This is a genomic window from Streptomyces europaeiscabiei (genome assembly GCF_036346855.1).
Classification (GTDB): domain Bacteria; phylum Actinomycetota; class Actinomycetes; order Streptomycetales; family Streptomycetaceae; genus Streptomyces; species Streptomyces europaeiscabiei.
Genome location: NZ_CP107841.1, coordinates 3,158,831 through 3,214,916 on the forward strand (window position 1 = coordinate 3,158,831; position 56,086 = coordinate 3,214,916).

Below are 56,086 nucleotides of genomic sequence, written 5' to 3' on the forward strand. Positions count from 1 at the left end.
CCCGTTGATCATCCAGGCGAAGGGGGCGATGCCGTTGACGGCCGTCTGCGCGTCCGCGTCCGGCAGGATCACGGCCGCCGACTTGCCGCCCAGCTCCAGGGTGACGCGGGTGAGGTTGCGGGCGGCGACCTCCATGACGCGTTTGCCGGCGGCGACCGAGCCGGTGAAGGAGACCTTGTCGACGCCCGGGTGCCCGACCAGGTACTCGCTGACCTCGCGGTCGGCGGGGAGGATGGACAGGACCCCTTCGGGCAGGCCCGCCTCGGCGGCGATCTCCGCCAGCAGGTAGGCGTCCAGCGGGGTTTCGGGCGACACCTTCAGGATGGCCGGGCAGCCCGTGAGGAGGGCGGGGGCGAGCTTCGCGGCGGCGGTGAACTGCGGGACGTTCCAGGGGACGACCGCCGCGACCACCCCGACCGGCTCCCGCCGCACGAGGATCCTGCCGAGTACGCCGTCCCGCCGCTCCTCGTACGTGAACGCGCGCGCCGTCGTGATCGCCGCGTCCCACACCAGCATCGACGCGAGCGCCTGCACCATCACGCTGGAGGTGAACGGGGTGCCGTTCTCGGAGCTGATGATCCGGGCGAACTCCTCGTGGCGTACGGCGAAGGCGTCCTTGATCCGGGCGACGACCTCGATCCGTTCGTCGAGGGTCATGCGTGGCCAGGGGCCGTGGTCGAAGGCGTGGCGCGCGGCTGCCACGGCCCGGTCGACGTCCGCGCGCGAGGCGTGCGGGACGCGGCCGATGACCTCCTCCGTGTGCGGTGAGACCACCTCGATGACGTCCGTGCCCAGGGGGTCGGTCAACTCCCCGCCGATGAACAGCTGTCCGTGTTCCACGAGTTCGGTCATGGCCGACTGCCTCCCGGAGCCAGTTCTCTTCGCCGGCAAGTTCTCTGACGATGCATCAGATTTATTGGGACAGGGAACTGATACCAGTTCCCGTGAGAGGAGTCCACGGAGCGCACACCGGATCATCCGGACTCCCGGTGGAACTCGTTCTAGTTATAGTGACCGGAGCGCGGTGATCGGGTCATCAACGGGGCATCGACGACAGGGGAACGCATGACACACGTGCACGATCACGGCGGAGGCGTACGGTCCGTCGAGGTCCCCATCCCGGACAACCCGCTCGGCCACACCCTCGTGTACGTCGTCGACACCGACCGCGGACCGGTCCTGGTCGACACCGGCTGGGACGACCCGGCGTCGTGGGACACGCTCGCCGCGGGCCTGACGGCGTGCGGTACGTCGGTCGCGGAGATCCACGGGGTCGTGATCACGCACCACCACCCCGACCACCACGGACTGTCGGGCGCGGTGCGGGAGGCGTCCGGCGCGTGGATCGCGATGCACGCGGCGGACACGGCGATCGTCCGGCGCACCCGCGGGACCGGCCCGGACCGCTGGTTCACGTACATGACGGACAAGCTCACGGCCGCGGGCGCACCCGAGGAACACCTCGCCCCGCTGCGCGCGCCCCGCCGCCCACGCGCCCTGCCGGGCTTCTCCCCCGCGCTCCCCGACCGCGAGATCGTCCCCGGTGAACTCCTCGACCTCCCCGGCCGTCGCGTCCGCGCGATCTGGACGCCGGGCCACACACCCGGCCATGTCTGCCTCCACCTGGAGGAGGCCCACCCGGCCCAACTCCCGGGCCACGGACGCCTGTTCTCCGGCGACCACCTCCTCCCCGAGATCAGCCCGCACATCGGCCTCTACGAGGACCCGGACGACGACACCGTCACCGACCCGCTCGGCGACTACCTCGACTCCCTGGAACGCGTCGGGCGCCTCGGCCCCGCCGAGGTGCTTCCCGCCCATCAGTACACGTTCACCGACTCCGCCGCCCGCGTACGGGAGTTGCTGGCCCACCACGAGTCCCGGCTCACCGGCCTGCTCGCCCTCCTCGCCTCGCCCCTCACCCCCTGGCAACTCGCCGAGCGCATGGAGTGGAACCGCCCCTGGTCCCAGATCCCCTTCGCCTCCCGCAACATCGCGGTCTCCGAGGCGGAGGCCCATCTGCGGCGACTGGTGAAGCTGGGGCGGGCGGAGGCGGTGACGGGGAGCGATCCGGTGACGTATGTGGCGGTGTGAGGGGCGTTCGCGGGGGCCGGCGTCCCAGGGCGGCGGGGACATCGGGGGCCGTGGCGTGGGCGGTGCGCAGGCACCCGCCTCGCCGGGCCCTGAGGCCGTCCGCGCCTTGAGGCCGTCCGTACCTTGAGGCCCGCGCCTTGAGGCCGTCCGCGCCTTTATGCCGTCCGCGCCCAGGCCGCTGTGCCCAGGCCGTCGTGCCGCCCCCGAGGACGGCGTGTCCTCACTACGCCGTCGCCGGAACCGCGAGGGAGCGGATCAACTTCTCCGCGGCTACCACGAGTTCCACTTCACGCGCGGTCATCGTCGGGTTGGCCGCGCGGCGCCGTCCCGCCTCGATGAGTCCCTCTTCCGTCAGGGCGGAGGGGCCGTCGGACTGGTGGGCGAGGAGGGAGACGAGCATGGTGCGGGCCATCTCCGTACGGAAGTCGGCGGTGTCGACGGCGACTTGGGCGAGGATCATCGCGGAGATACCCCAGTCGAGACCGGGCGGCCCCTCCTCGGCGTTGCTCCAGTCGATGACCTGGGGGCCGTGGGTCGTGAGGATGACGTTCTCGGGGTGCAGGTCCAGGTGAAGGACGCGGGGTGTGGGCGCTGCGGACGACGCCCGGCGAGTGGGGGGCGACGCGGCGGCGGTGGGGCTGAGGGAGTGGCCGGGCGGGTGGTCGCAGGGCGGGGAGACGTCTTGGCTGCCGGGCAGGGAGATGTCTTGGTCGCGGGGTGGGGAGACGTCCTGGCTGCGGGGCACGGAGATGTCTTGGCCACGGGGCGTGCATATCGCTTGGTTGCGAGGCGGGAGAGCGTGCAGGGCGTGCAGGAGGCGTGCCAGGGTGGCGCCGACCTGCGCCGGGTCGAGCAGGCCGGTGGCGACCGCCTCCAGCATCGTCGGGCCGGACAGCCGCTCCAGCACCATCTCCGCACGGGTCGCCGAGCGCACGCGCGGGACGGGATACCCGTGGGCCCGTACGTGCTCGGGCGACCCCGGCAAGGGCGCGGCAAGTCGGACTGCCCTGTACGCAATCGTGACCGGCTCGCGTCACCGGCGGCCCGTCGGTGTACGGCACCGGGCAGCAGTCGCCAGACCGAGGGCCCAGAGCCACCAGGCGTTCTGGTTGTCCTTCAGCCATCGCACCGCCCGCCCGGCCTCGGCGTCCCGCCCGCCGACCGCGGCGAGCGCCTGTACCGCGGCGGTCGTGCTGTTGGTGACGATCGCCCTCATGGGCCGCAACGGCGCCGGCAAGTCCACACTCCTCTCCGCGCTGGTCGGACTGGTGGAACCGGCGGCCGGTTCGGTGCGCGTGGGCGGGCTGACGCCACACCGCACGGCGCCGAAGGATCTCGTACGCCGAGTCGGCCTCGTACCACAGGAGCCCCGCGACCTCCTGTACACCGACACCGTCGCGGCGGAGTGCGCGGCGGCCGACCGGGACGCGGGGGCGGAGCCGGGCACGTGCCGGGGGCTCGCCTCCGGACTGCTGCCCGGGATCGGGGACGACACGCACCCCCCGCGACCTGCCGGAGGGGCAGCGGCTGGCCCTCGCGCTCGCGGTCGTCCTCACGGCCCGCCCGCCGCTGCTCCTCCTCGACGAACCGACCCGGGGCCTCGACTACCGATGTTCTTCCTCATGGTGCTCAGCGGACGCGTCCTCGGCCCCGGCTTCGGCTTCACCCTGGGCGCGGTGACGATGTTCTCGTCCGCGCTGCTCACGGGCGGCGTGGGGCCGTGGATGCCGTTCCAGATGCTGTCGATGGGATGGTTCGCGATGGGCGCCGGCCTGCTGCCGGGCGCGCACCGCCTGCGCGGCCGTACCGAGCTGGTCCTGCTCGCCGCCTACGGCTTCGTCGCCGCCTTCGCCTACGGCACGGTCATGAACCTCTACGGCTGGCCCTTCATCGACACGCTCGCCTCGAACATCGCCTTCGACGAGTCGGCGGCCCCGGCGGCGAACCTCGCCCGTTTCGTGGCGTACTGCCTGGCCACGTCCCTCGGCTGGGACCTGGGCCGTGCGGTGGTCACCGTCGTCCTGCCCCTGACCCTGACCCTCGGCACCCCGGTCCTGAAGGCACTGCGCCGGGCCACCCGCAGGGCCGCCTTCGAGAGCGCGGTCACATTCACCCCGCCCACCCGATGACCTCGGCGTGAGGCCGCACCCACCGTCCGTCACGTGAGCCGTGAACCACCCCATAGGGTCCACGTCACATACGAACCGGGTTCGTAGATCGAAGTGCATGGCATGCACATGACTTCATGCCCTCCGACCTGCGCATTGAGAGCCACGTCACAGAAGGCACCTTCGGCGTACATACGACCACAACTAGCAAAAGGGGTCATTGCGGACGTCCGCTCGGGCTGTTTCTCTGGATGTGTCGCAACGGCGCCGACGAGCCCACCCGGGCCTCGGCGCCGACGTACGCCCCCACCGCACAGCACGTGGTGAAGGCATGCCGCGACGGCCATGTCCCCGAAGAAAAGGATCCCCGTGACCGTCTCCGTTCTCCGCCGCATCGCCTCCCCGAAGAAGGCCCTCGCCGGTGTCACCCTGGCCGCTGCCGCCACCGGTGCCCTGCTCGCCGCCGCGCCCGCCCAGGCCGCGTCGGACGCCTCTCAGGCCCAGGCTGTCGCGAAGAAGATGATCGCGGACTCGGCCCAGTACAAGTGCTTCTCCAACATCGTCGACCACGAGAGCGACTGGAACATCAAGGCGACGAACTCGTCCTCCGGCGCCTACGGCCTGGTCCAGGCCCTGCCCGGCTCGAAGATGTCCTCCGCGGGCTCCGACTGGAAGACCAACGCCGCCACCCAGATCAAGTGGGGCGTGGACTACATGAAGGACCGCTACGGCAGCCCCTGTGGCGCGTGGAACTTCTGGCAGGCCAACAACTGGTACTGATCCAGCACGACCCGCACCACCAGCGCGAGCTGCACGGCTGACACGGTCGAAACAACCGACACAACCGACACAGCCGACCCAGACCGAAGGCGGCGGCCCCCGATCCCCGGGGCCGCCGCCTTCGCCGTCTCCTCTTTCCCTGTTTCCCGCATCCCCGCCCTGGATCAGTCCGCTCGGGCGGGGGCGTGTGCGTGCTGGACGCAGGCGCGGCAATGCTCCGGGCGCGGCCCGGGCGGGCAGCGCTTCGCCCTCCTGGGTACGCGATCGGCCTGAAAGCTCGCGTCCGATGCTGCGCGAGTACGACGAGCAGAAGGCCAAAGCCCCGGCGACACTTGGGGCGTGAGCGGGGCATCGCGGCCGACCGTCCAGGACTGGCTGGACAACGCGGCCGGGGCCGACCTCGCGGACATCCTGGCGCAGGGTATGGACGACCTGCCCGAAGGGCTCCAGGACCGTACCGGCGCCGAACACCACTGGCACATCACCGCCGCGTGCTGGATCGCCCGCGCACAAGGACTGATAGGTACCGCCTCGGCCTTGGAACTGGTGGGCTCGCATGTTGCGGTGTCGCGTATTCGCGAGCCGCTCGACGTGCCGGACACGGTGAGTGATCGCTTGGGGATCGTGGCGGCCGCGGGCCCTGCTCGATCGCGAGGACTCACAGGTCGGTGCGGCCGTTCGCTTTCGCCAGAAGCCGGAAATCGGTGCCAGCCCGGCACTGTCCCCGTGCTCAGCGTGCCGTCCGGGTCGGCAGCTTCGTGGTGGAAGCCCGAGCAGCAGGAAGCCGCCCGGGAAGGCACGTGGGAAGCCTTCGCGGGCAGCTCTGCCCAGCCTACGGGCCCGTCGCGAGCCGAGCCCCTGATTTCGATCAGGCGCTTGCGATCACCTTGTCCACCATCCAGGTGAAGCTATCTCGCCCGGGATTTTCTACTGCTTGAAAGGCGGGCGCGGACCACTGCACATCGTCACACAGTGCCAGGTCTGGCTCTCCCACTTCCACGCGCAGCAGTATTCGGAGTTGGAAGCCCGCTGAGATTCGCGGTCCACGAACTTGCTGATGATCTCACCGTTCTGGACCCGACTGACCTTCACCTGCTTTTCAAGGTCGACCTCAAGTACCAACTCGGCCGCCGCGAATTGAACGTAGTATTGCTCCGCAGCGCCAGGGTACTTGTCGAACACCTCTTGAAGGTCCCTGAAGAACTCGACGTCCTTCTCGGGACCTACGGTGACGTCCGCCATGATCGGCTCCCACTCACTAAGACCGCTCACCGGGAGAATCCGATGAAGCGCCTACCAGTCGGTGGCGCTTTATCATTACCCACCAGTCACGTTGATGCCACTCGGATACGGCAGGGGGCGCGGAAGGTCCTCGGATTTTGCGGCTGGTGACAGCGTCGCGCCACCGGCCGCCGGACGTGTGTCAGCCGCCTCTGACAGCGGCGGTGTGCTCGTAGGGGAGCGCGGTTGCCCATGCGGGAAGGATGCGGAGATCCCGCCTGGTCCGGCAGCGGTGAGTCACGCTGTGGGGTGACGTCCCTGGCCGGAGCTGGGGCCCTGGCGGCGAAGGTGTGCTGGCTGCTCAGCGAACCGGAACCAAGATCGACCACGACCTCGGGAGACTGGTAAGCCCGCATGTTGAGGTGTCGCGTATTCAGCGGCTGGGGCCGCTCTTTGATTACTGACTGTCGACGGTGACGGTGGTCCAGCGCGAGTCAATGTGGCCCAGCCATGCGTCTTGGTCGTCCGCCAGTGGTTGCTCCAGAGGAAGGGCGAGGAACCGGCAGGCGAAGACAAGGCCAGCGTCCTCTCCGTCGCCCTTGACGTGGTGGTTCCACGCATCGCGGGTTTCTGCTGATGCCTGCAGAAAGAAGAATGTGGTTCGTCGCGGCTGACCGGTGTCGGGATGTGGCTTGTTCTCCACGGCAATCTGTCGGACGACCGTGGCTGTCAGCAGACCGGTTTCCTCGGCGACCTCTCGAAGGACCGCCTCTTCCAGTTCTTCGCCTGATCTGACTCCCCCCGCAGGAACTTGGGTGCCGGCCTCGGGCATACCGATGTGGTCGAAGACCAGAACTTCGGGGACGGCGCGGTTCCGGATGACGTATGCGGCGACACGGATTCTGGGTCGGGTCATCCCGGCATTGTCAGTCATCTGCGCCGTTCATGGTCACCGGGGGCGTATCGGCTCCAGGTGCCTCCGGCTTCGGTGACCAGGCGGGTGGCCGTCTTGTCGTGGTGACCGAGGGCCTTCGCGATGACGGGGGCCGGGGCTTGAAGGACGAGTTGGCGGATCGCGGAGGTCCGGCCGCGCTGCGGCGGCGCCGATCTCTCGCAGGTGGACCGGTGGCCAGGCCCTGCAGGAGGCGGACGACGTTGGGGTTGCGGAGCCAGATCAGCCGACTCCTGGGCCGGTCCATCTCCAGCAGGGCAGTGACCAACGGTTGCAGCGAAACCCCGCCTGTTGCCCTGCTCCGCAGGAGCTTCGATTTTCCCCCGCCCTGAAGGACGGGGCATCCTCGAAGGAGATCAGGTGAAGGAGCGACACGGCCGGTGCCGTCGTCGAGGAGTCGGCCGAGGGCGGCGGCGAGGGTGCAGCGTTCGCAGAGGCGCCCGCCGAGCAAGGACCCTTCGAAGCCCGCAGCGGTCGCAGAAGAAGTCGCGGGTGATGCCCGCGCAGTCGCGGCAGACCGGTGCACCGGCATCGCTTCGGCCCGGCAACAGTCGGTCAGTTCGGCAGCCGGGGCAGCAACCGCGGACGCGCATTGCGCGTTCGTAGCAGGTTCGGCAGATCGGACCGTCTGACCACTCGGCGGACTTCGCCGCCCGACGCCCGCAGCGTGCGCAGGTCCGGACGTGCCACCGCTCGTGCGAGGGATTCCATGATGTGCCTTGCGGGAGGGCGGCCGCACGGACCTGGACGGTTGCGCGGGAGGAGGAGGCGACTGTTGCCTCACGGCGCCGGTACGGCGCCGATCTGCTGCATGAGCCCGAGGAGATCGGGCTGACCCCGCTCTTTGACGATGCGTCCATCGGCCAGGTAGTAGAAGTTCATGGCCTGGACCGCGATCTTGTTGCCGGTGGCAGGGATGCCGAAGAACTCGCCTTCGTGAGTGCCGCGCATGGTGAACCGTGCGGCCACCGTGCTGCCTTCGGTGATGCTCTCCTCCAGAGTCCACCGGACGTCGGGGAATGCGCTGCGCATCATCGCGATGATCTCCAGGTAGCCCTCGGGGCCCCGCAGCGGTTCAGCGTGACTGGGTGCGTGGAACACCGCGTCGGGGTCGATGACCTCCCGGGCAAGGTCCTCGTCGGCTGTGTTGATGAACTCGACGAAGCGCTTCATCACTGATTCAACGGATTCCGGTGACATCTGCCTCTGCCTCTCTGCCTGCGTGGTGGTGTTCGAAGCGAACGGCAGGACCATGACGACAGTAACATCGAATCGATGTGAACATCGTTTCGATGTGTCATCCTGGAGGGATGCTGGAACTCTCCATACTCGGCTTCCTGGCCGCAGGCCCCCTTCCCGGACACGAGCTGCGCCGCCGCGTCACGCACCTCACCGGATACAGCCGACCGGTCAGCGACGGCACCCTCTACCCGGCGATCAACCGCCTGACCAAGGCCGGACTGATTCAGCGGCGACCCGCGCCGGAAGCAGGAGGCGGCCGGTATGTGCTGAACCTGACCGACACGGGCCGCGAGGACATGCTCCGGCGGCTGCGCGAGCCGGCCGAGCACGAACTCACCGACTTCCCCCGCTGGTTCACGATCCTGGCCTTCCTCTCCCTGCTCCCGGACGTGGCCGACCAGCACGCGGTGCTCAGGCGCCGGCTCGCCTTCCTGGAGGAATCGGCGAGCTTCTTCTACGACGGAGACAAGCCGCTGCGCGCCGAGGAGGTCGCAGACCCCTACCGGCGCGGCATGCTGCTCACCGCCCGCGCCACCAGCCAGGCCGAACGAACCTGGATCCGCGAGTCCCTCGGCCAGGGCACCCCCGAGCCCGGCCCCACGCGCGACCCACACGCCTCCTCCCCGCTCGACGCATCGGCGAGCTGACAGACAACGAAAGGCGCCCCCCATGCTTGCTTCCTGGTACGACGCACAAGGCAAGGCCACCGAGGTACTGCAGGTCGGTGAACTGCCTGACCCCACCCCCGGCCCTGGCGAGGTCCGGGTCCGCGTCACCGTCTCGGGGGTGAACCCCGGCGACACCAAGAAGCGCACTGGCTGGACCGGCTCCGGCATGCCCTACCCGCGAGTGATCCCGCACAGCGACGCCGCCGGCGTGATCGACGCGGTCGGCCACGGAGTCGACGAGCGCCGCAGGGGGCAGCGCGTGTGGGTGTACGGCGCCCAGTCCTACCGGGCCTTCGGTACCGCCGCCCAGTACGCAGTCGTGCCCGCCGGCCTCACCGTCCCGCTGCCCGACCACCTCTCCGACGATCTCGGCGCGAGCCTGGGCATCCCCGGCATCACCGCGCACCGCAGCGTGTTCGCCGACGGCCCCGTCGATGGCAAGGTCGTCCTGGTCAACGGGGCCCTGGGCGGGGTCGGCTCGCCGGCAGCCCAGCTCGCCGCCTGGGGTGGGGCCACCGTCATCGGCACCGTCCGCCGCACAGCCGACCTGGACCGGGTCGATCCGGCGGTCATCTCACACTCCGTCGCCCTCGACGCCGCCGACCCGGCCGCCGAGATCCTCGCCCACGCCCCCGCCGGGGTGGACCGGATCATCGAGGTGTCCCTGTCCGACAACGCCGACCTCGACAACGCCGTCGCCGCCAACGGCGCAACCATCGCCGCCTACGCCACCCGCGCCGACCGCACCGAAATCCCCTTCTGGACCCTGCTGTTCAACAACGTCACCCTGCGCCTGATCGGCAGCGACGACTTCCCCGCCGACGCCAAACTCCAGGCCGCCCGTGATCTGGCCTCCGCGGCCGCCGTCGGCGCGCTTACCGTCGATGTCGGCGACCGCTACCCGCTCGCCGACATCGCCAAGGCCCACGACCGCGTCGACGCCGGCGGCCGCGGCCGCGTTCTCATCGACATCCCCCGATAAGGCTCTGGAAGGCCACCCGGCGCCACCCGCCGGCCCTGGTCATCGGCTACGGCCGACTCGCCCCTACCCGCGCGCAGCGGGCAGCGGGCAGCCCAGCAGATCGCGGAGGTCCTCCGCGAGCTTCGCCCATGAGCAGAAGCCCCGCCGACCTGACGAGCATCAGCCCGCCGGACAGGTGAGCGCCGGCGACCGCTTCAGTCAGCGCCGACCCGGCACTCGAACCACACGGTCTTGCCTCCGCCACCCCTGGGCCCCACCCCCCACTTGTCGGACACCGCGCCCAACAGCGTGAGGCCGCGCCCGCGTTCCGAGTCCGGCGGCAGGTCGTCCCGCACGACGGGGAGCCGAGCCGACCCGTCCCCCACCTCCACCCGCACCCCGGCCGCCGCCCGCAGCAACAGCAGCGTGCACCGCCGGTCCGGGACATGCCGTACGACGTTGGCGAGCAGCTCCGTCACGCCCAGCTCGACGGCGTCGGTCAGCTCCGCCAGCTCCCACTCGTCGAGATACGAGCGGACGATACGGCGGACGTGATGCGCCGAGTGCTCACCGACGGTGAGGCTGATCCGGTACTGGGCGGGTGGGGCACCCAGGAGGAAGGGGGGGAAAGTATGCGTTCACGCCACAAGACTGACCCGGCATGGCTACTGTCAGCCACAGAGCGGACACAACCTGTTGAAGAGTGGGTTCAAGCTAGACGGAGGGCACCGCACGTGACCCAGATCCACACCCTCGATCCCGGCGCCTCACCACTGGACTACTACGGCTACGAGTTGCGGCGCTGCCGCGAGGCCGCGAGCCTGACGCAGAAGCAGTTGGGGGACATCCTCGGGTACACCGCGTCGCTGGTGGGGCAGATCGAGACCGCGAGAAAGTGCCCGACGCTGGAGTTCAGCGAGCGGGTGGATGTGGCGCTGGAGACGGGCGGGCTGCTGTCCCGGCTGGCTGTGCTGGTGATGCGTCATCAACTTCCGGCATGGTTCCAGCAGGTGGCGGAGCTGGAGGTTCGGGCCGCCGAGATCTGCTCGTTCCAGACGCACATGGTCCTTGGTCTCCTCCAGACGGAGAAGTACGCAAGGGCCGTGCTGGGCAGCCTTGACAAGTCCGATCTTGACGATCGCGTCGCTGTACGGCTGGCCCGCCAACGCGTCTTCGAGAAGGAGGATCCTCCCACGTTCTGGGCCATCCTCAGTGAGGCCGCGCTCTACCAAGAGATCGGCGGCGCGGACGTCATGCGAGGCCAACTGCGAAAACTGTTGGCGTCCGAGAGCAACCCACGGATCAACATCCAAGTGCTGCCATTCTCGGCAGGAGCCCACGTGGGGCTACAAGGCTCGTTCGACCTCTATCGCTTCGAACGCGACCCAGCCATCGTTTACACCGAGGGCTACGGGCGTGGGCATCCGACCGCCGACCGAGCCACCGCCAGGGACTGCTCGCTCCGTTACGATCATTTGCAAGCCGCTGCACTGTCCCTCGGGGACTCGGCGGAGCTGATCCGACGTGTGATGGAGGAACGCTATGAGGGACAACGTGAATCTGGGCGCGATCCAGTGGCGTAAGTCCAGCTACAGCGGCGATCAGGGCGGCCAATGCGTCGAATGCGCCCCCCTCGGCCTCCTTGCCTGGCGCAAGTCGTCGCACAGCAGCGACCAGGGCGGTGAGTGCGTAGAGATCACCGAAACCCCCTGCCCCATCATCGCCATCCGCGACTCCAAGAACCCCATGGGACCCCAACTCACCTTGGCCCCCGCCGCGTTCAACACCTTCCTCGGCTGGGCCGCGTCAGCAGACGCCGCCTGACTCCTGGTCCGGGAGGTACAGCGCCCGCTCCTGCTGGGTGAGGTCGCGGTGGACGGCTCGGCAGATGTGGGTGACCGCCTCGGCCGGGCGGGGCAGGTCCGCGTTCCACAGGCTCAGGCGGCTGCGGTAGTCGCCGACCGCGAGGGTGCGGCCGTCGGGGCTGAACGCCAGCCTCGCCCCGCCCCCGCCGGGGAAGGTCGCGCGGGCGTATCTCGTGGTGGTGTCCCACAGCCGTACCGCGCTGCCGCCGGCCGTGGCGAGGGTACGGCCATCGGGACTGAACGCCAGCTCGACCGGCCCCTCCGTGAGGCTCACGGTGAGCGTGGCGTCGAGTTCTCCCGTGTCGGTGTTCCACAGCTGAACCCTGCCGTCGGAGCCGGCTGCGGCGAGAGTGCGGCCGTCCGGGCTGAAGGCCATCGACTGCACCTGCTGGAACATCATGAACGGGCCGCCCTCCGCCCTCTTCGGCGAGGCGCTGCCCGCGGGTTCGGTGAGCGTGGACCGGACGCGCCCGGTGGCGGGGTCACGGAGCCGGATCTCCCGGTCCCGGCCTCCGGTGGTGGCGAAGACGTCACCAGAAGGGCTGAAGGCCAGCGGCGAGCCCTCTTCGGCTTTGGGGAGTTCGACGCGGGGGCGCCCGGTCCGGGCGTCCCACAGCACCAGGCCGTCGCCCACCGTGACCAGTGTCTTTCCGTCGGGGCTGAACGCCATCCCGTTGATGAACCGGTCTGGCAGAGTGGTCCGCAGCCGTCGGGTGGCCACGTCCCACAGCTGCCCCCGGGCGCTGTCCATGACGGCCAGGGTCCTGCCGTCGGGGCTGAAGAGAAGCGGCCCCCCTTCGTCCGGCCCGTCGGCGAGGGTGGCTCGCGTACGGCGGGTGGCCGTGTCCCACAGCCGGACCACACCGACGGTCTTCCAGTCGTCGGCGGTCGTCCGGACGCTGCTGGTGGCGATGGTGTCGCCGTCGGGGCTGAACACCACCGACTGCAGGTCTCCTCCCGGCACCTTCAGCGTGGCTCGGGGGCGGTTCCTGCCCACGTTCCACAGCCGGATCCCGACGTCACCGCCGCCGAAGCTGTCGGCCTCGTTGCCCGTCGCCAGTTCGTCCCCGTCGGGGCTGAACGCCACCGACATCACGGGGCTGGTGTGGCCGGTGAGGGTGGCGTCCGCGCGTCCGGTGGCGAGGTCCCACAGGCGTACCGTGCCGTCGTAGCTACCGGCGGCCAGGGTCTTGCCGTCCGGGTCGAACGCCATGGACTCGACGCGGCTGCTGGCACTGGTGAGGGTGGTCCGCTGCTTGCCGTCGGCCACGGCCCACAGATGGACGGTGCCGTCCTCGGTGCCGGTGGCCAGGATCTTCCCGTCGGAGTCGAACGCCAGTGAACTGACCACCCCTGTACTGCTCTTGAGGGTGGACAGCACTCTTCCCGTGTCCAGGTCCCACAGTTGCGCGGTGTGGTCCCGGGTGCTGGTGGCGAGGGTGCGCCCGTCGGGGCTGAACGCCACCGCCATCTCCAGACCGGTGGGGCCCCTGAGGGTGGTCGCGACGCGGCCGGTGGCCACGTCCAGCACCCGCCCGCTCTCCGTGACGGCCAGCGCGCGGCCGTCACCGTCGAAGCCGACCGCCGCCATGTTGTCCTCGTCGGGCTCACGGACGGCGACCGACGCCCGTACGCGCCCGGTGTCCAGGTCCCGCAGCCGTGCGTCGTCATTGTGACTGGTGGCGAAGGTTCTGCCGTCGGGGCCGAAGGCCACGGTGCGTACGACGTCGGGGTTGTCCGCGATCTTGCGTCCGGCCAGCACCTTCCGGGTACGGCCGGTCGCCGTGTCCCACAGCCGTACCGTGCCGTCATAGCCGCCGCTGGCGAGGGTCTTCCCGTCGGGGCTGTAGGCCAGGGTGGAAACGGTTCCGGTATGTCCGGTCAGCCGGCGTTCCAGCGGGACGGCCGCGGCGGCGTACAGGCTCCGCGTGGCCTCGCGGGTGGGGCTCGTCCGGTACGCCTTGACGGCCAGCAGCGAGGCGAGGTCGGTGTCGCTCTCCAACAGCGCGGCGGACTGTGCCGCCAACTGTCGCGACAGGCCCTCGCGTTGGGCGTTCACGGCACTCTGGCGCTGCCAGTAGGCGACGGCCGTGGCGGTCAGGGCGAGGGCGAGGAGGCAGGCCAGGGAGGTGACGAGGACACGCAGGCGTCGCGTGGTGCGGGCCCTGGCCCGTTCCTCCTGGTCGAGGGCGGTGAGACTCGCCGTGAGGAAGGCGGCCTCCTGGTCGGTCAGGTCGTCGGTGTGGCGCGGGCCCCCGAAGTACTCCCGCGCCGTGACGAGCCGGCTGCCCCGGTACAGCGCGCCCGTGTCGCAGCCCAGCTCCTCCCAGGACCGGGCCGCGTCGGTCAGTTGCCGGTGGGCGCGCAGACGGTCCCGGTCCTCCTCGATCCAGCCGCGCAGCCGGGGCCAGGCGGTGATGAGCGCCTCGTGGGCGACTTCGACGGTCGGGCCGTCGAGGGTGAGGAGGCGGGCCCGGGTGAGGGCCTCCAGAACCTGGGCGACCTCCGCCCGACCGGTGCCCGTGGTCTCCAGCTCGGCCCTGGCGGCGGGCCGGCGCGTGTCGGGCGTGCCGTCGCCCGGGGAGATCAGCCGCAGCAGCACCCGGCGGGCCGTGGCGGCCTCGCCGTCGGTGAACCGGCCGTACATGTCCTCGGCGGTCTTGGCGATGGCTCCGTCCAGGCCACCGGCCGCCTCGTACCCGGCGAGGGTCAGCGTCTTGCCCCGGCGCCGCCGCCAGGTCTCCAGCAGGACGTGCGACAACAGCGGCAGACCGCCGGGCGCGTCGGTGATCTCGTCGACCAGCCGCGTGGTCAGCGCCCGTTCCACGGTCAGCCCGGCGGCCGCGGCCGGCTTGACGACGACCTCGCGCAGCTCCGCCGAACTCATCGGCCCCGCGAGCAGATTGGCGTCGCCCAGCGCCTCGGCCAGCTCACGGTGCTCGGCGCAGCGGCCGTAGAAGTCCGCGCGCACGGCCAACAGCACCCGCAGTCGGCTCTCCGGCTCGCGCGCGGTCAGCAACAGGTCGATGAACCGGGCCCGTTCGGCCGCGTCGTGGCAGAGGGTGAAGACCTCCTCGAACTGGTCGACGACCACGAGTGTGTCGCCGGGGCCGGTGCCGGGGCCGGTGCCGGTGCTTGTGCCGGGGCCGTTGCCTTGGCCGTTCGCCTCCAGCAGCAGTTCATGGGTGCGGGCCAGTTGCTCGCCGGGGGTCAGGATCCGGATCGCGGACGGTCGCAGTCCCTGCTCCTCGGACTCGCGCAGGACGGGGATCAGACCGGCGCGCAGGAGTGAGGACTTGCCGATCCCCGACGGGCCGAAGACCGCCGCGAACCGTCGTCGCCGCATCAGGTCCACGAGTTCCGCGGTGATCCGGTCCCGGCCGAAGAAGAGCCCGCTGTCGTCGGTCTCGAACCGGGCCAGCCCCCGGTACGGCGGCTCCGCGTCCTCCCCGTCCTTGTCCGGGTCGAACGTGGCTGCTTCCTCGACCGCCTGGTGCCACCGGATCTCCCACTCCCCGGGATCGCCGCCACAGGCCCGTACGAAGGCCAGGGCCACCGGCAGCGTGGGCAACTGCTCGCCGCCCGCCGCCTGGGAGAGCGTGGTGATCGAGTAGCCCGCCTGCCCGGCCATCGCCCGGTAGGTGAGGCCGCCCGCCTCGGTCCGCAGTTTCCGCAACTCGAACGCGAACCGCTGCACCGGCCCGGCCCCCGGATCGACCGGTACCTCACGACGACCTGCCACCGCGCTGTTCCTCTCCCGCCACACCCACACCATCCCGGACAACCAACGTACGCATCCGGCCACCTAAGCGGAGAGATAGCGTCCGGCCATTGTTTGGCAGGCTCGACACCCCTGCCTAACAATGCGCGATCCGGTGGAATCAGTGGTGTGGGCGGGACGGGGGACGTGCCGCTCACGGGGGATCGAGCGGCACGGCCACGGGGGACCTGCCGCTCACGGGGGGAAAAGGGCGGCACGACCGGCCGCCACGGGGGAACGAGGCGGCACGGGGGACTTGCCGCCACGGGGGAAGGCCCTGCTGGCCGCGGGACGACCAGCAGGGCCACTTCCCTGTCGGGGTACGGCGACCGACAGCCGCCCAACAGCCGTCGGCCTGACGGCCGTCGACCGGACAGCCACCGGCCGCTCGCCGTCGACCGGACAGCCACCAGCCACTCGCCGTCGACCGGACAGTCACCGGCCGCTCGCCATCGACCGGACAGCCACCGGCCACTCACCATCGGCCCGACAGCCACCAGCCACTCACCATCGGCCCGACAGCCACCAGCCGGACACCATCGGCCCGACAGCCACCAGCCGGACACAATCACCGCGCTGCGGTCGGCCGACGCCTGACGACGCCGACCGCCGACCGCCGACGCCGGGTCACAGCCGCTGGATGATCGTCCCGGTCGCCAGCCCGCCACCCGCGCACATCGTCACCAGCGCGAACTCCTTGTCGGTCCGCTCCAGTTCGTGCAGCGCGGTCGTGATGAGCCGTGCCCCCGTCGCACCCACGGGATGCCCGAGGGCGATCGCGCCGCCGTTGACGTTCACCTTCGCCAGGTCCTGGTCGAAGACCTTCGCCCAGCTCAGCACCACCGACGCGAAGGCCTCGTTGATCTCGACCAGGTCGATGTCCTTGAGCGACATCCCGGCCTTCCCCAACACCGCCTTGGTCGCGTCGATCGGCCCGTCGAGGTGGAAGTGGGGGTCGGAGCCCACCAGCGCCTGGGCGACGATCCGCGCGCGGGGCCGCAGCTTCAGCGCGCGGGCCATCCGCTTCGACGCCCACATGATTGCCGCCGCGCCGTCGCTGATCTGGGACGAGTTGCCCGCCGTATGGACCGCCGACGGCATGATCGGTTTCAGCCGGGCCAGCGCCTCCGACGACGTGTCGCGCAGCCCCTCGTCGTGGTCGACGAGCCGCCACATGCCCTGCCCGGCGCTCTGTTCCGCCTCGGTCGTCGGCACCTGGACGGCGAACGTCTCCTTCTTGAACCGCTCCTCGGCCCACGCCGCGGCGGCCCGCTCCTGGGAGAGCAGCCCCAGCGCGTCCGTGTCCTCCCGGGTGAGCCCCCGGTGCCGGGCGATCCGCTCCGCCGCCTCGAACTGGTTCGGCAGGTCGACGTTCCACTCCTCCGGGAACGGCTTCCCGGGCCCGTGCTTGGACCCCGACCCGAGCGGCACCCGGGACATGGCCTCGACGCCGCAGCTGATCCCGACGTCGATGACGCCCGCCGAGACCATGTTGGCCACCATGTGCGAGGCCTGCTGCGAGGAGCCGCACTGACAGTCGACCGTCGTCGCGGCCGTCTCGTAGGGCAGGCCCATGGTCAGCCAGGCCGTGCGCGCGGGGTTCATGGACTGTTCGCCGGCGTGGGTCACCGTGCCGCCGACGATCTGCTCGACGCAGTCGGCGGGGATGCCGGTGCGGCCGAGGAGTTCACGGTAGGTCTCGCCCAGCAGATAGGCGGGGTGGAGGTTGGCGAGCGCGCCACCGCGCCTGCCGATGGGGGTGCGTACGGCTTCGACGATCACGGGTTCCGCGGCCATGGGGATTCCTCTCAACGGTTACCCGCGCGGCGCGGGGCGTCCCGGCCCGGCCCGCCACGCAGAACTAGTACGCGTTCTAGTTCTCTTGAGCAGTCTGCTGAGCGTGACTGCGCGACCGCAAGGGGCGTGCGGCAATTGAAAAGCCCGTACCCCTTGCCAGTTGTAGAACCCGTTACTACGGTCACCGCAATTCCCTATACCTGATGGTCCGTCAGGAGTGGCCGATGCCCTGTCCAGCGCTGCCCGACGGGTTCGACTTCACCGACCCCGACCTGCTGCACCACCGTGTCCCCCTCCCGGAGTTCGCCGAACTGCGCCGCACGGAACCGGTCCACTGGATCCCCCAGGCACCCGGCATCGCGGGCTTCGCGGACGAGGGCTACTGGGCCGTCACCCGGCACGCGGACGTCAAGTACGTCTCCACGCACCCGGAGTTGTTCTCCTCGACGGTCAACACCGCGATCATCCGCTTCAACGAGCACATCGAGCGCGACGCGATCGACGCCCAGCGGCTGATCCTGCTGAACATGGACCCGCCGGAGCACACCCGCGTCCGCCAGATCGTCCAACGTGTCTTCACCCCGCGGGCCATCCGCGCGCTGGAGGACAACCTGCGTCACCGCGCCCTCAGCATCGCCCGGGAGGCCGTCGCCCACGCCGGCCCCTTCGACTTCGTCACCGAGGTCGCCTGCGAACTCCCCCTCCAGGCCATAGCCGAGCTGATCGGCATCCCGCAGGAGGACCGCATCCGGATCTTCGAGTGGTCGAACCGGATGATCTCGTACGACGATCCGGAGTACGCCATCACCGAGGAGGTCGGCCAGCAGTCGGCGATGGAACTCATCGCCTACGCCATGAACATGGCCGCCGACCGCAAGCAGTGCCCGGCCAAGGACATCGTCACCACGCTGGTGGCCGCCGAGGACGAGGGGAACCTGGCCTCCGACGAGTTCGGGTTCTTCGTGCTGATGCTGGCGGTCGCGGGCAACGAGACGACCCGCAACGCCATCACCCACGGCATGCACGCCTTCCTCACCCACCCCGACCAGTGGGACCTCTACAAACGTGAGCGCCCGGCGACGGCGGCCGAAGAAATCGTCCGCTGGGCCGCCCCGGTCAACTCCTTCCAGCGCACCGCCACCCAGGACGTCGAACTCGGCGGCAAGCTGGTCAAGCAGGGGGACCGCGTCGGTATCTTCTACGCCTCCGCCAACCACGACCCGGATGTCTTCGACAACCCGGACACCTTCGACATCACCCGGGACCCGAACCCCCACCTCGGCTTCGGCGGCGGAGGCCCGCACTTCTGCCTCGGCAAGTCCCTGGCCGTCCTGGAGATCAACCTGATCTTCAACGCGATCGCCGACGCGCTGCCGAACCTCAGGCTCGCCGGCGAACCGAGCCGGTTGCGCTCCGCCTGGATCAACGGGGTCAAGCACCTCCAGGTGACCACCGTCTGACCGGGCCCCACCCCCGCTGTACTCGGGCCGACGGCCTCCCGGCGCCGTCGGCCCGTCCTGCCGGAGGCAGGGGCCGCACCCCTACGCCCCGCCCCTGCCTCCGCCGTCTCCGTCTCCGTCCGCTCCGCCGCCGTTGCGCTGCGCGGCCGTGGCGAGTCGGTCGGTCGTCCGTGGTTGCTCGCGCAGTTCCCCGCGCCCCTGACGGGGCCCGGTGGTGCGCGGGCCGGTCAGGAGGTACGTCAGGCCGAAGCCCACGCCCACCACCGCCGCACCGCCGACCGCGTCGAGGATCCAGTGGTTGCCGGTCGCGACGATCGCCAGGACCGTGAAGAAGGGATGCAGCAGGCCCAGCACCTTCATCCACACCTTGGGCGCGACGATCGCGATCGTGAGCCCGCACCACAGCGACCAGCCGAAGTGCAGGGACGGCATCGCCGCGTACTGGTTGGTGAGTTCGGTGAGCTTGCCGTAGTCCGGCTGGGAGAAGTCCTGGACGCCGTAGATGGTGTCGATGATGCCGAGGCCCGGCATCAGGCGCGGCGGCGCCAGCGGGTAGAAGAAGAAGCCGACGAGCGCGAGGACCGTGGTGAGGCCGATGGCCGTACGGGCCCAGCGGTAGTCCGCGGGGCGGCGCCAGTAGAGGACGGCGAGGACGGTCAGCGGGACCACGAAGTGGAACGACGTGTAGTAGAAGTCGAAGAAGCCCCGCAGCCAGCCGATCCCGACCACCGTGTGGTTGAACCAGTGCTCGATGTCCATGAACAGGGCCTTCTCCACTGCCATGACCTGCCCCGCGTGCTCCTCGGCGGCGGCCCGGCTGCCGGTGGCCTCGAGGCGGGTGCGCTGGTAGGCGGCGTAGGTGGCGCGGATCAGCAGCAGTTCGAGGAGCAGGTTGGGGCGGGTCGCCACCCGGCGCAGCAACGGGGCCCAGGCGAAGCGGGTCTCCGCCTTCGGGGCGTACTCCTTGGGGATCGGCGCCCGGTAGTACTCCGAGGTACGGGACAGGAACGGCACGACGAGCGCGGCGGTGAGCGCGGCCAGCAGGACCACGTTGTCACGCACCGGGTGCAGAACGCCCACGTTCGGCACCACCATCTTCGCGGGCAGCGTCATCACCAGGACGACGGCGACCGGCCACACGTACCGCGCCGAGGCCTTCGTGCCGACCCGGCCGACCACCGCGAGCAGCACCCACAGCAGCTGGTGCTTCCAGGACGTCGGCGAGACGGCGACCACGACACAGCCGGTGAGGGCGACCGCGAGCAGCAGCTGTCCGTCGCGGGCGTAGTGGACGGCCCGCCGCATGCCGAGTGCGGCGACGGCGGCGGCCAGCGCGAAGAAGACGACGATCTCCAGCGGGCCCGTGAGGCCCAGCCGGAGCAGCGCGCCGTGCAGGGACTGGTTGGCGAGGTCGTCCGCCCGGCCGCCGAGGCCGACGCCGGCGAGGTGGTGGACCCAGTAGGTGTACGAGTCGTGCGGCATCGCGGCCCAGGCCAGCGTGGTGGCCCCGGCGAACGTGATCCCGGTGCTCGCGGCGGCGCGCCTGCGGCCGGTGAACCACAGCAGCGGCACGAACAGCAGCACGGTCGGCTGGAAGGCCGCGGCGAGCCCGATGCAGACCCCGCTGGTGCGCTCGCCCCGGACCGCGAAGCAGCCCGCGAGGACGAGCAGGACGGGGAGGATGCTGGTCTGGCCCAGGTACAGCGTGTTGCGCACCGGCAGCGACAGCATCAGCAGGGTGACCGCGACGGGGGCCGCGAGCAATGCCGTGCGGCGGGTGACGGGCTGGGGCAGAGCGCGGGCGGCGACCATGCCGAGGGCGACGACCAGGAGGAGGGTGCCGAAGGTCCAGCCCCAGCCGAGCGCCTGTTCGGCCGTTCGGGTGAGGGGCTTGAGGACGAGGCCGCCGAAGGGGGTGCCCGGGAACCGCGTGGAGTCGTACAGCGAGCCGTTCACCTGGAGGACGCCGCTGGGCCCGGCCCAGGTCTCCAGATCGGTGAGCCGCTCACCCTTGGGCGTGCTCAGCACGACCGCGATCTGCCGCACCGCCAGGATCACGGCGAGCAGCCACAGCGCGGCTCGTACCGTCCCCAGCCGACCCGCCGTCAGGCCCGCTCCGGCGGCACCGTCCGGTCCGCTCCGCTCCGTCGCCACGCGCTGTCGTCCTCCCGCCCGTTGACGTCCCCGCCGAGAAGGCTCGCACCGTCCCGGTGGTGAGACGCGGGCAACCTCCGCTTCACCGGAGAGTCGCCTTCTGTTCTGTCCGGATGACGATAGTGCGCGGAACGCTGCCCGCACTCTCAAGGCCACGGCGCGGATCACCGATGCCCATCACGGGCGGGGTTGTGACAGGCCACTGACAAACACCTGAAAGCATGGCCCCGAGCAGGGCAGCACGTCGGCAGGGCAGCGGGAGGGCACGGGGGATGAAGGGTTTCGTACGGGGGCGTGCGCGTCCGGCGGAATGGGCGCACGGGAGGCGCAAGGCGCGCGGACGGCTGTTGGTGATCGTCCTCGCCCTGCTGGGGCTCCAGCTGGCGTCGCTCGTGGCACCGGCGTACGCCTGCGGCTGCGGCGCGATGGTGCCGGACGGCCGACGGAGCATGTACGTGAACCGCGAGATGTCCGTCGTGCGCTGGGACGGCCGCGAGGAACAGATCGTGATGAGCCTGACGGTCTCCGGTGACGCCCGGACGGCCGCCTGGATCATGCCGGTGCCGAACCGGGCGACGGTGCAGCTCGGCGACGCGGCCGTCTTCGACCGGCTCGACGAGGAGACCGCGCCCGAGTACGAGAAGCGGGAGTACTTCTGGCCGCGGTCCGACGACTGGCCGTTCGACATGTTCGAGAGTGACGGCATGGCAGGGGACGCCGCACCCCAGGACCCGCAGTCCTCGGTGGACGTCGTCGGCCGCGAACGGCTCGGCCCGTTCGACGTGGCCCGGCTGACCGCCACCGACTCCGGTGCCCTCGGCGACTGGCTCGACGAGAACGGCTTCGCGCTCCCGGACCGCCTGGACACGGCGCTGGAGCCGTACGTCCGGCAGAAGTGGGAGTACGTGGCTATCCGGCTGGCACCGGAGGACACCACCGCCGGCCTGCCGCTCTCCGGCACCCTCGACCCGCTGCACCTCACCTTCGCCAGCGACGAGCCGGTCTACCCGATGCGCCTGTCCCGCCTCGCCACCACCCCGCAGGCCCTCGATCTGTACGTCCTCGCCGCGCACCGCATGGAGCCGAGCTCCGCGATCGGCGGGGACGAGCCCGAGGTGACGTTCGCCGGACGCCTCGGCACGCCCGTCGGTGCGCTCGGCGACCTCACCGGGGGCGGTACGGACTTCCTCACCGCCGTCGAGCAGAGCTTCCCGCAGCCGGAGCGGATCTCCGGCGACCACACGCTGCGGCAGGCCGCGGCCGACGACACCTATCGAAAGGTCATCTACGTGGACGAGATGCAGACCCTGTGGGGCATGCCCGAGTGGCTGGTGTGGTTCGGCATCGGGATGGCCGCGCTGGCGATCAAGGCGGTGGCCGTCGCGATCGTGCTCATACGCAACGCGAAGCAGCAACTGCCGCCCGTGCCGCCGCCGGGTGCGGTTTTCCCGCCGCCGGGCGGGGCCTTCCCGCCGCCGGGCGCCTACCCGCCGGGGGCACCCGGCGCCTACCCGCCGGGAACGCCGGGTGCGTACCGGCCGGGGTCGCCCGCCGCCCCGGCCGACCCGAAGTCCGGACCGATCGACTGAACACACCCTGGAACCGCTGACAGAGGGCCTGCCCCGCGCCTATATTCATTAGCGCACCTACTTAGCTGATCTAAGTAACTGTCCTGATGAAAGGCGCGGGAGGCACAGCTTCATGAGCGAGTCGCAGACCTGGGACGATGTCGACACCTACTTCACCACCCACCTCGCCCCGAACGACGAGGCCCTGGAGGCGGCGCTGCGCGACAACGAGGCGGCCGGGCTCCCGGCCATCGACGTCGCCGCCAACCAGGGCAAGTTCCTCCATCTTCTCGCCCTGATCCAGGGCGCCCGCCGCATCCTGGAGATCGGCACCCTCGGCGGCTACAGCACCATCTGGCTGGCCCGGGCGCTGCCCGCCGACGGCCGGCTGATCTCCCTGGAGTACAGCGCCCGGCACGCGGAGGTCGCCTGCCGCAACATCGCGCGCGCCGGACTCGACGACATCGTCGAGGTGCGGGTCGGCCCCGCCCTGGAGTCGCTGCCCAAACTGACCGACGAGAACCCCGAGCCGTTCGACCTGGTCTTCATCGACGCGGACAAGGCCAACAACCCGCACTACGTGGAGTGGGCCCTCAGGCTCACCCGGGCCGGCAGTGTCATCGTCGTCGACAACGTCGTGCGCGGCGGCAGGGTCGCCGCCGCCGACAGCACCGAGCCGGACGTCCGCGGCACCCGGGCCGCCATCGAACTGATCGCCGCGCACCCGAAGTTGAGCGGCACGGCGATCCAGACGGTGGGCACCAAGGGGTACGACGGCTTCGCGCTGGCCCGGGTACTGGAGTGAACCGGGGGCGGGGCGGCCGTTCCCGTCAGGCCTCGTGGTAGAAGCCCACGTTGACACTGCGGGGGCCGGTGCGGTCGTAGATGACGAGTTCGCCGGAGCTGCCGTGCGGGAGCTTCGCCGTGCCGCCGTACGGGAGCGGCGAGGGCTGGTGGCCGAGCAGGGTCAGCCGCACCTCGGAGGAGGGGTCGGCGTGCGAGCCGCGCAGCCAGGTGACCTGCCAGCTCCCGTCGGGGGCGCACAGGAACTCCAGATGCACCCGGGAGACGAAGAGCCAGTCGTCCGGTGTCGCGAGCCGGCATACCGCCCGATCGCGGCCCACCCGGAGCACGCCGCCCGGCTCGCTGGGCGCGTCGGCCATCTGCATGCCGGCCGTCGCCCCGGCGTCCGCCTCGGAGACCGAGGCCATGGTGAGTTCGAGCACGTACCGCTCCTAACGGGTCAAACTCCAATTGTCGCTGCGCACGGCACGTTTGGCGTGCCGCCGCCGCATGATAATTCGCCGGATCGTCCTGTTGTGCGGGCTCCGGCACAATGGACGCATGACCGAGCGAAAGCCACCCGGTGTCAGCTTCGAGTCCTTCGTCGACAAACAGATCCGCGACGCGGAGGCGCGCGGCGACTTCAAGGCCCTCCCCGGAGTGGGCCGGCCGCTGCCGGACGACGACACGACCTACGACGAACTCTGGTGGATCAAGCGGAAGATGGCCCGCGAGGGTCTGTCCGTCCTGCCACCGACACTCGCCCTGCGCAAGGAGGCGGAGGACGCCCTCGCGACCGCCGTCGAGGCCCCTTCCGAACACGCCGCCCGCAGGATCATCACCGAGATCAACGTCAAGATCCGCGAAATGATGTTCAAGCCGCCACCGGGACCGCCACTGGGTCTGAAGCCGTACGACGTGGAAGAGGTCGTACGGGAACGGGCCGCGCGCCGGGCGGGCGGACAGGACGCCCGGTAGCCCGGGGAGTACCGACACATGAGACCGCGCCCCGGGGCACGACCCGGGGCGCGGTCTCGTTCGTGTGCCGCTGTCGGCGTCAGATCCGCAGCAGGCGTTCGGTCAGCTCTCGGTAGTCGCGCAGGGCGAGGCGGAGCTGTTCGGTGTCGGTGGTGGACGCGCGGTCGTCCGCGGTGGTCTGCCAGGAGGTACGCAGGGTGCGGCGCCGCTGGGTCATCGCGTCGGTGAAGCGGGCGGTGACCTCTTCGAGGACGTGGTCCGCCTCCTCGACGGCGGACCGGGGCTCGTCGACGAACTCGCCGACCGCGTGATGCAACCGAGACGTCAGCTTGTCGCACTCGTCGTGCGGCAGGAGCGGGGAACCGGCGGAGTCGGAGCCGCCCGGGGCGGAGGCCTTGGTGTGGTCCTCGCCGCGTCCCCGGCCGGGCTCGTCGGCGACGCCCATCGTCCTGCCGGTACGCCCCTCGGTACGGCCGGCCGTCCGGCCCGCCGTGGTGTCGTCGTGGCCCGCGACGAGCGGGGCCCCGGTACCTCCGGAGCCGGTCGGGTCCGTCGCCCGCGTGCCCGGCGAGATCCCGTTGCCCTTCACCCCTTCACGCCTCGGGTCAGCGTCCCGCGTCTCGCGCGCACCACGCTCCCGGAATCCGTCGCCCCTGGTCATGTCGTCAGTCATCCCCATCAACTCCCCTTCGCATGGCGCCTGGTGGGCGCCCATGGCAGATGGGACCGGTGACGGCCGTCGGCGGCCGTACCGTTGCGCTCGTCGCGTCGCGCCGTGCCGTCGTGGGCCGGGTTCTCGCGCCCGGCGGTACCGTCACGGTCCGCCCGCGCGTCCCGGCGGTCCGGTGTCACCAGGTCCTCGAACAGGGCGCGGGCCTCGATCATGGCCTCGCGCATCTCCTCGGTACCGGTACCGGTACCGGTACCGGGGCCGGCGCGGCCCTGGCCCGTGTCGCCGGTGGTGTGCGCCGCGAGGTGCACCCGGCGGTAGCCGTGCACATGGTGGGCGTGGTGGACGGAGAGCGCCTCCAGCTGGGTCTCGTAGTGGCCGCCGTCCGGGAAGCCCCGGGCCCCGGCCACCTCGGAGAGCAGCCGGTCCGCCTCGGCGACCGCCTCACGGGGCGAGTCGACGAAGCGTTCCTGGGCTGCCGCCCAGCGGGACTCGTACTGTTCGCGCTCGGCGCTCGGCAGCGGCCGCTTCTCCAGCGAGCCGTGCTGCTTCACCCGCTCCGCGAGTTCCCGGGCGGCGGCCCGCTCGTCGCCGTCATGGCGGCTCACGGTCCGGTCGTACTCGGGTCCGAAACGCCGCTTCAGCGATCCGCCGCCACCCGTACCCGCACGGGCGCGCCGGGTCAGGACGGCCGCCACAACGACCACGACCGCCACGATCACGATCAAAGCGATGATCAAGCCTGTGGACATGAATGCCTTCCAGAGTCCTCGGCCCAGGCGTCTCGCCCCATCGGGCCGTTTCGCACCGGGTTGCCCGAACCCGTTCGTTCAAACGGCAAGTGTGCGAAGAGGACGACGGAAGGACGACGGAAGGACGACGGAAGAAGGACAACGGCGAAAATCGTTTGCGGGCCACCGCCCCTCGCTTCCGACAATGACCGCCATGACCCGCATGACCCGCATGACCCGCGAGAGCCGCACGACCCGCACACCCAGCCCGCCCCGCACGACGACCGTCTGGTCCGTGGACGAGGAGCCCTACGACTCCCCCGTCGCCGCCGCGCTCTGGCGGGCGTACTACACGGAGGTCAGCGACCGCTGGTATCTGCTGCACGAGGGACACACCACGGACCCGGACGAGCTGGAGCGGGAGGTCGCGGCGGACACCGGGGAGTACCTGGCGCCGCCGGACGGCGTGCTGCTGGTGGCGCGGTACGGGGGCGAGCCGGTCGGCACGGCGGGGGTGCGGCTGACGGACACCGCGACGGCCGAACTGAAGCGGGTCTTCCTGCTCACCGAGGCACGAGGCAAGGGCGGTGCCGCACTCCTGGTGACGGCGGCCGAGGACGCGGCCCGCGCACTCGGCGCCGAACGGATCGTCCTCGACACCCGCGGCGACCTGGTCGAGGCCCGCACGCTCTACGCCCGGCTCGGTTACGAGGAGAGCGCCCCGCACAACGACCACGAGTACGCGGACCACTGGTTCGCTAAGAGACTGGCGTAGACGTGGGAGCAGTAGGCGGCGTGGGCGGCGTACCGGAGGTCGTCGTGGCCGGCGGTCGGCGAGTGATCGCCCCTTCCTCGTGCGGGCGTTCCGCGTCCGAGCCGCACAGCTCGGTGTTGAGTTCCTCGACGAGACGGACGAGGTCGGTGGGGCGGTCGGGGCCCCACCAGTCGCCGAGGAGTTCGGCGAGGGAGTCCTCGCGGGCCTTGGCCAGCTTGTCGGCGGCCTCGTGGCCGGTGTCGGTGAGGACGAGGTCGATGCCGTCACGGCGGGCGAGGCGGCGCTCCTCGACCTGCCGGGTCGCGGCCATGATCATGTCCAGCGGGACGGTGCTGCGTTCCGCGAGCACGGCCGGTTCGGCCCAGCCGTACCGCCGGATCCGCAGCAGCAGCCAGCTCGTGGCGGGCAGCAGGTCGTAGCCGGCCCGTGCGGTGATCTTCCGGTAGACGTCGCGGCGGCCCTCCCTCGACCCGAGCACCGACAGCGCCCGGCACACCTCGTCGTGCGACGACCGCTGGACCGGGTTGCTGGCGAGCGTCTCCGTGGCGTCGGGCGCCGTCACGGAGGCCCGCAGCCGGTCCTCGCGCAGGAACCAGGCGAGGACGAAGCCGAGGAGGGCGACCGGTGCCGCGTAGAGGAAGACGTCGGTGATGGAGGAGGCGTACGCGTCGAGGACGGAGGGGCGCAGCGCGGCCGGGAGTTCGGCGATCTCACGCGGGTCGGCCTTCAGCCCGTCCACGCTCACGCCGGACGGGAGCTGGGCCCCGTCGAGCGCGTCGGTGAGCTTCTCGCCGAGGTGCCCGGCGAAGACAGTGCCGAAGACGGCCACGCCGAACGAGGCGCCGATGGACCGGAAGAAGGTCGCGCCGGAGGTGGCGACGCCGAGATCCTCGTACGGGACGGCGTTCTGCACGACGAGGACGAGGACCTGCATGACCAGACCGAGCCCGAGCCCGAAGACGAACAGGTACGCGCTCATCTCGCCGTTGCCGCTGTCCGCGTCGAGCTGGTGCAGGAGCAGCAGGCCCAGCGTGGTGACCCCCGTGCCGACGACGGGGAACACCTTCCAACGGCCCGTGCGGCTGACGATCTGCCCGGAGACCGTCGAGGACAGCAGCAGCCCGAACACCATCGGCAGCATGTGCACACCCGACATGGTCGGCGACACACCGTGCACGACCTGGAGGAACGTCGGCAGATAGGTCATCGCGCCGAACATCGCGAAGCCGACGACGAAGCTGATCACGGCGGAGAGGGTGAAGGTGCGGACACGGAACAGCTTGAGGGGCAGGACGGGTTCGGCGGCCCGCCGCTCGACGGCCACGAAGACGACGACGAGCAGCACGGCCAGTACGGAAAGGCCGGTGATCTGCGGCGAGTTCCAGTCCCAGGTGGTGCCGCCGAGGGAGGCGACCAGGACCAGACAGGTGGCCACGGAGGCGATGAGGAAAGTGCCGAGGTAGTCGATGACATGCCGCTCCGCCTTGCGCGGGATGCGCAGCACGGCGGTGATGACGAGCAACGCCACCGCTCCGACCGGCAGGTTGACGTAGAACACCCAACGCCAGCTCAGATGCTCGGTGAACAGCCCGCCGAGCAGCGGCCCGAGCACACTCGTCGCACCGAACACCGCGCCGAACAACCCTTGGTAGCGCCCACGTTCACGCGGCGGGACCAGATCCCCGACGATCGCCATCGACAGCACCATCAACCCGCCGCCGCCGAGCCCCTGCAGGGCACGGAACCCGATCAACTGGGGCATGTTCTGTGCCATTCCGCACAGCGCCGACCCGATGAGAAAAATCACGATCGCCGTCTGGAAAAGCCTCTTTCGGCCGAACTGGTCGCCGAGCTTGCCCCACAGCGGTGTCGCCGCCGTCGCGGCCAGCATGTACGCCGTGACCACCCACGAGAGGTGTTCCAGCCCGCCGAGGTCGCTCACGATCGTCGGCAGCGCCGTCGACACGATCGTCTGGTCGAGCGCCGCCAGCAGCATGCCCAGCAGGAGGGCCCCGATGGAGACCATCACACCACCGGGCACCCCTTCGGCGACGGGCACGCCCTGGCCACGGGGGCCGTCAGAGGGCGCGCGTCCGGCGGGGGCGTCGGTGCCGGCGACGGTGTGCGCGGTGCCCGTGTTCGCGCTGTCGGCGTCGGCGTCGGCGGGCTTCGTGGGTTCCTTGCCGTCGTCGGCGGCGGCGTGGCCGGTGTCATCGGTCATGCAGACCTCCCGAGGGCCCGAGGGCCTCGTACAACGTCCCCAGTTTCCTCTTCCTCCGGTTCCATTCCATCGTGGTCGGTGTGACCGGTTATGGCCTGTCGAGCCGTTCCGGAACCTGTGATTCCCGGGGCGCCTGGGAGATTCTGTGGCGACCGTTTGCTTAAACTCTGGAGTCTTCGCGGGGAGGAACGACACGTGAGTGGACCGACCAGCCACATATGCCCGGAATGCTTCACACCCCGGGCCTCGGACGGCACGCCGTCCTGCGCGTGCGGCCGCCGCGCGTCCGAGGCCCTTCTCGAAGCCCGTACGGCCGAGGCGGCGGCCGCGGAGGACTTCGACCCCCTCCGGATACGCCCCTACGTGGAACTGGGCGACGAGAACGACGGGGCGGGCGGAACCGCGCCGGGCGGGCCGGGACCCGATCAGACCTCGACGATCGCCATGCCGGTGACCACGGCGGCGACGGCGATCGGGCCAGAGGCGACGGACGTACGGATGTTCGAGCGGCGGGGCGGGGGCCGGGCCGGATCCGACGCGCCGAGCGCATCGAGTACGCCGAGCACGTCGAGCACGTCGAGCGCCGCTTCGACCCAGGCGCTGTTCTCGGCCCCGGCATCGCCCTCGCCGTACGCGTCGCCTCCCTCGGCCCGGCCGGCCTCGGGTGCCATGCCGACCGCCCCCACGCCCTTCGCGTCACCGGTCGCTCCCGCCGCCCTCTCCACCTCACTCTCCTCCCCGTCAGCGGGGCGCTCCGGACGTCGACGCCGCCGCCGTGCGGGGCTCGTCGTCGCCCTCGCCGGGACCGCCGCCGCGGGGGTGATGGCTGCCGCCGGGTTCGCGAGCGGCCTGTTCTCGTACGACACCCCCGAGCGGAACCGCGCGCTGCCGGACGACCTGCGGGCGAGCGCGCCGGACACGTCGCCGGACGGGGAGGCCTCGCCGGTGGAACCGTCCGGGGAGGGCGGGGGCGGTGCACCCGCACCGGCTCCGCCGGGCGGCAGCGCGGCGTCGCCGAGCCCCACGAAGAGCCCGTCCCCTTCTCCTTCGCCGTCACAGGCATCCGGCTCGCCGTCGCCGTCCGCCTCGCCCGACCCGACACAGAGCGGGCCCAGCGCCGGCGCCTCCACCGGCTCGTCGGCCGCCGGCGCGGACGAGGCGGGCGACAGCCGGCTCGTGGTACCCAAGACGCTCCGCCTCGGCGACGACGACCCCGAGGTGACCGAACTCCAGCTCCGGCTGCGCCAGCTGGGCATCTACAACGGCGACATCGACGAGAGCTTCGACAGCCAGGTCGAACAGGCCGTCCTCGTCTACCAGACCAGCCGCGGCATCACGAAGGACATGGAGGAGCCGGGCGTCTACGGCCTGGTCACCCGGGAGCAGCTGGAGTCCGAGACCAAGACGCCGTGACCGACGGGGTCGACGCGCGCCGACGGGCTTGAGCGCGGCCGACAGGGGCTGTACGCGGGTGACCGGGGCTGGACGCAGCCGGCAGGGGTCGGCCCGCGCCGACTCCTCTCGCGTGATGCAGGATGAGGCCATGAGCATCGTCAAGATCAATGTCCTCTCGGTTCCGGCCGAGCAGCGCGAGGTGCTGGAGAAGCGGTTCGCTTCCCGTGCCGGGGTGGTCGAGAGTTCGGACGGCTTCGAGTGGTTCGAGCTGCTGCGTCCCGTCGACGGCACCGACAAGTACCTCGTCTACACCCGCTGGCGCGACGAGGACGCCTTCAAGGCATGGATGGAGGGCCCCATGAAGCAGGCCCACCAGGGCGGCGGCGACCGTCCCAAGCCGGCCGCCTCCGACTCGAGCGTCTGGACGTTCGAGGTCCTCCAGCAGACGGGCCCGAAGACCGGGTCCTGACACCCAGCACCCCGAGCACCCCATCGCCCCCGCCCGACGGCTGTCCAACTGCCGTCGGGCGGGGGCGAACCGGTATCGGGGCGAGGGCCCGGTGCCGTCCCGGACGCACCCGCGCGGCACCTGATCGCCCCCCCACCCGACCCCCATAAGTACCCACCTTTTTGTGGGTACTTGGCGGACGGCGGCCGTCGGGCGACCCTTGCGTTGAGGGCGCGGCCGAAGGGTCGCGTGGCAGCCCCGGAGACCTCTACCGCGCCCACCGGCCCGCCCTGGACGCGCTGAGCGGCACCCACACGCACCTCGGCGAGGACATCGGCCGGGCGGCGACGTACGACATCGCGCTGCTCGACCTCTTCTGGACCGCGATCGCCGGCTACACCCACGCCCTGGCGCTGGCCCGTGCGGAGGGGGTCGGAGACGGCGGGGTCCGGGGCGCTTTCGAATTTACGTCGAGGGGTACCCCCTGGGTAGCATCCCCGCCGTCTCCCCGTCAGCCGCTCACATGCAGCCGGACCGTCCCGTCCTCGGCGACCTCGACCCGCACCGCCGTCAGGTCGGGCACCACCACGTCCGGGCCGTGCGACCTGGCCCGTTCCCCGATCCCCACGACCCGCATCCCCGCGGCGCGCCCCGCCTCGATCCCCGCCTCGGAGTCCTCGAAGACGACGCAGTCCTCGGGCGGGATGCCCAGTTCCGCGGCCCCCTTCAGGAAGCCCTCGGGGTCCGGCTTGCTCGCGCCGACCGACTCGGCGGTGACGCGCAGGTCGGGCAGCGCCAGTCCGGCCGCGGCCATCCGTGCCGTGGACAGCGCGACGTCCGCCGAGGTCACGAGGGCGTGCGGCACACCACCGGCGACGAGGGACGCGAGGAACTCCGGCGCACCGGGTATCGGGACGACGCCGTCCACGTCGGCGGTCTCCTCGGCCAGCATCCGCACGTTGTCCGCGAGGTTCTGCTCCATGGGCCGGCCGGGCAGGAGGACGGCCATCGTGGCGTACCCCTGGCGGCCGTGCACCACCTTCATGATCTCGGCGCCGTCCAGCCCGTGCCGCTCGGCCCAGCGCCGCCAGACGCGTTCGACGGCGGCGTCCGAGTTGACGAGGGTGCCGTCCATGTCCAGCAGGAGGGCGCGGGCGGTCAGAACGGTGGTGGCCGTCATCAGCAGCTCCAAGGCGCGAAAACAGGGGGCCGCGGATGGTCGGACCCGGCGAGGCGGCCCGGAAGGAACAAGGCGGCCCCGCCCACCGGTCAGGGAATGCGGGCGGGAGCCACTTTGTTTCTCTACGGTACAAAATAAACGGGGGCGCCGCCACCCCCTCACTCATCCCGCCACGGCCTCCCACAGACTCCACACACCGAGCCCCACCATCAGCACGGCGGCGACCTGCGTGATCAGCTTCAGCGGCACCCGCTTCATCAGCGCCTTGCCGCCGACGATGCCGAGCCCCGCCACGGCCCACAGCGCGAGGACCGCCCCGAGCCCGACGGACAGCGGATCGTCGTACCGGGCCGCGAGGTTCGCCGTCATGATCTGCGTCAGATCCCCGAACTCGGCGACCAGGATGAGCATGAAACCCGCCCCCGAGACCTTCCAGAAGCTCTGGTCCTCGGGCCGCCGGATCTCCGCGTCGCCATCGGCGCCGCCCTTCGTCATGAGCAGCACCGCGGCGCCGCCCAGGAACAGCACGCCCGTCAGCGCGTGCACGATCTGCTGCGGCAGCAGGGTGAGGACACTGCCCGCCGCCACCGCGAGCGTGACGTGCACGGCGAACGCGGCGGCGACCCCGGCGAAGACGTACGAGGCGCGGTAGCGGGTGCCGAGGACGAGACCGGCGAGCGCGGTCTTGTCCGGGAGTTCGGCGAGGAAGACGACGCCGAAGACGAGCGCCGTGACACTGAAGCTGATCAAGTTTCCTCAATCGGTCGGGCCACCCCACCGAGAGAATCATCCACTGACGCGACACCTCGGCACGGCAGCACACGGATCGTCCGCGCCGGACGGCACGGACGGTGCACTGCTTGCCGAAGGTCTCGCTGGCCGGTCCCGATCGACAGGACCCGCCTCCGGGCGCCGGCTCAGACGAGCTGAGCAGTATGTCGACGGTCCGGCGAAGAGCTACTCCCCTTCTGCGGGGTCCATGGTACGCGGCACCCCCGGAGGGTGGGGGCGCCGGGGTTGCGCAGGCGAATGCGGGTGGGTGAGTGGACGGGTGCCGGTCGCACGGTTCCCCCCACCACTGCGGGCCGAGGAGCACGGGCGCAGCCCCTGCCCCTCAAGGTCTGCGGGAACTGTGCGGGCAACCACGACGTAGCACCCGCACCCGACCCACAACGGACCCACAGTCGACGCACAGCCGACCTACAGCCGCGCATCCGTTTTGACCCCCCGGCGGCACAATCACGACCGCAACCCTTGTCGTGTCATGCGCACGTCACTAGCTTCTCACCAGACGCACATCCGCCGGTAACACAGCGGCGCGACCCTTCAATCGCTCGCGCCCCCACGCTCCGCCCAATCCCCCGGCCCCACAAGGAGTTCACATGCGCAGGTTCTACGCGCGTCGACGAGTCAGCATACTCGCGGCGCTCAGCGGATTGATAGCCTCCGTCGCGCTCTTCAACGCTCCCACCGCCTCCGCCGCGCTCCCCACCCCGGTCAGCGCCGCCACCGCCCGCTCCTACCTCGCCACCCTCACCGTGGCGACCGAGGACCGCACCGGCTACGACCGGGACCTGTTCAACCACTGGATCACCATCAGCGGCACCTGCAACACCCGCGAGACGGTCCTCAAGCGCGACGGTACGAACGTCGTCACCAGCTCCGCCTGTGCCGCCACCAGCGGCAGTTGGTACTCCCCCTACGACGGCGCCACCTGGACCGCCGCCTCCGACCTGGACATCGACCACCTGGTACCGCTGGCCGAGGCCTGGGACTCCGGCGCCGACGGCTGGACCAGCACCCAGCGCCAGAACTTCGCCAACGACCTCACCCGCCCGCAGCTCATCGCCGTCACGGACAACGTGAACCAGTCGAAGAGCGACCAGGACCCGGCCGAATGGATGCCGTCGCGCACGGCGTACACCTGCACGTACGTCCGCGCCTGGGTCCAGGTGAAGTACTACTACGACCTCTCCGTCGACTCCGCCGAGAAGAGTGCCCTCACCAGCTACCTGGCGAGCTGCTGAACCGCCTGCCCGGCGAACAGCCGAACCGCACCGGCCGCTGAACGCGGCAGAGTGCTGAACCGGTCGGCAATGTGGTCCGGAACCTCCCCGTTCCCCTCCGTCGTTCCGTACCGTACGGGGCGACGGAGGAAGGTGATCGCGATGACCGGGCTGCGCCTGGGACCACTGCTTCGCTATGTGGACGGCTCGTCCGCGACCGTGTGGGTCGAGGCGAGCCGTCCGTGTCTCGCCGAGGTGCGGTGCGCCGGCGGCGGGCGCGGCGAGGCCCGCACCTTCCAGATCGCCGGCCACCACTACGCGCTGGTCCCGGTGACGGGCCTCGCACCGGGCACGACCTCGGCGTACGAGGTCCTGCTCGACGGCACGCCGGTGTGGCCCCTGCCCGACTCCTCCCACCCGCCCTCCGAGATCCGCACCCCGGCCGAGGGCGACACCGTCCGGGTCGCCTTCGGCTCCTGCCGCTGGGCCGCGCCGCCCGCCGGCGAGCCGGACCCGGTGGGCCCCGACGCCCTGGACACCCTGGCCGCCCGGCTGGCCGCCGACCCGGGGGCCGAGCGCCCCGACGTACTCCTCCTCCTCGGCGACCAGGTCTACGCGGACGAGACCTCCAAGGCCACCCGCCACTGGCTCGCCGCCCGCCGGGACCTGGCCGACCCGCCGGGCGACCAGGTCGCGGACTACGAGGAGTACACGCACCTCTACTACGAGTCCTGGCTCGACCCCGAGATCCGCTGGCTGTTCTCCACCGTCCCCAGCTGCATGATCTTCGACGACCACGACGTGATCGACGACTGGAACACCAGCGAGGCCTGGCTCACCGGAGTGCGGGCCACCCCCTGGTGGCGCGAGCGCATCCTGAGCGGCCTGATGTCGTACTGGGTCCACCAGCACCTCGGCAACCTCTCCCCGGCCGAACTGGCCGCCGACCCGCTCCACGCCGCCGTACGCGCCACCCCGGACGGTACGGACGCGCTGCGCGCCCATGCCTCCCGGGCCGACCAGGATCCGGCCTCGGTCCGCTGGAGCTACCGGCGGGACTTCGGGCGCGTACGGGTGCTGATGCTCGACAGCCGGGCCGCGCGCGTCCTCGACGAGCGGAACCGCTCGATGCTGGACCCCGGCGAGGCGGAGTGGCTGCGTACCCAGGCACTGGACGCGCGCGGTTCGTACGACCATCTCCTCATCGGTACCTCCCTGCCCTGGCTCCTGCCTCACCTCGTGCACGACGCCGAGTCGTGGAGCGCCGCCCTGTGCCGGGGCGAGCGCGGGGAGCGCTGGGCGCGGTTCGGGGAGAAGCTGCGCCAGGGCGCGGATCTGGAGCACTGGGCGGCCTTCCCCGACTCCTTCGAGGACCTGACCCGGCTGATCGCCGAGGCGGGCTCGGGCGCCGACGCCCCGGCGACCGTACTCGTGCTCTCCGGGGACGTGCACCACGCGTACATCGCCGAACCGTCGTGGCCGAAGGACGCCTCCGACGGCGGCGCCGGGCATCGGGGAGGTCCCGACGCCCGCGTGCTCCAGCTCACCTGCTCCCCCGTGCACAACTCCATCCCGCTCTCGATAAGGCTCGGCTTCCGCTTCGGCTGGAGCGGGACGGGGCGGGCCCTCGGCCGGTGGTTCGGGCGGCACGGGCGGGGTGCGCGGCCGTCGATCGACTGGCGCCGCACGGCCGGCCCCTGGTTCGGCAACCACCTCATGACGCTGACGCTGCACGGCCGTTCGGCACGGCTGCGGCTGGACCGCGCGCGGGCCCGGAAGGACGGCAGGGCAGAGCTGGAAACGGGAATGGATTCGACGCTCACCCCCTGATCCACCCCTTGCGTCCGGTTGTTTCCCCTGGTGTCCGAGATGCTCGTGAGGCATCCCACACCTGGCGCGCCTGATGGGTTTCAGAGCTCTGTTCCCGTGACGTACGGCGGCATGATGAGGCGGACCGTCCGCTTGCCGGCGGGCGGTCCGCCGTACCGCGCCCCACGATGCGCCCCACACGCACGGGAGTTACCCCCTTGTCCGATTTTCCAGGGATCAGTGACATCGGTATCGCTCTCGTCGGCGCCGGCCCGCGCGGCACCAGCGTCCTGGAACGCCTCTGCGCCTCCGCCCCCGAACTGCTCCGCCCCGGCACCCGCCTGACCGTCCACGTCGTCGACCCCGCACCGCCGGGCCCCGGACAGGTCTGGCGCACCGCCCAGTCCCCCCACCTGCTGATGAACACGGTGGCCTCCCAGGTCACCCTGTTCACCGACGACAGCGTGGACTGCTCGGGCCCGATACGCCCGGGACCGAGCCTGTACGAGTGGGCCACCGGCGGGAAGAGGGGGTCGGACGGGTCGCATCAGCGGGGCGGCCCGGACGAGTTGGGGCCCGACGACTATCCGACCCGGGCCCAGTACGGCCGCTATCTGGAGTGGGTCTTCGCCGAGGTGGTGCGCGGCGCGCCGCCCGGGATCCGGGTCGAGGTGCACGGCACCCGCGCGGTCCGCCTCGACGACGCACCCGACGACGCACCCGGGGGAGGGCAGCGGCTCACGCTCGCCACGGGCCGGGTGCTCACCGGCCTCGCCGCCGTGGTCCTCACCCAGGGCCACCTGCCCACCGTCCCGGACCGGACCGAGCGGGGCCTGACCGCGTACGCCGCCCGGCACGGCCTACGCCACTTCCCGCCCGCCAACCCGGCCGACCTGGACCTCTCCCCCGTCGCTCCGGGCGAACCCGTCCTGCTGCGCGGCCTCGGCCTCAACTTCTTCGACCACATGGCCCTGCTGACGACCGGCCGGGGCGGCCACTTCGTACCCGACGACGAGCAGGAGGGCGGGACGGACGGCCGGAAGGACGGCGGGAAGGGGGTCCTGCGGTACGTCCCCTCCGGCCACGAGCCACGTCTGTACGCGGGTTCCCGGCGCGGCGTCCCGTACCAGGCACGCGGCGACAACGCCAAGGGCCCCTACGGCCGTCACACCCCGCTCGTCCTGACCCCCGAGGTCATCGCGGCCTTCCGTAAACGCGCGGACTCCGGTGAGGCTCCCGACTTCCTGGCGGAGATATGGCCGTTGGTGGCGAAGGAGGTCGAAACGGTCTACTACGAGAAGGTGTTGGGGGCGACGACGACGGCTTCGGCGACGGGGCACGGCACCCTAAGCAACTGTCGTAGTGGCTCCCGGGGCGACTCCCGGGGCGCCTTCCGAGGCGTTTCGCCCGAGGGCTCCCGAAGCGCTTCACCCGGCAACTCGCCGGGCACTTCGCGTGGCGGTCCGTCGTACGACCCGTTTCGCGTGCCGTCGTGCGACCTCTTCGGCGACGCCTTCATCGGTGACGCCTCCCGCGGCCCCTCCCTCACCTCCTTCCGTGACCGCTTCCTCGCCGCACCCCACCGTTCGCCCCAGGAGACCGCCGTCCTCGACGCGTTCGGGGTGGTGGAGGCGGACCGGTGGTCGTGGGACCGGGTCCTGTGGCCGTACGCGGAGCGGGAGTTCGCGGACACCGAGGAGTGGCGGGGGTGGCTGCTGGAGTATCTGCGGGAGGACGCGGCTCAGGCTGAGCTCGGGAACGTCGAGGGGCCGGTGAAGGCCGCGCTGGACGTACTGCGGGACCTGCGGAACGAGGTGCGGCTGATCGTGGACCACGGCGGGCTGGCGGGAGCGTCGCGCCGGGAGCATCTGGACCGCTGGTACACGCCGTTGAACGCGTTCCTGTCGATCGGGCCGCCGCGCAGCCGTATCGAGGAGATGTCCGCGCTGATCGAGGCGGGCGTACTGACCGTGCTCGGCCCACGGCTGGAGGTGAGGCCGGAGGACGGGGCCTGGCTGGCCCGCTCGCCCGAGGTGCCGGGGTCGGCGGTCCGGGTGACGACGGTCGTCGAGGCCCGCCTCCCCGAACCGGACCTGCGCAGGACCGCCGACGATCTGCTCGCCGGACTGCTGAGGGCGGGAGGGTGCCGCCCGCACCGGGTGGACGGGTACGAGACGGGCGGACTGGACGTGACATCTCGCCCCTATCATCTGATTGACCGTCAAGGTGCCGCACACGCAAGGCGGTTCGCCTTCGGGGTGCCCACGGAGGGCGTGCACTGGGTGACGGCGGCGGGCGCCCGACCAGGGGTGGATTCGGTCACACTTTCTGACGCGGATGTCGTGGCGCGAGCGCTTCTACGTGCGACGACACCTGAAAACACCCCTCAAGTGCAGGTAAAGAGCTGGCCAGATGTTGAACTTGCAAGCATCGATTAGGTCTGCCTAACGTGGATGACTCATCGGTAATAACCGTCCCCACCGGTCCCATCGGGACCGGGTCACTACCGAAGGAGTCCCCCACCATGACCGGACGCCTCAACAGCGCCCAGCCATACGTCCTCGGACTGTTCCGCATCGTCATCGGCCTGCTCTTCATCTGCCACGGCGCCCAGAAGCTATTCGGCCTGCTGGGCGGCGCCGACGGACAGGGCGGCACCGTCGCCGCCGGCACCTGGCCCGGCTGGTACGCGGCCGTCATCGAACTCGTCGGCGGCTCCCTGGTCCTCCTCGGCCTCGGCACCCGCGCCGCGGCGTTCATCGCCTCGGGAGCCATGGCCTACGCGTACTTCAAGGTCCACCAGCCGCAGGCCCTGTGGCCGGTCGAGAACGGCGGAGAGGGCGCGGCCCTCTACTGCTGGGCCATGTTCCTCCTCGTCTTCACCGGCTCCGGCGCGCTCGGCCTCGACCAGTTCTTCACCAAGCGCCAGGCCGCGTCCACGGGCAAGGCCACCACGAGCAAGGCCCCTGTGACGGCCTGACGCACCCCGGTCGCCACCGGCACGAACGGGCCGCCGGGGGCACGACTCGCCCCCGGCGGCCGCACCCGCTCCCCCACCCCTCCTCGCCCCTTCCTCACCCGCCCCCTCTCGGCGCACTGTCCGGATGAACACGGTGTGACAGACACATGAGCCCCTGTGAGCCTTCTGTCATACCCGGGGCGTACGCTGATCGGCTGTCACGGGTCACCGTGCCGTCGGGGGAAAACAGGGAGTGCTCGGTGCTTGAGAGTCTGGGTTGGCTGGCCGCCGGCCCATGGATCTACGCCGTCGTGGGCGTGTCCATCATGTTGGACGTGTTCCTCCCGGTCCTCCCGAGCGGTGTCCTGGTCGTCGCGGTGGCCACGGCGGCCGCGGCCGAGACGGCGGCGGGAGCGATGGCCCGCGAGGTCCCCGACATCCTGGTGCTGATGCTCTCGGCGGCGACCGCGTCCGTGGTCGGTGACCTGGTGGCCTACCGCCTCGCCTGGCGGGGCAGCGCCCGGCTCGACCGCGCCATCGCCCGCTCCCGACGCCTGACGACCGCGCAGGAACGTCTCGGCGCCGCGCTCGCCCGAGGTGGCGGCCTCCTGGTGGTCGTCGCCCGCTTCGCCCCCGCGGGCCGTTCCGTCGTCTCCCTCGGCGCCGGCGCCGCCCGCCATCGCGCCCGCGACTTCCTCCCCTGGTCCGCCCTCGCCGGCCTCGCCTGGGCCGCCTACAGCGTCGCCCTCGGCTATTTCGGCGCCCAGTGGCTCGGCCCGACCTGGCTCGCGACGGCGGTGTCCTTGGCGGCCCTCTTCGGCGCGGGCGCGGCAGCGGCGTACTTCATGCGCCACCCTCGCACCGCCGACTGACCCGACGCGGGCCGACTCGGGGGTGCGTTCTCAGGGTGCGGGTGGGTGGGGGCTGGTCGCGCAGTTCCCCGCGCCCCTGAAAAGCAGGGGCTGCGCCCCGCGCTTTTCAGGCCCGCAGGGCCGTGGTTTTCCAGGCCCGCAGGGGCCTGGTCTTTCAGGGGCGCGGGGAACTGCGCGAGAAGCCCCACCCACCCGCACCCGAAGAGCCAACACCCGGGGTCGAAGGGGCAGCGCCCCTGGGGGATGGGACGGGTAGGGGTGGCGGGGGCGAGGAAACTACCCGGCCCGCCGAGCGCCACCCCTGACCTCCAGCCCGTCCAACAACTCCGCCGTAGCCGCCGCGATCACCTCCACCGCATGATCGAAGACCTCACGATTGTGCGCCGCAGGCGCACGGAACCCGGAGACCTTGCGAACGTACTGAAGAGCAGCGGCACGAATGTCGTCCTCGGTGGCCTCCTCGGGCAGGACGGGCGGTCGAAGGGTCTTGATGCTGCGGCACATGACCCCAGTCTCGCGCGTACGCCCGCACAACCCCAGGCCGACGGCCCAGGTCACCGCCCTTCCCAAACAGTTCCTTGGGTATCGGCAAGGTCCCCCGAGGATTGACTCCGCTCTCCACCCCTTGTGATCATCACCGAGGCCGGCTCGACCCACCCGGCGGAAACGAGGGGACCATGACGAACGATCGGCTCACGGTGGCGGTACTGGGCCCGGGCGGCGTGGGCGGACTGCTCGCCGCGCTCCTGGCCCGCGCCGGGAACCGCGTGATCTGCCTGGCCGGGGAGGCGACCGCGCAGGCCCTGGAGAAGGACGGCATCCAGGTGGCAAGCGCCCGCTTCGGCGAGTTCACCGCCCGCGTGGAGACCGCGACGCAACTCGGCGAACCGGTCGACGCGGCCCTGATCGCGGTGAAGCACACCGCCCTGCCGGCCGCCCTGGACCGGCTCCCGGCGGCGGCCCTGGGCCCCGGCACCCTGGTCGTACCGTTCCTGAACGGCGTCGAGCACCCGGCGATCCTCCGCGCCCACTACGGCGGGACCGTCCCCGTCGCCCCCGCCACCATCCGCGTGGAGTCGACCCGGGTCGCCCCGGGCGTCATCGAGCACGGCAGCCCCTTCGCGGAGGTCGACCTGACCGGCGACTCGGTCCCTCCGGGCCGCCTCAACTCCCTTGCCGGAGCGCTGGAATGGGCCGGAGTGGGCACTCGCGTCCTGCCGGACGAGACGGCGGTGCTGTGGGCGAAGATGTCGTTCCTGGCCCCGTTCGCCCTGCTGACGACCCGCCACGGCCTGCCCCTCGGCGAGATCCGCACGCAGCACCGCGGGCAACTGACCGCCCTGGTCGAGGAGACGGCGGCGGTCAGCGCGGCCGTCGGCGCCCCCGTGGACCCGGCCGAGGCGCTCCGCCGCTACGACGCCTTCCCGCCCACCACCAGGTCCTCCATGCAACGCGACGCGGAGGCCGGCCGTCCCCTCGAACTGGACGCGATCGGCGGCGCGTTGCTCCGCGCGGCCGAGCGACACGGCGTACCGACACCCGTGGCGACCGCGGTCGTGGCCGAACTGCGGGCAGCGGGCCACTGAACGTGCCCCGGCCCCGCACCCGGCCCCGGCCCTGCACCCGGTCCGGGGCCGGGGCCGGGGCCGGGGCCGGGGCTCCTACACCGCCCGCACCCTGCCACGACCGAGGTCGTGGCGGAACTGCGGGCAGCAGGCCACTGAACGTGCCCCGGACCCGGCCCCGGCCCCGGTCGCAGTCCGGGGCCCAGGCTCCTACACCGCCCGCACCCCGCCCCCCACCCGCACCGCGTGCCGGGCCACCGTGTCCGCGAAGGCGCGGGCAGGTGGTGACAGCGCCTCCCAGCGCCGTACGGCCCAGCCGACGGTGAGCGGGGGCAGATCGGGGACCGGGACGAAGCGCAGCCCGGGGTGGCCGGGTCCGGTCCAGCCCGGGAGTGCGGGGACGACGGCGTGGCCGACGCCGAGTTCGGTGAGGAGGATCGCGGTGTCCCAGTCGGCGACACCGGCACCGGAAGAGCTGACGGAGATTCCCAACTCTCGGTAGGCGGCGTCGAGATGGGCGTACGAGGTGGAGTTCTCCGGCAGTCCGATGAGCCGCATCCCGTCCAGCTCGCCGCCCTCCACCCGCTCCCGCCCGGCGAGTTCGTCGTCGGCGCGCACGGCGAGCACCCAGGGCAGCTCCGCCACGGCCCGCTGCTCGATGCCGCGGACGGCGGGCCCGAGGGTCACCCACGACAGGTCGAGGTCCCGGGACGGGTCGGCCAGCGCGTCGCGGCACCCGGCGCTCGACCGCTCGGTCCGGAACTCCAGGCCCACGTCCGGGTACGAGCGCCGGAAGTCGACGATGCCCTGCGCCATGAAGTGCCGCACGGTCGTACCGCCGGTCGCGATCCGTACGACGCCGCCGTCGCCGCGCACCATCTCGGCCAGCCTGCGCAGCGCGAGGTCCAGCCCGGTGAGGCCCTCGGCCGCCGCCTCCTGGAGCACCCGCCCGGCCCGGGTCGGCACGACCCCGCGGGCCTGCCGCTCCACCAGCCCGACGCCGACCTCCCGCTCCAGCCGCCGTACGTGCTGACTCACCGCCGACTGGGTGCAGCCCAGCTCACGGGCCACCGCGCTCAGGCTCCCGGCCCGGCAGACGGCGACGAAGACACGGAGATCGTCGAGGGTCACGGAACGAAGGTACCCAAGGTCGAGCTTGGGTGAGAGACCCACCCTCAAGGGCTTCCCTCCCCCCATCCACCCGTTCGGATGAAGCCGGGCCCGAAGTGACAGAAGGAACTCGCATCCCAAAATCGAACAGGCGTACCATTGCCGCGTGGCTAAGACCTATGACTTTCCCAGCGACCTCCTCGCCGGTCAGGAGGAGCTGCATCAGGTCCGGGCCGAGCTCCTGGCACTGCTGAAGCGGCTGCCCTGGTCGGTCGAACCCCTGGACGCCTTCAGTGACGACCACGGCTGGCGGAAGGTCGAGCGCCCCGCCTCCCCTGGCTGGACCCCCGACGAGCAGGCCGAGGTGGAGAAGCTCCGTGAGCGCGAGCGGGAACTGGCGGTCTTCGTGAGCTGTCACCGCTTCTGGGCGGAGGTCGCGACCGAGGAGAAGGTCGAGGCCCGCACCCGCCTCAAGCACGCCCACGGTTCCTGACACACGCGGGACCGACAAGCGAACCCCGGACATGCGAAAGACCCCGGCCGTCGCGGCCGGGGTCTTCGTCTCGGTGGGCATGGACGGTTTCGAACCGCCGACATCCTGCTTGTAAGGCAGGCGCTCTACCCCTGAGCTACACGCCCGAGTACGAGTCGACAGCCTACATCGCGCGAGGGAGTGCCCGGCAAACCGGTAACCGGGGGTTATCCCCACCCCTGTTCCGGGAGCGGCCCGGATCCCCCTCAAGCCGCCCGCTCCGTACGGTCGAAGCACAACGGACGACAGGGGAGATCGCCATGGCACGCACGGCTCGTACGGCTCGCAGGTCACGCACGGGAGCGGCGGTCGTCGCCGGCCTCGCCGTCGCGCTCATGGCGTCCGTCGCCGCGTGCGGGGCGGACGCCGGGGAGGACCGGGACCCGGAGCACCGGAGCTTCGCCCTGGAGGGCCGGACGCTCACGGTCGACTCTGACGACTCGGCGCTCGAACTGGTCGCGGCGGACGTGGACGAGGTGAAGGTGACCCGGTGGTTCGAGGGGCGGGTCATGGTCGGCGGGGAGCCGGGGGTGACCTGGGAGATGAGGGACGACCGGCTGAAGCTGCGGGTGGAGTGCTCCGGCATGGTCGCCGACTGCGCGGCCAGGCACCGGATCGAGGTACCGCGCGGAGTCGCCGTCGCCGTGCGGAGCGACGACGGGAGTGTGGCCGCGAAGGGCTTCGCGGAGCCGTTGGAGGTCCGGTCGGCCGACGGCGCCGTGCGGGTCAGCGACTCCACCGGGCCGCTGGAGCTGCACACCGACGACGGTTCGGTGCGCGCGCTCGGTGTCGAGTCACGGAGCGTCAGGGTGAGCACGAAGGACGGTTCGGTCAAGCTCGAACTCGGCGTCGTGCCGGACCTGGTGGAGTCCCGCAGCGACGACGGCTCGATCAGCATCGGACTGCCGCGCGACACGTCGTACCGGGTGGAGACCGGCAGCGAGGACGGTTCCGTGGATGTGTCGGTGCCCCGTGACGAGGACAGCTCCCACGTGGTGACCGCCCACACCCAGGACGGCTCGGTCAAGGTACGGAACCTGGGCTGAGAACCGTCCGGGAAGCTCGAACCGATCGACCCGTGTTTTCGTCCTTGACCGGTGGGAGAATGGCACCGGTCAGGGTGGATGACAGCACGGGAGAGGGAAGTGACGGCGACACCAGCAGAGCCGTACACGCCGATTGTGCCGAGCGCACAACAAACCCACAGCCGTGCACCACGACCAGCCGACGAGCCCGCGCCACCCCTGCCGGACGGCCCCACGCCACCCCTGTCCCACCACCCCGCACCGCGGCGGGAGGACAGCCGCGTGCCGCGGCTCCGGAACCCCGCGCCCCCACCCGGCCGACCCTCGCGGCCCCTGCGCCGCTCCGCCGGCCGGGACGCGGTCACCCTGCTCGCCCTGCCCCTCGTCGCCCTGCTCGTGCTGCCCGCCTCCTTCGCCGGGGGCGGGACCCGGCGGTGGTTCGGGGGTCGGGCGGAGGGGCAGCGGGCCGAGGCGCAGGCGGCGAAGGACGCCGCGGCGGCCGCGTTCTACGAGCTGGACACCGCGCAGCGCGACCTGCGGATCTCGATAGAGACGATCACGGCGGTGGACGACTCCCCCGGCGCCCGCCGCGCGGCCGACGGCTTCGAGGCGCTGGGGCGGCGGATCGACGAGGCCAGCCACCAGTACATCAACGCCGTGGACGCCCACGACCTGGACCGGGACGACCTGGAGGCCTCCGTCGCCGCCCGCGCCCGGACCGAGCTGACCGCCGCCAAGGACGAGCTGGGGCGGGTCAAACAGGAGCTGGACCGGTTCGCCCAGGGGCTCGGGCCGCTGCTCGGCACGGCCGAGACCCAGCTGGCCCGGCTGGTCCCGGCGGTGGAGCGCGCCCGGCAGGGCCTGCTCGCCGCCTCCAATGCCCTGGACGCCGTGCGGGGTTCGCAGCTGAGGGCCGACGACCTCGCTGCCCGGCTGGCCGCTCTCGCGCCCGAGCTGACCAAGCTGAACCAGGGGGCCGGGCAGCACGGCGTACGGGAGACGCTGGAGCGGGCCGACCGGGTCGTGCGTGAGGCGGAGGCGGTGCGGGCGGAGGCCGAGCGGCTGCCGGAGAAGGCCGCGGAGATCGATCACCGGCTGGTGTCGCTGCGCACCCGCGCGGAGGCGCTGGGCACCCGCGCGGGGCAGGTGCCGCAGGTGCTGAGCGAGCTGCGGCGGCGGTTCGTGGCGGCCTGCTGGCAGGACCTCCAGCAGGTGCCGGACCAGGCCGCTCGGGACGTCGAGCAGGCCCAGCTGAAGCTGCGCGAGGCGCGGGCCGCGCGGGACGCCCAGCGCTGGCCGGACGCGACCTCGCTGCTGTCGACCGCACGCGCGCTGCTGAACCACACCGACGAGGAGGTCTCGGCGGCCGGCGACCGGCTGCGGCAGCTGAACGCCGTACAGAAGGACCCCCAGCAGGAGATCGACCGGACCCGGTTCGCCCTCCGGGACGCCCAGCGCCTCGCCATGACCGGCCGCTCCACCCCCGACCCGCGCCACGCCCGCCCGCTGGACGACTCCGTGGGCCGTCTGGACCGGGCGATCGCCGCACTGGAGGGACGCCACCCCGACTACTGGCACTTCCTGACGGAGACCGAGGCCGTACGGCAGAACGTGGCCCGGGTCGTCGACCTGATCCGCAAGGAGCGCGGCGCGGGCGCCACCTGAGGCGCCCCGGCCCCTCCCGGGCCGGGGCGGGGCCCAGGGCAGCCCGGTCGCCCCCCGGGGCACTGGGTTGCCCGGTCGAGCCCCTCGGCGGATGCTGAAGGGGTACGCAGGCCTCCGCTCACACCCGATGGGAGGCGGACATGGCCACGCACGCCACGCACACGGTGCGTCCGAAGGGCCGGCACGCGGGTCCCCGGCGGCGGATCAGGATCGACGAGCATCTGCCGGTCGACCACCGTCTCAACAGGGTCTACCGGTTCGGGGCGGGCCTGATGGGTCTGATCCTGATCGTCTTCGGCATCCTGGGCCTCATCGACAAGGTGGGCTGGTTCGACACGAACGGCGACGAGGTCGTGGGGCTGAACACCAACGGCACGCTGAGCGTCCTGTCGATCGCCGTGGGGCTGCTGCTGCTCGTCGGCATGGTGATCGGCGGCAACTTCGCCTCCACGCTCAACATGACGCTGGGCGTCCTGTTCATCCTGAGCGGCTTCGCCAACATGGCCCTGCTGGACACCGACTCCAACTTCCTGGCGTTCCGTATCCAGAACGTCCTGTTCAGCTTTGTCGTCGGCATCCTGCTGATGACGTTCGGAATGTACGGCAGGGTCGGCGCGGCTCTGCCGCACGACAACCCGTACTGGCGGGCACGCCACCCGCGGGAGTCGGAGCGCGAGATGCGGCGCAAGGCCGGTGTGGGGATGGCGAAGCTGGAACGGGCCGACGCCCTCCCCGAACCGGAGTCCGGATCGGAATCCGGGTCGGACGGGAAGGGCGCCGGCTGACACCTGGTCGGGCCCGGGGGCCCGGGGCTCAGGTGCGGTACGCGTAGTAGTTCGCGGTCGGGTACGAGGCGATGATGCTCGCGACCGAACGGCGGTAGGTGTCCGCGTCGTGGTAGGTCAGGTACGGGACGCCGCTGGAGCTGCGGTAGGTCGTCATCATGGAGTGGTCCTTGTCGCCATCCTTGTTGAAGTCGACCTGCAGCACGTCGCCGATGTCCATCTGGTAGACGTTAGCGAGCGCGGTGGTCCGCTTGGCGGTCTGGGTGAACCAGGACCACTCGTTGACGCCGATCCAGGCGTCGGCCGTACCGTTCGACGCGTAGTACCAGGTGTCGTACTCCTCGGGCGTGACCGTGGAGATCTGCTTCCAGCCGCCCGCCAGGAGACCCTGGCTGAGGTAGTTGGTGCAGTCACCGCCCGCCGAGTTGTACTTGCGGTACGCCGAGTTGTAGTTCTTCCAGTACTTCTCGGTGTACGTCGCCATGGCGTTGTAGTTGTACGCGCCGCCCGTGAGCGTCTTCGGCTTGGCCACGGGGTTGCGGGTGGTGGCCGCCTTCGGGGCGCTGATGATCGCCATCGGCGTACGGCTCAGCTTGGCGTCCGCCGCCGGGGCCGCGGGCTCGTTGATGCGCGGGGCGCCGCCGTCGGTGGAGCGCATCGCGGTCAGCTGCCAGGTGCCGTCCGCCTGAGCGGCGAAGGTCAGCACGTGGTGCGCGTCGAAGCCCGTGGAGGCGGGCTCGTCGCCACGTATCTTCTTGTACTTGAGGGTCGTGGTCTCGGTGACCTTGACCGTGGCCTTCGTGCCCTTGACCTTGGCACTGTCGACGGTGACCTTGGTGTCGGCCGAGGTGTAGGCCTCACCCAGGTCCGCGAGGCGGGACTTGGTGGAGCGCAGGGCGCTCAGCTTGCCGTCCTCGGCCTTCTTCTGGCCGGACGACAGCTTGACGCCACCGGTGGGCTTCAGCGACTTGCGGGCGGCCTTGCTGCCGAGCAGGACGGCCGTGCGGTCGGTGAGCACGTTGTCCGCGACACGGCCGAAGGCGTCCTTGGTGGCGCTCGTGACCTTGGGCGTCGACGCGGTGGCGCTCGCGGCCGTGACAGGCAGCAGCGCGGTGGCCAGCACGGCCGCCGTGAGGGTCGAGCCTGCGAGGCTCAACGTCCTTGATCTCACTGGGAATCTCCTTGACCCCGAGTTGGTCTTACCCGGGAGCGAATCTTTACATGACCTCCTCAAGTGGAGTGAGGCCGGGGGGTGTAACAGATGGGCAACTGCGTGTTTATTTCACGACCGATGCCCAGTCGGACGGGGCCTGGGCGGGGTCGAGTCCGCGCAGGTTCGCCAGGGTCTCCGGGGACTGGACGTCCATCCAGTCGGCGAGTTCGTCGAAGGACACGCACTTCACGTCCTTCTTCACGCACACGTTCTTGATGACCTCGTCGACGGCGTTCATGTAGATGCCGCCGTTCCACTGCTCGAAGTGGTTGCCGATGAGCAGGGGTGCCCGGCTGCCGTAGTACACGCGGTTGAAGCCGGCCATGTAGGTGTCGATGGTCTCCTGCTGCCAGGTCGGGAACATCGCCGGGTCGCCCTGGGTCTGGCCGTCGGACTGGTTGTAGAGGAAGTTGAAGTCCATCGACAGCGCCTGGTACTCGTCGTTGTACGGGAGCATCTGCAGCGGGAAGTCCCAGATGCCGTTCTTCTTGCCGGGCCACACCTGGTAGGCGCCCGGCGAGCTGGCGTCGTAGCGGTAGCCGAAGTCCTTGACGGCCTTCAGCAGGTTGTCCTGGCCCTCCAGGCAGGGGGCGCGGCCGCCCTTGATGGCGTCGATGGAGAAGGGCAGCGGGTCGAGGTCGGTGTCCCCGGTGTTGGTCTTCCAGTTGGCGACGAAGGAGTTGAACTCCTTGATCTCCTGCTTCCACTCCGCCACGCTCCAGTCGCCGCCGCCCTTCGCGCCGCAGAAGTGACCGTTGAAGTGGGTGCCTATCTCGTTGCCCTCCTCCCACGCCTTGCCGAGCTGCTCCAGCGTGGTGCGGACGTGGTCGTCGGTGGGGTAGCTGATCGCGGCGGCGCCCTTGTCGTGCTGGGGCGGGTCGTAGAGGTCCCGCTTCTCCTTGGGCAGCAGGTAGATGCCGGTGAGGAAGAACGTCATGTGGGCGTCGTACTTCTTCGCCAGTTCCCGGTAGTGCTGGAACAGGTTGTCGTCGCCGGCGAGCGCGCCGTCCCAGGAGAAGACGACGAACTGCGGCGGCTTCTCGCCCTTCTTGAGCGGTACGGCCTTCAGCCGCCCCTTCTGCGGGCCGGTGTAGGAGGTCGAGCCGTCCCCGATGACCTTCGTCCTGCCGTCCCACTGGGGTTCCGAGGAGTTCTTCGTGGACCCCTTCCCCCCGCTGCCGGCCGACGAGGCGGTCGGCGCGGTGTCGGCCGACTGATTCAGCACCATGTAGCCGCCGCCCAGCGAGGCGACCACGAGGAGCGCTGCCAGCGTCAGGAACTGCGGGCGGGTGGTACGGCGCGGCGAGCGCGCTTTGCGACGGCGGCCCTTCTGCGGCTTGCTGCCAGGCTTCATGTACGGCTCATTCTGCGAGGGTGGCGGGTGCGGGTGCTCATCGGTGGTCAGCCGATACTCATCGCACTGGACCAGATGTCGTAGGGGACTCCGGAGTTGGGCGTTCCGGCGATCCCGTCGAGCGGCAGCGGCTCCAGGCTCCTGGCGAGGTCGATGCGGTAGACGACGACGGCGGTCGACACGTCCCGCGCCGTGCCGACGTACCAGGCGGCCTTGTCGTTCTGTGTGGTCCCGCCCTTGCCGGCCACCTCGAAGGAGGCGGCGCCGGGCGAGGTGGGGTGGTCGGCGCGGAAGGCGTCCGTGAGGGCCGAGGTGACCTCGGCGGCCACGTCGGCGCCCACCGCACGTTTCGGCTTCGGGTTGTTCAGCGCGACCCTGGACCCGTTGTGCGTCACCTTGCGCACGGAGTACGGCTCGGTGTGCTTGCCCCGGGCGGCGAAGGTGCTGTAGCCGCTGGCCATACGGATCGCGCTGGGCGTGGCGCTGCCCACGGACAGCGCGGGCACCTGGGCCCCGAGGCTGGAGGAGAGCAGTCCGGCCGCCTCGGCGGTGTCGCGCACCTTGTCCAGCCCGGTGTCCATGCCGAGCTGCATGAACGGTGTGTTCACCGATCCGGCGAGCGCGTCGTGCAGGGTGATCGGGCCCCAGGACTTCTTGCCGTCGTTGTGGGCGGAGACCTGATCGCCGTCCCGGTCCCAGTACGGCCCCTCGGGCGTGGTCACCGGGACGGCGTCGTTGCCGTCGTAGACCGTCGCCGGGGTTACAGGTGTAGCCTCGCCGCCGCGCTGCTTGACGACGCCGTGTTCCAGGCCGGCGGCGTAGACGAACGGCAGGAAGGCCGAGCCGGACGGGACGGTGGTCGCGTTCGACTCGTTGAAGCCCTGTTTACGGTGGTCGGGGCCACCGTAGACGGCGAGGATCCGCCCGTCGGCGTCGACCGAGGAGGCCCCGAAGTGGGCGTCCTTCGCCTTCTTCGGATAGTCCTTCCGCACGGCCTTGCGCGCCTTGGTGACGGCGTCGGTCAGCTCGGTCTGCCGGTCCTTGTCGAAGGTCGTGTAGATCTGGTAGCCGCCCCGGTCGAACTCCTGGTCGGTGAGGTTCGCGGCCTTCTTCGCGTACTGGGAGGCAAGCCGCACCAGGTAGTCGCTCTGCTTGCCGGTGTCGTACTGGTTCGCCTGTTCGATCGGTTCGGGGAACTTCGTGTACTTGGCGCGCTCGGCCTTGGACAGCTTCCCGATGGCCACCATCCGGTCCAGGATCCACTCCCAGCGTTCGACCGTCCGCGCGTGGTTGGCCTTGCTGAGAGAGGGGTCGTAGAGCCCCGCACCCTTGAGGAGGGAGGAGAGGACCGCGGCCTCGCTGACGTTCAGGTCGCTGACGTCCTTGCCGTAGTACGCCTGGGACGCCCGCTGGATGCCGTAGGTGCCGCGGCCGAACCAGCTGGTGTTGAGGTACCCCTCCAGGATCTTGTCCTTGCTCATCTTGTTGTCGAGTTTGAGGGCGATCATCGCCTCGTCGAACTTGCGGCCGAGCGAGCGGTCCTGGGACAGGTACACGTTCTTTACGTACTGCTGGGTGATCGTCGAGCCACCCTGGGTGTCACCCTCGCCGACGGTGCGCACCAGGGCGCGGGTGATGCCGCTGACGGAGATGCCGGGGTCGGAGTAGAAGCTCGCGTTCTCCGCCGCGAGGACCGCCCAGCGCACGTCCTCGGGGACGTCCTTCAGCGGCATCGCCTGGCGCCGCACCCAGCCGGTACGGGCCATGGGGGTGCCGTCGGACCAGAAGTACACGTTGTCCTGCTGGGTGGCGAAGGTGTTGAGGTCGTCCGGTATGTCCGTGGCGGCGTACGCGACGGTGAGGAACATGCCGCTGGCGCCCACGGCCAGACCGGCGGCTCCCAGCGACTGCCTCCACGACGGGACCCAGCGGCGCCAGTCGGTCCGGCCCGGGCGCGGGTAGTGCGGACGCAGCTGGCGGGCGAAGGGAGCGAAGGGGGCCAGCCGCGAGCCGGCGACGGCGGTGAGTCTGGCCAGAACGGACGGCCTGGGCGCCTTGCGCCGGCCTCTTCCCCCTGGCTTCGCCTGGTCCTGCGGGATCTCGAACGCACCCGGCTCGGGCAGCCGCAGCTGCATGGTCTCGTCCGCCGGGGCAGGGGGGAGCTTCAACTGCATGGTGAGGTCGGACTCCCGCACCTCCTCACCCCGCGCCTCCTGCGCCCGCTCCTGCGACGGGACACGCCGACGGCGCGCGCGGCCCTCACCCTCGGAACCGGTCGTCCCCGAACTAGTCACGGCGGGCTCCCTCGCACGGGCGGCCCGAGCGATGCGCGGCAATGATTCTGCGGTGCGCGGCAACCTTTCGCCCACGCACGGCAACTATTCGACCGGGAGACGTGGCTCCCGGTCGACCAAGGACAGCAGTCAAGACTGTCCCCCCTCCCCACTTGGCATCGCCCGTGTGGACGGTCACAGCCGCCACACCCGCGACCGTGAGCCCCCTGTATCCCCCAGCCTTCCGGCCTCCACACAGCGCTCACAAATTATCAGTCACTTTCACAACTGCTTCTGTCAGTAGCGTGAAAATTTGGCCAGTGTGACCGACCAGCCATTATGGAGGACCCTTACCGCCGCGCAAACGCCGGTTAGCCTGGGCCCATGCCTCGCTACGAGTACCGCTGCCGGACCTGCGGCGACACCTTCGAACTGAGCCGCCCGATGGCCGAGTCGTCCGCCCCCGCGGACTGCCCCGAAGGCCACTCCGACACGGTCAAACTCCTGTCGACGGTCGCCGTCGGGGGTTCGGCCGCCGCGTCCGCACCCGCGCCCCGGGCGGGCGGTGGGGGCGGCGGATGCTGTGGCGGCGGCTGCTGCGGCTGATCAACACACTTCGATCAACGGCCGACGGCCCGGGAACGTTCACCGGCCGTCCGCCGGAACGCGCGCTTCGAGCAATTTCTCAGCCTGGCCCCCGGGCGTTCACCGTTCCCTCAGGGTCTCTTCAGCTTCGCTCACCTAGCGTGCCCCCATGACAGCCATGCAAGCGGAGTCGATGAGCGGCGCGCCCCTGTGGATCATCGGTCTGATGGATCTGCTGGGCGCGCCGGGCGCGGGCCTCGCCGTCGCGCTGGAGAACCTCTTCCCGCCGATCCCAAGCGAGGTCATCCTCCCCCTCGCCGGTTTCGCCGCGAGCACCGGGCAGATGAGCCTCCTGGCCGCGCTGCTGTGGACCACCGCGGGCTCCGTCGTCGGCGCCCTGGCCCTCTACGGAGTCGGCGCCCTCCTCGGCCGCGACCGCACGGTCGCCATCGCCGCCAGGCTGCCCCTGGTCAAGGTCGCGGACATCGAGAAGACGGAGGCCTGGTTCCTCAGGCACGGCACCAAGGCGATCTTCTTCGGCCGCATGATCCCCGTCTTCCGCAGCCTGATCTCCGTACCGGCCGGGGTGGAACGCATGCCCCTGCCCGTCTTCACCCTGCTCACCACCCTGGGCAGCGCCCTGTGGAACACGGCCTTCGTCCTGGCCGGCTACTTCCTGGGCGCCAACTGGACGGAGGTGACGGCGATCGCCTCGACGTACTCGAAGATCGTCCTGGGGGCGGCAGCCCTGGCCCTGCTGGCATTCGCGCTGGCCCGCTTCCAGAAGGGGCGCAGCGACAGCCGCCGCGCGGGGGCGCGGGGCTCTGACACATGCGGCTCCGCCGCGCAGGCGCGACAAGCCACGGACCACCCGCAGCCCGCCGACCACAGCTCCCCCACCCCCTGACACCTGCACGGGCACGGGCACGGGCCCAGGCCGAGACACGGGCACGGGCCCAGGCCCAGACACGGGCACGGGCCCAGGCAGGGCCCAGGCAGGGCCCAGGCCCAGGCCCAGACACGCGCACGGGCCCAGGCCCAGACACAGGCACGGGCCCAGGCCCAGACGCAGGCCCAGACGCAGGCCCAGACACAGGCACCCGAACCAGGCTCAGCGCCCCCGCGAGGCCCGCAGGAACTCCCGAAGAATCCGCTCCCCGGCCAGCACACCCCGCTCGGGCAGCGCACTCACCGCAGGCCCCACGAACCCCTCGTCCGCCAGCTCGCCGTGCCCTGGCCGCCAGGCCCGATCCGCGGCGAGCAGCAGATCCGCGTCCAGCAGGGAGTCCCCCGCGGCCAACGTCAGCTCCACCCCGGTCCGCCGCGCGACCTCCCTCATCGCCGCGCTCTTGGTCAACGGCTTCGGCACGGCGTAGATCTTGCGCCCCTGGAGGGACACGGTCCAGCCCCGGTTCTCGGCCCACACCGCGAGATCCTTCACCCACTCCTCGGGAAGCAGCTCGCGCTCGACGACGAGATAGACGAACAGATCCTCCGCGATCCGGTGCTTGCGCACCCACGCCGGGTCCGCCGTGGCCTCCAGGTGGTCCCGCACCTCGGCGAGCGGCGCACACTCGTCCGCGAGCCGGGCGGTGACCCGCTCGTGCCAGGCGACGTCCGTGACGCCGTCCACCAGCAGATGCCCACCGTTGGCGCAGATCGCGTACGTCGGCTCCGGCCCCGGCAGATTGATCCGCTGGTACTGCTTCCGTGTCCGGGTCGTCGTCGGCACGAACACCGCCGCGTCCCCCAGCTCGGCGAGCAGCCCCGCGGCCGTCTCCGTCATGTAGGACAGCGGCCGGCTCTCGTGCACCTCGACGGTGAGCAGCCGGGGCGCCCGCGCGTCCGGCATGGTCAGCGCGAGCGCGGCGGCCGAGTAGATGAGCGTACGGTCGAGATCGCTCGCGACGAGAACCCGAGGACCCGGCATCAGACCGCCACCGCCTTGCCGTCGGCGCCGGTCGCGCCCCGCGTGTACTGCGGGTGGATCAACCCCACGCATGTGTACGGCAGTTCGGCCACCTCTTCCACCGGTACCCCTCTCTGTTCGGCGAGCAGGCGTACGTGGTCGAGGTCCGCGCCCGCCCCGGCCCGCGCGAGGATCTTCCACGGTACCCGGCGCAGCAGCACCCGAGTGGTCTCCCCGACACCGGGCTTGACCAGGTTCACGTCGTGGATGCCGTACTCCTCGCTGATCCGCTCGACGGCCGCCCAGCCTTCCCAGGTGGGCGTGCGATCGGCGGCGAGCAGTTCCCCGGTACGGGCGTCCACGGCGTCCGCGACGGCGTCGAAGCGTTCGGCCACGGCGTCCAGGAAGCCGACCGACACATCGACGCCGGCCAGCTCCCGGTAGAACTTGGCCCCGTGGAAGTCGTCGGGCCCGACGAGGTCCGAGCGCAGAACGGTCCGCGATATCAGCCCGGAGACGGTGGAGTTGAGGCAGGCGGACGGGATGAGGAAGTCCTCCCGCGTCCCGTACGTCCGCACGCACGACCCCGGGTCGGCGAGCACGGCGATCTCCGGGTCGAACCCGGTGATGCCGTCGGACTTCTCGAACTCCAGCAGGGCGGCGGCCAGTTCACGGGTGATCGCGCCCTTGCCGGTCCAGCCGTCGACGAACACGACGTCGGCGGGGTCGTGATGAGCGGCCAGCCACCGCAGCGCGTTGGCGTCGATACCGCGCCCCCGCACGATCGACACGGCGTAGTGCGGCACCTCGACCCCGTGCCGGTACCGCGCCCAGCGCCGCATCAGCACGCCCACGGGCGTCCCGGCCCGCGCCAACGACACGAGCACGGGGCGCGCCGACCGCTCGGCCAGCACGGTCTCGGTCACCACCCCCACGGCCAGGGCGATGCGCTCCGCGGAGGTTTCGAGCGCACTGTGGAAGAGGGCCTGGTACTGCTCGCTGGGCTGGTACTCGACCGGCAGGGACTCCGCGTAGTGCGCGCCCCCGCTCTGGATGGCCTCCTCCCGCTCCTCGGTCGGTGCCTCCAACGTCACCTCCGAGAGATCCCGCAACAGCCAGCCGACCTCGTCGGGCGCGTAGGAGGAGAAGTCGGGACCGCGCAGGGGGTCGGGGAGCATGGAGGGCCTTTCGGGGAGGTGCGGGGTCGGGGGCGTCGTCGCGCCGGGTCCGGTCGTACGGGGGACCGGCCTCGGCGACCGGAAGGACGCAGGGGCGGCCATGGCGGGTGCCCCGCCGGGCGAGGGCTCGCGTTCTCCGGCTGCGGCCGACGCTTCTCTCGTCGCTGCCGCACCCGCCGGTGGATACTCCTGGGCCGCCGTGCCGGCGGACGCGCCCGCTCCCGCCACCTCGGCCGGCTCGAACCGTCGGCCCCCTTCTCCCGCCGCGGCGGCGCTCTGCCGGGACCGCGTCTCCGGGAGGTGCGGGACCGGCGGGACGTACGACGGCACCACGGCGAGCAGCACGTTCGGGGTGTGGGCGGCGAGGGTCGCCGGCAGCCCGTCGGGGGCGTGCAGGGCGGCCGTGTCCGCGACCGAGTCGACCACCGCGACCACCGCGTCGAAGCCGCCACCGGCCACGTTGTAGGCGTACCGCTCCCCCGGCCCGTCCGCGGGGTCGTCGTGCGCGGGGAAGACGATGCGGCTGCGTATCGCGTAGCCGGGGTCGTCGACGGCGAGGACGGGTGACCGCGTGGTGGTGGAGAACCGTATCTCCGGCCCCTGTCCCGCCTCGTTCGCCGCTCCTTCCACAAGCCGCTCAAGCTCCCGCGCGAGCGCCAGCGGCGCGTACATCAGCTCCTCGAAGCCGAGCACGAGCACCCGCCGGGCCCCCGGCGGCAGTGCCCCGGCCAGGCGCGCGGCCATGGCGGGCAGCGCGCTCTCCAGCCGTGCGCGGTGCGCGGGGGTGAAGCCGTGCCGCCCCCCGTCGGGCAACCCGGCGGGCCATCCCAGATCGACGCGGGTGACCTGCGAGGCCCCGCCCTTGCCGGCCGGCCCCGCGGAGGCGGCCTCGTACTCCGCGACCAGCGCCTGCCCCTTCTCCAGCACCCCCTCCGGCAGCCGCACGGTCCCCTTCGCCGTGGCCACCAGATCCACCCGCGCCCCGATCTCCCGGGCGAACTCGGCCAGCCGCCCCTGGTCGGCGGCCGACCGCATGTCGACCAGCGCCACGACGACGTACCACTTGCGCGGATAGCGCTCGTGCAGCGCGCGGATGGTGTTGAGGACCGTGTTCCCGGTGGAGAACTCGTCGTCGACGAGCACCAGCGGCCCCCGGCCCGCGAGCAGGGTGGGGTCCTCCGGCAGCAGCAGATGCGACGTCGCGTGGGAGTGGGACTCCTCGAAGCCGCCCGCCTGGTGGACGCCCTCGACCGGGCGCCGGGTGGAGTGGAGGTAGGGCGCCTCGCCCACCCCGTCCGCGACCGAGTGCCCGAGTCCGGTGGCCGTCTCCGCGTATCCGAGGACGACGGCGGTCCGTGCCCCGGCCGCGCCCAGCAGCTCCCGCACCCGGCGCCCCAGCGCGTACCCGTGCCCGTGCACGACGGCCGGCGACTGC

51 protein-coding genes, 1 tRNA gene and 1 pseudogene (2 of these 53 cut by a window edge) are annotated in these 56,086 nt (G+C 71.1%); 28 read left to right on the forward strand and 25 right to left on the reverse strand.

What is annotated here, in order from left to right; translation table 11 throughout:
- Positions 1-852: the 5' portion of an aldehyde dehydrogenase gene (locus OG858_RS13650; protein ID WP_327748957.1), read on the reverse strand. 660 nt of this gene lie to the left of the window's left edge; the window shows 852 of its 1,512 coding nt (coding positions 1-852); its start codon is at positions 850-852; the stop codon falls past the left edge of the window.
- A gap of 213 nt (positions 853-1,065) precedes the next feature.
- Here OG858_RS13650 and OG858_RS13655 point away from each other — a divergent pair, with 213 nt between their 5' ends.
- Positions 1,066-2,094 carry an MBL fold metallo-hydrolase gene (locus OG858_RS13655; protein WP_319064666.1) on the forward strand — a complete coding sequence of 343 codons (1,029 nt, stop codon included), beginning with the start codon at positions 1,066-1,068 and terminating at the stop codon, positions 2,092-2,094.
- 223 nt (positions 2,095-2,317) lie between these two features.
- Here the strand turns inward: OG858_RS13655 and OG858_RS13660 are convergent, their stop codons facing one another.
- Positions 2,318-3,028, reverse strand: coding sequence for a phosphotransferase (locus tag OG858_RS13660; protein ID WP_408059394.1), 711 nt, complete (start codon positions 3,026-3,028; stop codon positions 2,318-2,320).
- A gap of 99 nt (positions 3,029-3,127) precedes the next feature.
- Positions 3,128-3,310 carry a hypothetical protein gene (locus tag OG858_RS13665; protein WP_086748581.1) on the reverse strand — a complete coding sequence of 61 codons (183 nt, stop codon included), beginning with the start codon at positions 3,308-3,310 and terminating at the stop codon, positions 3,128-3,130.
- Between OG858_RS13665 and OG858_RS13670 the strand changes: the two genes are divergently transcribed.
- The 3 genes from OG858_RS13670 to OG858_RS13680 all read left to right on the forward strand — a co-directional run bounded on the left by OG858_RS13670 (position 3,309) and on the right by OG858_RS13680 (position 5,888).
- Positions 3,309-4,223, forward strand: a complete 915-nt coding sequence (locus tag OG858_RS13670; protein WP_328544852.1) for an ATP-binding cassette domain-containing protein — start codon at positions 3,309-3,311, stop codon at positions 4,221-4,223. The genes OG858_RS13665 and OG858_RS13670 overlap by 2 nt on opposite strands.
- A gap of 324 nt (positions 4,224-4,547) precedes the next feature.
- Positions 4,548-4,982 (forward strand): aggregation-promoting factor C-terminal-like domain-containing protein, encoded by a 435-nt coding sequence (locus OG858_RS13675; protein WP_179200993.1) that lies wholly within the window; start codon positions 4,548-4,550, stop codon positions 4,980-4,982.
- A 339-nt stretch (positions 4,983-5,321) separates the two neighbouring features.
- On the forward strand, positions 5,322-5,888 hold the full coding sequence (locus OG858_RS13680) for a hypothetical protein (RefSeq protein ID WP_328544851.1): 567 nt from the start codon (positions 5,322-5,324) through the stop codon (positions 5,886-5,888).
- Positions 5,889-5,909: 21 nt separating this feature from the next.
- On the opposite strand, the gene OG858_RS13685 is transcribed toward OG858_RS13680, so the two are convergent.
- The 3 genes from OG858_RS13685 to OG858_RS13695 form a co-directional block, all read right to left on the reverse strand.
- Positions 5,910-6,224: a hypothetical protein gene (locus OG858_RS13685; protein WP_143677208.1), complete on the reverse strand. Its 315-nt coding sequence runs from the start codon at positions 6,222-6,224 to the stop codon at positions 5,910-5,912.
- 436 nt (positions 6,225-6,660) lie between these two features.
- A complete protein-coding gene (locus OG858_RS13690; RefSeq protein ID WP_086748577.1) occupies positions 6,661-7,119 on the reverse strand; it encodes an NUDIX hydrolase in 459 nt (152 codons plus the stop codon).
- Between the two features lie 816 nt (positions 7,120-7,935).
- Entirely contained in the window at positions 7,936-8,409 is a 474-nt protein-coding gene (locus OG858_RS13695; protein ID WP_256960425.1) for an ester cyclase, read from the reverse strand.
- Between the two features lie 56 nt (positions 8,410-8,465).
- Here OG858_RS13695 and OG858_RS13700 point away from each other — a divergent pair, with 56 nt between their 5' ends.
- Positions 8,466-9,044, forward strand: coding sequence for a PadR family transcriptional regulator (locus tag OG858_RS13700; protein WP_319064669.1), 579 nt, complete (start codon positions 8,466-8,468; stop codon positions 9,042-9,044).
- Between the two features lie 22 nt (positions 9,045-9,066).
- Positions 9,067-10,047 carry an NADPH:quinone reductase gene (locus tag OG858_RS13705; protein ID WP_319259237.1) on the forward strand — a complete coding sequence of 327 codons (981 nt, stop codon included), beginning with the start codon at positions 9,067-9,069 and terminating at the stop codon, positions 10,045-10,047.
- Positions 10,048-10,241: 194 nt separating this feature from the next.
- On the opposite strand, the gene OG858_RS13710 is transcribed toward OG858_RS13705, so the two are convergent.
- Positions 10,242-10,640 carry an ATP-binding protein gene (locus tag OG858_RS13710; RefSeq protein WP_328545338.1) on the reverse strand — a complete coding sequence of 133 codons (399 nt, stop codon included), beginning with the start codon at positions 10,638-10,640 and terminating at the stop codon, positions 10,242-10,244.
- Between the two features lie 120 nt (positions 10,641-10,760).
- On the opposite strand from OG858_RS13710, the gene OG858_RS13715 reads away from it, so the two are divergent.
- On the forward strand, positions 10,761-11,609 hold the full coding sequence (locus OG858_RS13715) for a helix-turn-helix domain-containing protein (RefSeq protein ID WP_086746719.1): 849 nt from the start codon (positions 10,761-10,763) through the stop codon (positions 11,607-11,609).
- On the forward strand, positions 11,569-11,850 hold the full coding sequence (locus OG858_RS13720) for a DUF397 domain-containing protein (RefSeq protein ID WP_327743746.1): 282 nt from the start codon (positions 11,569-11,571) through the stop codon (positions 11,848-11,850). The genes OG858_RS13715 and OG858_RS13720 overlap by 41 nt, the downstream gene beginning before the upstream one ends.
- Here OG858_RS13720 and OG858_RS13725 read toward each other — a convergent pair.
- Positions 11,833-15,633, reverse strand: coding sequence for an nSTAND1 domain-containing NTPase (locus OG858_RS13725; RefSeq protein WP_328544850.1), 3,801 nt, complete (start codon positions 15,631-15,633; stop codon positions 11,833-11,835). The two genes, OG858_RS13720 and OG858_RS13725, sit on opposite strands and share 18 nt — an antisense overlap.
- Positions 15,634-16,278: 645 nt before the next feature.
- A complete protein-coding gene (locus tag OG858_RS13730) occupies positions 16,279-17,448 on the reverse strand; it encodes a steroid 3-ketoacyl-CoA thiolase (RefSeq protein ID WP_037704534.1) in 1,170 nt (389 codons plus the stop codon).
- A gap of 224 nt (positions 17,449-17,672) precedes the next feature.
- On the opposite strand from OG858_RS13730, the gene OG858_RS13735 reads away from it, so the two are divergent.
- Positions 17,673-18,908, forward strand: coding sequence for a cytochrome P450 (locus OG858_RS13735; protein WP_328544849.1), 1,236 nt, complete (start codon positions 17,673-17,675; stop codon positions 18,906-18,908).
- 81 nt (positions 18,909-18,989) lie between these two features.
- Here OG858_RS13735 and OG858_RS13740 read toward each other — a convergent pair whose 3' ends face one another.
- Complete coding sequence (locus OG858_RS13740; protein ID WP_328544848.1) at positions 18,990-21,062, reverse strand: bifunctional glycosyltransferase 87/phosphatase PAP2 family protein; 2,073 nt, start codon at positions 21,060-21,062, stop codon at positions 18,990-18,992.
- A 272-nt stretch (positions 21,063-21,334) separates the two neighbouring features.
- On the opposite strand from OG858_RS13740, the gene OG858_RS13745 reads away from it, so the two are divergent.
- Positions 21,335-22,651, forward strand: coding sequence for a DUF2330 domain-containing protein (locus tag OG858_RS13745; RefSeq protein ID WP_328544847.1), 1,317 nt, complete (start codon positions 21,335-21,337; stop codon positions 22,649-22,651).
- A gap of 112 nt (positions 22,652-22,763) precedes the next feature.
- Positions 22,764-23,435: an O-methyltransferase gene (locus OG858_RS13750; protein WP_086750837.1), complete on the forward strand. Its 672-nt coding sequence runs from the start codon at positions 22,764-22,766 to the stop codon at positions 23,433-23,435.
- Between the two features lie 25 nt (positions 23,436-23,460).
- On the opposite strand, the gene OG858_RS13755 is transcribed toward OG858_RS13750, so the two are convergent.
- Positions 23,461-23,856, reverse strand: coding sequence for an FHA domain-containing protein (locus OG858_RS13755; RefSeq protein WP_005478697.1), 396 nt, complete (start codon positions 23,854-23,856; stop codon positions 23,461-23,463).
- 118 nt (positions 23,857-23,974) lie between these two features.
- On the opposite strand from OG858_RS13755, the gene OG858_RS13760 reads away from it, so the two are divergent.
- Positions 23,975-24,391: a DnaJ family domain-containing protein gene (locus OG858_RS13760; protein WP_319259252.1), complete on the forward strand. Its 417-nt coding sequence runs from the start codon at positions 23,975-23,977 to the stop codon at positions 24,389-24,391.
- Positions 24,392-24,470: 79 nt separating this feature from the next.
- Here the strand turns inward: OG858_RS13760 and OG858_RS13765 are convergent, their stop codons facing one another.
- Both OG858_RS13765 and OG858_RS13770 read right to left on the reverse strand, forming a co-directional pair.
- Positions 24,471-25,064 (reverse strand): hypothetical protein, encoded by a 594-nt coding sequence (locus OG858_RS13765; protein WP_086750839.1) that lies wholly within the window; start codon positions 25,062-25,064, stop codon positions 24,471-24,473.
- A gap of 5 nt (positions 25,065-25,069) precedes the next feature.
- The gene (locus OG858_RS13770; RefSeq protein ID WP_328544846.1) at positions 25,070-25,813 is read right to left on the reverse strand and encodes a hypothetical protein; all 744 of its coding nucleotides are present in this window, start codon (positions 25,811-25,813) and stop codon (positions 25,070-25,072) included.
- A 211-nt stretch (positions 25,814-26,024) separates the two neighbouring features.
- On the opposite strand from OG858_RS13770, the gene OG858_RS13775 reads away from it, so the two are divergent.
- Positions 26,025-26,567 carry a GNAT family N-acetyltransferase gene (locus tag OG858_RS13775; protein WP_319259672.1) on the forward strand — a complete coding sequence of 181 codons (543 nt, stop codon included), beginning with the start codon at positions 26,025-26,027 and terminating at the stop codon, positions 26,565-26,567.
- Here the strand turns inward: OG858_RS13775 and OG858_RS13780 are convergent.
- The gene (locus tag OG858_RS13780; RefSeq protein ID WP_408059395.1) at positions 26,551-28,788 is read right to left on the reverse strand and encodes an MDR family MFS transporter; all 2,238 of its coding nucleotides are present in this window, start codon (positions 28,786-28,788) and stop codon (positions 26,551-26,553) included. The genes OG858_RS13775 and OG858_RS13780 overlap by 17 nt on opposite strands.
- 425 nt (positions 28,789-29,213) lie before the next feature.
- Entirely contained in the window at positions 29,214-29,975 is a 762-nt protein-coding gene (locus tag OG858_RS13785; RefSeq protein WP_328544845.1) for a hypothetical protein, read from the reverse strand.
- Between OG858_RS13785 and OG858_RS13790 the strand changes: the two genes are divergently transcribed.
- The 3 genes and pseudogenes from OG858_RS13790 to OG858_RS13800 form a co-directional block, all read left to right on the forward strand.
- Positions 29,965-30,201 carry a peptidoglycan-binding domain-containing protein gene (locus OG858_RS13790; protein WP_319064679.1) on the forward strand — a complete coding sequence of 79 codons (237 nt, stop codon included), beginning with the start codon at positions 29,965-29,967 and terminating at the stop codon, positions 30,199-30,201. The genes OG858_RS13785 and OG858_RS13790 overlap by 11 nt on opposite strands.
- Before the next feature lie 130 nt (positions 30,202-30,331).
- On the forward strand, positions 30,332-30,652 hold the full coding sequence (locus OG858_RS13795; protein WP_086748070.1) for an antibiotic biosynthesis monooxygenase family protein: 321 nt from the start codon (positions 30,332-30,334) through the stop codon (positions 30,650-30,652).
- A 236-nt stretch (positions 30,653-30,888) separates the two neighbouring features.
- A pseudogene (locus OG858_RS13800) lies at positions 30,889-31,065 on the forward strand (imine reductase family protein); the annotation flags it as partial.
- 77 nt (positions 31,066-31,142) lie between these two features.
- On the opposite strand, the gene OG858_RS13805 reads toward OG858_RS13800, so the two are convergent.
- Together OG858_RS13805 and OG858_RS13810 are read right to left on the reverse strand one after the other, a co-directional pair.
- Positions 31,143-31,811 carry an HAD family hydrolase gene (locus tag OG858_RS13805; RefSeq protein WP_086748071.1) on the reverse strand — a complete coding sequence of 223 codons (669 nt, stop codon included), beginning with the start codon at positions 31,809-31,811 and terminating at the stop codon, positions 31,143-31,145.
- Between the two features lie 162 nt (positions 31,812-31,973).
- Positions 31,974-32,561 (reverse strand): TMEM165/GDT1 family protein, encoded by a 588-nt coding sequence (locus OG858_RS13810; protein WP_086748072.1) that lies wholly within the window; start codon positions 32,559-32,561, stop codon positions 31,974-31,976.
- A 632-nt stretch (positions 32,562-33,193) separates the two neighbouring features.
- Between OG858_RS13810 and OG858_RS13815 the strand changes: the two genes are divergently transcribed.
- From OG858_RS13815 to OG858_RS13835, 5 genes are all read left to right on the forward strand, one after another.
- A complete protein-coding gene (locus tag OG858_RS13815; RefSeq protein ID WP_086748073.1) occupies positions 33,194-33,838 on the forward strand; it encodes an HNH endonuclease family protein in 645 nt (214 codons plus the stop codon).
- Positions 33,839-33,979: 141 nt separating this feature from the next.
- Positions 33,980-35,647, forward strand: a complete 1,668-nt coding sequence (locus OG858_RS13820; protein WP_328544844.1) for an alkaline phosphatase D family protein — start codon at positions 33,980-33,982, stop codon at positions 35,645-35,647.
- A gap of 167 nt (positions 35,648-35,814) precedes the next feature.
- Positions 35,815-38,064, forward strand: coding sequence for an FAD/NAD(P)-binding protein (locus tag OG858_RS13825; RefSeq protein ID WP_408059396.1), 2,250 nt, complete (start codon positions 35,815-35,817; stop codon positions 38,062-38,064).
- A gap of 86 nt (positions 38,065-38,150) precedes the next feature.
- Complete coding sequence (locus OG858_RS13830; RefSeq protein WP_086748076.1) at positions 38,151-38,606, forward strand: DoxX family protein; 456 nt, start codon at positions 38,151-38,153, stop codon at positions 38,604-38,606.
- A gap of 239 nt (positions 38,607-38,845) precedes the next feature.
- Complete coding sequence (locus tag OG858_RS13835; protein ID WP_086749217.1) at positions 38,846-39,457, forward strand: DedA family protein; 612 nt, start codon at positions 38,846-38,848, stop codon at positions 39,455-39,457.
- 276 nt (positions 39,458-39,733) lie between these two features.
- Here the strand turns inward: OG858_RS13835 and OG858_RS13840 are convergent, their stop codons facing one another.
- Positions 39,734-39,961 carry a DUF2277 domain-containing protein gene (locus OG858_RS13840; protein WP_037704742.1) on the reverse strand — a complete coding sequence of 76 codons (228 nt, stop codon included), beginning with the start codon at positions 39,959-39,961 and terminating at the stop codon, positions 39,734-39,736.
- Positions 39,962-40,134: 173 nt separating this feature from the next.
- Between OG858_RS13840 and OG858_RS13845 the strand changes: the two genes are divergently transcribed.
- A complete protein-coding gene (locus tag OG858_RS13845; protein WP_327723946.1) occupies positions 40,135-41,043 on the forward strand; it encodes a ketopantoate reductase family protein in 909 nt (302 codons plus the stop codon).
- A 189-nt stretch (positions 41,044-41,232) separates the two neighbouring features.
- Here OG858_RS13845 and OG858_RS13850 read toward each other — a convergent pair whose 3' ends face one another.
- Positions 41,233-42,153 (reverse strand): LysR family transcriptional regulator, encoded by a 921-nt coding sequence (locus tag OG858_RS13850; protein WP_319064683.1) that lies wholly within the window; start codon positions 42,151-42,153, stop codon positions 41,233-41,235.
- Between the two features lie 145 nt (positions 42,154-42,298).
- Between OG858_RS13850 and OG858_RS13855 the strand changes: the two genes are divergently transcribed.
- Positions 42,299-42,625 (forward strand): hypothetical protein, encoded by a 327-nt coding sequence (locus tag OG858_RS13855; RefSeq protein ID WP_328544842.1) that lies wholly within the window; start codon positions 42,299-42,301, stop codon positions 42,623-42,625.
- A gap of 74 nt (positions 42,626-42,699) precedes the next feature.
- Here the strand turns inward: OG858_RS13855 and OG858_RS13860 are convergent.
- Positions 42,700-42,771: transfer RNA gene (locus OG858_RS13860), tRNA-Val, on the reverse strand.
- A 153-nt stretch (positions 42,772-42,924) separates the two neighbouring features.
- Here OG858_RS13860 and OG858_RS13865 point away from each other — a divergent pair.
- The 3 genes from OG858_RS13865 to OG858_RS13875 all read left to right on the forward strand — a co-directional run bounded on the left by OG858_RS13865 (position 42,925) and on the right by OG858_RS13875 (position 46,139).
- Positions 42,925-43,710, forward strand: coding sequence for a DUF4097 family beta strand repeat-containing protein (locus tag OG858_RS13865; RefSeq protein ID WP_086753991.1), 786 nt, complete (start codon positions 42,925-42,927; stop codon positions 43,708-43,710).
- A 99-nt stretch (positions 43,711-43,809) separates the two neighbouring features.
- Positions 43,810-45,354: a hypothetical protein gene (locus tag OG858_RS13870; protein WP_408059397.1), complete on the forward strand. Its 1,545-nt coding sequence runs from the start codon at positions 43,810-43,812 to the stop codon at positions 45,352-45,354.
- 140 nt (positions 45,355-45,494) lie between these two features.
- Positions 45,495-46,139: a DUF4383 domain-containing protein gene (locus tag OG858_RS13875; protein ID WP_086749021.1), complete on the forward strand. Its 645-nt coding sequence runs from the start codon at positions 45,495-45,497 to the stop codon at positions 46,137-46,139.
- A 28-nt stretch (positions 46,140-46,167) separates the two neighbouring features.
- Here OG858_RS13875 and OG858_RS13880 read toward each other — a convergent pair whose 3' ends face one another.
- The 3 genes from OG858_RS13880 to OG858_RS13890 form a co-directional block, all read right to left on the reverse strand.
- Entirely contained in the window at positions 46,168-47,310 is a 1,143-nt protein-coding gene (locus tag OG858_RS13880; RefSeq protein WP_319320437.1) for an amidase domain-containing protein, read from the reverse strand.
- 106 nt (positions 47,311-47,416) lie between these two features.
- The gene (locus tag OG858_RS13885; RefSeq protein ID WP_086751993.1) at positions 47,417-48,706 is read right to left on the reverse strand and encodes a polysaccharide deacetylase family protein; all 1,290 of its coding nucleotides are present in this window, start codon (positions 48,704-48,706) and stop codon (positions 47,417-47,419) included.
- Between the two features lie 47 nt (positions 48,707-48,753).
- A complete protein-coding gene (locus OG858_RS13890; RefSeq protein WP_328545336.1) occupies positions 48,754-50,880 on the reverse strand; it encodes a transglycosylase domain-containing protein in 2,127 nt (708 codons plus the stop codon).
- A gap of 483 nt (positions 50,881-51,363) precedes the next feature.
- Between OG858_RS13890 and OG858_RS13895 the strand changes: the two genes are divergently transcribed.
- On the forward strand, positions 51,364-51,585 hold the full coding sequence (locus OG858_RS13895) for an FmdB family zinc ribbon protein (protein WP_037704483.1): 222 nt from the start codon (positions 51,364-51,366) through the stop codon (positions 51,583-51,585).
- A 157-nt stretch (positions 51,586-51,742) separates the two neighbouring features.
- Positions 51,743-52,471, forward strand: a complete 729-nt coding sequence (locus tag OG858_RS13900; protein ID WP_406201678.1) for a DedA family protein — start codon at positions 51,743-51,745, stop codon at positions 52,469-52,471.
- A 204-nt stretch (positions 52,472-52,675) separates the two neighbouring features.
- On the opposite strand, the gene OG858_RS13905 is transcribed toward OG858_RS13900, so the two are convergent.
- Positions 52,676-53,494 carry an HAD family hydrolase gene (locus OG858_RS13905; protein WP_328544840.1) on the reverse strand — a complete coding sequence of 273 codons (819 nt, stop codon included), beginning with the start codon at positions 53,492-53,494 and terminating at the stop codon, positions 52,676-52,678.
- Positions 53,494-56,086, reverse strand: the 3' portion of a protein-coding gene (locus OG858_RS13910) for a phosphoribosyltransferase (protein WP_319259287.1). It continues 197 nt past the right edge of the window; the window shows 2,593 of its 2,790 coding nt (coding positions 198-2,790); its start codon lies beyond the right edge, outside the window; its stop codon occupies positions 53,494-53,496. Before OG858_RS13910 ends, OG858_RS13905 begins: the two co-directional genes overlap by 1 nt.

Coding starts and splice junctions, on each gene's coding strand:
- OG858_RS13735 (WP_328544849.1), top strand. CDS start 17,673: ATGCCCTGTCCAGCGCTGCCCGACGGGTTCGACTTCACCGACCCCGAC.
- OG858_RS13840 (WP_037704742.1), bottom strand. CDS start 39,961: ATGTGCCGCAGCATCAAGACCCTTCGACCGCCCGTCCTGCCCGAGGAG.
- OG858_RS13690 (WP_086748577.1), bottom strand. CDS start 7,119: ATGACCCGACCCAGAATCCGTGTCGCCGCATACGTCATCCGGAACCGC.
- OG858_RS13730 (WP_037704534.1), bottom strand. CDS start 17,448: ATGGCCGCGGAACCCGTGATCGTCGAAGCCGTACGCACCCCCATCGGC.
- OG858_RS13770 (WP_328544846.1), bottom strand. CDS start 25,813: ATGTCCACAGGCTTGATCATCGCTTTGATCGTGATCGTGGCGGTCGTG.
- OG858_RS13720 (WP_327743746.1), top strand. CDS start 11,569: ATGAGGGACAACGTGAATCTGGGCGCGATCCAGTGGCGTAAGTCCAGC.
- OG858_RS13875 (WP_086749021.1), top strand. CDS start 45,495: ATGGCCACGCACGCCACGCACACGGTGCGTCCGAAGGGCCGGCACGCG.
- OG858_RS13670 (WP_328544852.1), top strand. CDS start 3,309: ATGGGCCGCAACGGCGCCGGCAAGTCCACACTCCTCTCCGCGCTGGTC.
- OG858_RS13895 (WP_037704483.1), top strand. CDS start 51,364: ATGCCTCGCTACGAGTACCGCTGCCGGACCTGCGGCGACACCTTCGAA.
- OG858_RS13655 (WP_319064666.1), top strand. CDS start 1,066: ATGACACACGTGCACGATCACGGCGGAGGCGTACGGTCCGTCGAGGTC.
- OG858_RS13665 (WP_086748581.1), bottom strand. CDS start 3,310: ATGAGGGCGATCGTCACCAACAGCACGACCGCCGCGGTACAGGCGCTC.
- OG858_RS13700 (WP_319064669.1), top strand. CDS start 8,466: ATGCTGGAACTCTCCATACTCGGCTTCCTGGCCGCAGGCCCCCTTCCC.
- OG858_RS13780 (WP_408059395.1), bottom strand. CDS start 28,788: ATGACCGATGACACCGGCCACGCCGCCGCCGACGACGGCAAGGAACCC.
- OG858_RS13865 (WP_086753991.1), top strand. CDS start 42,925: ATGGCACGCACGGCTCGTACGGCTCGCAGGTCACGCACGGGAGCGGCG.
- OG858_RS13705 (WP_319259237.1), top strand. CDS start 9,067: ATGCTTGCTTCCTGGTACGACGCACAAGGCAAGGCCACCGAGGTACTG.
- OG858_RS13765 (WP_086750839.1), bottom strand. CDS start 25,064: ATGACTGACGACATGACCAGGGGCGACGGATTCCGGGAGCGTGGTGCG.
- OG858_RS13890 (WP_328545336.1), bottom strand. CDS start 50,880: ATGCAGTTGAAGCTCCCCCCTGCCCCGGCGGACGAGACCATGCAGCTG.
- OG858_RS13885 (WP_086751993.1), bottom strand. CDS start 48,706: ATGAAGCCTGGCAGCAAGCCGCAGAAGGGCCGCCGTCGCAAAGCGCGC.
- OG858_RS13825 (WP_408059396.1), top strand. CDS start 35,815: ATGCGCCCCACACGCACGGGAGTTACCCCCTTGTCCGATTTTCCAGGG.
- OG858_RS13745 (WP_328544847.1), top strand. CDS start 21,335: ATGAAGGGTTTCGTACGGGGGCGTGCGCGTCCGGCGGAATGGGCGCAC.
- OG858_RS13830 (WP_086748076.1), top strand. CDS start 38,151: ATGACCGGACGCCTCAACAGCGCCCAGCCATACGTCCTCGGACTGTTC.
- OG858_RS13795 (WP_086748070.1), top strand. CDS start 30,332: ATGAGCATCGTCAAGATCAATGTCCTCTCGGTTCCGGCCGAGCAGCGC.
- OG858_RS13750 (WP_086750837.1), top strand. CDS start 22,764: ATGAGCGAGTCGCAGACCTGGGACGATGTCGACACCTACTTCACCACC.
- OG858_RS13775 (WP_319259672.1), top strand. CDS start 26,025: ATGACCCGCGAGAGCCGCACGACCCGCACACCCAGCCCGCCCCGCACG.
- OG858_RS13845 (WP_327723946.1), top strand. CDS start 40,135: ATGACGAACGATCGGCTCACGGTGGCGGTACTGGGCCCGGGCGGCGTG.
- OG858_RS13695 (WP_256960425.1), bottom strand. CDS start 8,409: ATGGTCCTGCCGTTCGCTTCGAACACCACCACGCAGGCAGAGAGGCAG.
- OG858_RS13805 (WP_086748071.1), bottom strand. CDS start 31,811: ATGACGGCCACCACCGTTCTGACCGCCCGCGCCCTCCTGCTGGACATG.
- OG858_RS13685 (WP_143677208.1), bottom strand. CDS start 6,224: ATGGCGGACGTCACCGTAGGTCCCGAGAAGGACGTCGAGTTCTTCAGG.
- OG858_RS13675 (WP_179200993.1), top strand. CDS start 4,548: ATGTCCCCGAAGAAAAGGATCCCCGTGACCGTCTCCGTTCTCCGCCGC.
- OG858_RS13900 (WP_406201678.1), top strand. CDS start 51,743: ATGCAAGCGGAGTCGATGAGCGGCGCGCCCCTGTGGATCATCGGTCTG.
- OG858_RS13820 (WP_328544844.1), top strand. CDS start 33,980: ATGACCGGGCTGCGCCTGGGACCACTGCTTCGCTATGTGGACGGCTCG.
- OG858_RS13905 (WP_328544840.1), bottom strand. CDS start 53,494: ATGCCGGGTCCTCGGGTTCTCGTCGCGAGCGATCTCGACCGTACGCTC.
- OG858_RS13760 (WP_319259252.1), top strand. CDS start 23,975: ATGACCGAGCGAAAGCCACCCGGTGTCAGCTTCGAGTCCTTCGTCGAC.
- OG858_RS13815 (WP_086748073.1), top strand. CDS start 33,194: ATGCGCAGGTTCTACGCGCGTCGACGAGTCAGCATACTCGCGGCGCTC.